This is a genomic window from Burkholderia glumae LMG 2196 = ATCC 33617 (assembly GCF_000960995.1).
Lineage (GTDB): Bacteria > Pseudomonadota > Gammaproteobacteria > Burkholderiales > Burkholderiaceae > Burkholderia > Burkholderia glumae.
In genome coordinates this window covers 1-56,146 of record NZ_CP009435.1, presented here as the reverse complement: position 1 = coordinate 56,146, position 56,146 = coordinate 1, and the positions used below count along the sequence as shown (strand labels likewise).

Here is a 56,146-nt window from a genome sequence, read left to right as displayed (position 1 = left end):
CTCTTGAGCGTGCGCACGACGCCGTTGACTTGCGGCTCCCACGCATCGGTGACGATCATGATCTTCATGCAGGCATTCCTGTAAGGGGGCTGGACGCGGGATGGCGGCAGGCTCACGCAGTGGCCTTGGCCTTGCGCGAGGTGGTGGCGGGCGGCGACTGCATTACCGTCCAGTAAATGATCTTCAACTCGCCTTCCATCGTCTCGACGAGCGCGGACAGGCTCTCGACCCAGTCGCCGTCGTTGCAATAGAGCACGCCGTCGATGTCGCGAATCTCGGCCTTGTGGATATGGCCGCAGACCACGCCGTCGCAGCCGCGGCGACGGGCTTCGTCGGTCATCGCGTTCTCGAACGACGAGATGAAGTTCACGGCGTTCTTGACCTGGTGCTTCAGGTACTGCGACAGCGACCAGTACTGGAAGCCGAGCCGGCTGCGGATCCGGTTGAACCAGCGGTTCAGCACGAGGATCAGCGTGTAGGCGGTATCGCCGAGATAGGCGAGCCACTTCGCATGCTGGATCACGCCGTCGAACAGGTCGCCGTGGACGATCCAGAGCCGCTTGCCCGACAGCGTCGTATGGAACGCCTCGCCGCGCACCTGGATGTCGCCGAACGCGAGGTCGCAGAATTGCCGCGCGGCCTCGTCGTGGTTGCCTGGGATATAGACGACCTGCGAGCCCTTGCGCGCCTTGCGCAGGATCTTCTGCACCACGTCGTTGTGCGCCTGCGGCCAGTACCAGCCCTTGCGCAGTTGCCAACCGTCGATGATGTCGCCGACCAGGTACAGGTATTCCGACTCGTTGTGGCGCAGGAAGTCGAGCAGATACTCGGCCTGGCAGCCGCTCGTGCCCAGGTGGATATCGGACAGCCAGATGGTGCGATAGCGGTGCGACGGGCCGTCCGGTTCGTCGTGCTGACCGGCCGTGACGCCGGCCGGCGGCGGCGCGAGCGCTTCGCCGACCGCTGCGCCGGACAGGTACGCCGCCGCCGTTGCGTGCGCGCCGGCCGGATCTCGGAAGAAGGTAGTCGCGGACGTTTTGAGGCCCATGCATGACTCGCGCCGATTGATATAACCGGCATTCCGCCATGGGGACGTGACCATGCCGTGACAGTCACGAAATGTTCTTATTACATCGTTTTCAAATGGAAAGACGCGGTAGGCAAGGGCGCGCTGCCGGTCAAATGAAGCTCGCACGGTGCCGGCGCGACAGACCGGTCGCGTCGCTTCCCGGCCGCCCTCGGCGCGGTTCGAAGACAGGGGCGCCGCGGCTGGGAGCGGGCTGCCACACGGTCCGGCTGCGGGGCGGCTCGCCGTGCGGCGCGGCCGTCCGGCGAGGCGCGGGACGCGCGAAGGGTATCGCGCGCGTCAGCGCGGCACGGCTTCGATGCGCGTGCCGGCCAGCCGGTCGTGCGGAAACCGCCGGCCGCGGTCGAGCCGCGCGGCGAGCGCCCACAGCACGATCCAGGCGGCGCTCGCGACGAGCGTCGCCGGCACGCTCAGTGCGAAGAGCGGATGCAGCGCGAGCGGCGGCACGAACCAGAGCCAGGCGAGCAAATAGCGCCACAGCGCGCGACCGGCCGAGAGCGGCGCGCCGGCGGCGGTGACCACGCGCAACCGCCAGGTTTTCATCGGCAGGGTCTGCCCGCCGTGAGTCCAGAACCAGACGAAATAGGCACCGACCACCAGCGCGATCCAGGCGGCGAGCCATTGGTGATGAACAAGGCCGTTGCGCTGGCCGAGCGTCAGCGCGAACGCGAGGCCGGCGAAGAACACCACGCCGAACAGCAGCACGGCTTCGTACAGGAGGGCGGCGAGCCGGCGTCGCACGCTCGGCGGCGCACCGGACCCGGCAGGCGTGGAGGCAGCCGGCGCGGCGCTCACGATCCCTGGTAGATCGACTGCGTGTCGGCCGGCCAGACCGGGCGCTCGGCCGGCGGCGCGAGCGTGCCGGAGGCGGCCGTGGTCGGCGGCACCGCGCTGGCGGCACCGGAGGCGGGTGGTGCGAGCGGCACGAGCGCCGGGACTGCCGTGCGGTCGTGCGCATTCACGAGCCGATTGATGTCGCGGTCGCTCTTGCCGGACGGCGGCGCGCTGACGACGGTCGGGCGCCGGTGCCGCTCGGCGGCCGCGAGTCTTGCCTTCTGTTCCGGCGACAGCTTCTGATAGTCCTTCCAGGCGCGCTCACGCGCCTGCGCGGTCAGGTCCTTCGAGACCTGGTAGTTCTCGCGCGCGACGCGCCGTTGCTCGGGCGTCATCTCGGCCCATTGCGTCATGCGCTCATGGAGCCGCTTCTGCTCGTCGGCCGACATTTTCGGGAAACGTGCCGCGATCTTCAGCCATTTGCGCCGGCGCGCTTCGCTGAAGCCGTCCCACAGGTGCTCGAACGGCGCCAGCGCCACGCGCTGGGGCGGCGTCAGGCGCGCCCACGACAGCGGGCCGTCGGCCGGCAGGCCGGCGAAGCCGCCCGGCAGCGACAGGCCGCCGGCCGGCTGCGCGGCTTGCGGCGCGGCTTGCGGCGCGCTGACGCCGGCGGGCGCCGAGGTGGGTGCCGCGACCGGGGCGGCGGCCGGGGGCGATTCCTCGAAACGCGGGTAGGTGGCCGCGTAAGCGATCGCGAGCGCGATCACGCTCCCGAAAAATATCGCCAATCCCCGTTTCTGCATCGCCCCGTGGGTCCTTTCCGTGGTCGCGCTCAGCGCGTGTGTGACAGGTAGGCGTTGAAGCCGTGGTCGAGGTAGGCGTTGAGCGGCAGGTTATCGCTCAGCATCGCGGCATCGATGTCCGCGAGCTCGGCGGTGTGCTGCTGGTTTTCCCAGTAGGCGATGCCGGCGATGCCGGCCAGCAGCACCGCCAGCGGCAGGGCGCGTGCGATCCGGCGCGCGAGCGAGACGGGGCGCGGCGCTGGTCCGTGTGCGCGGCCGAGGCCGCTGCTGACCGCGCCGGCCAGGGCCGGCACCAGCACCACGCCGGCGTCGGGCTTCTTGCGCGCGAGCGCGGCACGGCGCGCGGCGGCGAGCCGGTCGGCGGCCGGCTGCGGCAGCGACGCGGCGCGCTCGTCCAGCGCGCGGCGGACCTTCAGGGCGAATTCGAGTTCTTTGAGTTCGGGAGCGGAGCTCATAGCGTGATTCCTTTGGCCTTGAGCGCCTGGGCCAAGGTGTGCGTGGCCCGGGAGCAATGCGTCTTGACGCTGCCCTCGGAGCAGCCCATGGCCGCGGCTGTTTCGGCGACGTCCATATCTTCCCAGTAACGCATCAGGAAGGCTTCCCGTTGACGTGCCGGCAGCTTGCGAATTTCGTCGTCGATCAGCGACAGCACCTGCTCGCGCTCGAGGCGCGTCTCGCTGCTTTCCACGCCGCTGCCGTTGTCGGCCGTATCAAGCGTTTCGAGCGGATCGAATTCGTCGTCGTCGGCGTTGCCGAGCGACGAGAACAGGCTCACCCAGGTATTGCGGACTTTCTGCCGACGAAAGTAGTCGTGGATCGCATTCTGCAGGATTCGCTGGAACAGCAGCGGCAGCTCGGCGGCCGGCCGGTCGCCGTATTTTTCCGCGAGGCGGATCATCGCGTCCTGCACGATGTCGAGCGAGGCGTCGTCGTCGCGCACCGCGTAGGCTGCCTGCTTGAACGCGCGCCGTTCGACGCCCGCCAGGAAGTCGGCGAGTTCCTTGTCTGATGCCATTCCGTGAAAAGGTCTGCGCTCGAAGGGCTGGTAGGACGAAAAATTCGGTAAACGGGCCGGATGCTAACAAATTTTCGTGCCGCCCGGCGCGTCGCGTGGCGCCGGACCGTGGTTGCGTCAACTCGGCACACGGCTCGGCATCGGCCCGCGGGACGTTTTTCCTTGACCGCTTGACGCCGACACGATATTGTCGTCGGTTCGCAATATAAGTGATGGTCACATTTGAGGCTGGCCCAAGAAGCCAGCTCATCAACTGGACGCGCCGCTTGAACCCGGGCCACAAGTTCGGCAGAGAGCACCCGATCAATTTTTTGCCGAAAATTCGAAAGGTCAATATGAACATGCCCAGCGCGGAATTCTCCACGTCGGAACCCGTTTCTGCCCCGTCGAGCGACTCGATCGGCGCCACCGTGCTCATGAAGGCACTGGCCGACGAGAACGTCGAATTCATCTGGGGTTATCCCGGCGGCTCGGTTCTCTACATCTACGACGAACTCTACAAGCAGGACAAGGTCCAGCACGTGCTCGTGCGCCACGAACAGGCGGCGGTGCATGCGGCCGACGCCTACGCACGCTCGACCGGCAACGTCGGCTGCTGCCTCGTCACGTCCGGCCCGGGCGTGACCAACGCCGTCACCGGCATCGCCACGGCCTACATGGATTCGGTGCCGCTCGTCGTGATCAGCGGCCAGGTGCCGACCGCGGCAATCGGCCAGGATGCGTTCCAGGAATGCGACACGGTCGGCATCACGCGCCCCTGCGTCAAGCACAACTTCCTCGTGAAGGACGTGCGCGAGCTGGCGGCAACCGTCAAGAAGGCGTTCTTCATCGCCCGCACCGGCCGTCCCGGCCCCGTGCTGATCGACATTCCGAAGGACGTGTCGAAGATGCCGTGCGAGTACGCGCCGGTCAAGAACGTCTCGCTGCGCTCGTACAACCCGGTCACCAAGGGCCATTCCGGCCAGATCCGCAAGGCCGTGTCGCTGCTGCTGTCGGCCAAGCGCCCGTACATCTACACCGGCGGCGGCGTGATCCTGGCCGAGGCCGCGCGCGAGCTGAACCAGTTCGCCGACCTGCTCGGCTACCCGGTCACCAACACGCTGATGGGGCTCGGCGGCTATCGCGCCTCCGATCCGAAGTTTCTCGGCATGCTCGGCATGCACGGCACCTACGAAGCCAACATGGCGATGCAGCACTGCGACGTGCTGATCGCCATCGGCGCGCGCTTCGACGACCGCGTGATCGGCGACCCGGCGCACTTCTCGTCGCGTCCGCGCAAGATCATCCATATCGACATCGATCCGTCGTCGATCAGCAAGCGCGTCAAGGTCGACATCCCGATCGTCGGCGACGTGAAGGAAGTGCTCAAGGAACTGATCGAGCAGCTGCAGACGGCCGAGCACGGCCCGGACACCGAGGCGCTCGCGCAGTGGTGGAAGGACATCGAGGGCTGGCGCGCCAAGGACTGCCTGAAGTACGACCGCGAGAGCGAGATCATCAAGCCGCAGCACGTGGTCGAGACGCTCTGGAGGCTCACGGGCGGCAATGCCTATGTCTGCTCGGACGTCGGCCAGCACCAGATGTGGGCCGCACAGTTCTACCGCTTCGACAAGCCGCGCCGCTGGATCAACTCGGGCGGCCTCGGCACCATGGGCTTCGGCCTGCCCGCCGCGATGGGCGTCAAGATGGCTCATCCGGACGACGACGTCGTCTGCATCACCGGCGAGGGCTCGATCCAGATGTGCATCCAGGAACTGTCGACCTGCAAGCAGTACGACACGCCCGTCAAGATCATCTCGCTGAACAACCGCTATCTCGGCATGGTTCGCCAGTGGCAGCAGATCGAATACAGCAAGCGCTACTCGCATTCGTACATGGACGCGCTGCCCGATTTCGTGAAGCTCGCCGAGGCGTTCGGCCATGTCGGGATGCGCATCGAAAAAACCGCCGATGTGGAGCCGGCGCTGAAGGAAGCGCTGCGCCTCAAGGATCGCACCGTATTTCTCGACTTCCAGACCGATCCGACCGAGAACGTCTGGCCGATGGTCCAGGCCGGCAAGGGCATCACGGAGATGCTGCTCGGATCGGAAGATCTGTAACGGCGCCGCCGCACGCCGCGCCGCGCACCGCCGCCTTCACGAAGGGCGGCCGGTGCCGGGCGGCGCGCGCCGCGCATTCGAACTGAATCAGTCGAGACCTATCGGGAACAAGCGAACATGAGACACATCATTTCCGTGCTGCTGGAAAACGAACCGGGCGCGCTCTCGCGCGTCGTCGGCCTGTTCTCGGCACGCGGCTACAACATCGAAACCTTGACGGTGGCGCCGACCGAAGACCATTCGCTGTCGCGTCTGACCATCGTCTCCATCGGCTCCGACGACGTGATCGAACAGATCACGAAGCATCTGAACCGCCTGATCGAGGTGGTGAAAGTGGTGGACCTGACCGACGGTGCCCACATCGAACGGGAGCTGATGCTGATCAAGGTGCGAGCGGTAGGCAAGGAACGCGAAGAAATGAAACGGATGGCGGATATCTTCCGCGGCCGCATCATCGACGTGACCGAAAAAACCTACACAATCGAATTGACGGGCGCGAGTGACAAGCTCGACGCATTCATCCAGGGGCTGGACGCCGGCGCGATTCTCGAGACCGTGCGTACCGGCAGCTCGGGCATCGGTCGCGGCGAGCGCATCCTGAAGGTCTGATGCGGCCGTATCGAACGAAGCCGGTGGCGCCGTCATGCCCCGGTGATCTCACTCATTGAACATATCATTGCACTGCGAAGGAACCATCATGAAAGTTTTCTACGACAAGGACGCCGATCTCTCCCTCATCAAGGGCAAGCAAGTCACGATCATCGGCTACGGCTCGCAAGGCCATGCCCACGCGCTGAACCTGAAGGACAGCGGCGTGCACGTGACGGTCGGCCTGCGCAAGGGCGGCGCGTCGTGGAGCAAGGCCGAGAACGCCGGCCTCACCGTCAAGGAAGTCGCTGACGCCGTGAAGGGCGCCGACGTCGTCATGATGCTGCTGCCGGACGAGCAGATCGCCGAGGTCTATGCCAAGGAAGTCCATGCCAACGTCAAGCAGGGCGCCGCGCTGGCATTCGCGCACGGCTTCAACGTCCACTACGGCCAGGTGATCCCGCGCGCGGATCTGGACGTCATCATGATCGCGCCGAAGGCCCCCGGCCACACGGTGCGCGGCACCTACTCGCAAGGTGGCGGCGTGCCGCACCTGATCGCCGTGGCGCAGGACAAGTCGGGCGCGGCACGCGACATCGCGCTGTCGTACGCGGCAGCCAACGGCGGCGGCCGTGCCGGCATCATCGAGACGAACTTCCGCGAAGAGACCGAGACCGACCTGTTCGGCGAGCAGGCCGTGCTGTGCGGCGGCACCGTCGACCTGATCAAGGCCGGCTTCGAGACGCTGGTCGAAGCGGGCTACGCGCCGGAAATGGCTTACTTCGAGTGCCTGCACGAGTTGAAGCTGATCGTCGACCTGATCTATGAAGGCGGCATCGCGAACATGAACTACTCGATCTCGAACAACGCCGAGTACGGCGAGTACGTGACGGGCCCGCGCATCGTCACGGCCGAGACCAAGAAGGCCATGAAGGCGGTCCTCACGGACATCCAGACGGGCGAGTACGCGAAGAGCTTCATCCTCGAGAACAAGGCCGGCGCCCCGACGCTGCAGTCGCGCCGCCGCCTGACGGCCGAGCATCAGATCGAGCAGGTCGGCGCGAAACTGCGCGCGATGATGCCGTGGATCGCGAAGAACAAGCTGGTCGACCAGTCGAAGAACTAAGCCCGCGCCGAATGGCCGGTCCCGTTTTCGCGGACCGGTTCAGGAAAAGCCGCCCGAAGGCCGCAGTGCTTCGGGCGGCTTTTGTTATGCTACGGGCTTTGCAATCCAACGAACCACTCCATGAACTATCCTCATCCGATCATCGCGCGCGAAGGCTGGCCGTTCATCGCGATCGCTGCCGTCGTCGCGCTGTTGATCCATGCAATCGCGGGGTTCGGGCTCGCCTGGCCGTTCTGGCTGCTGCTCATCTTCGTGGTGCAGTTCTTCCGGGATCCGGCCCGGCCGATCCCGACCCAGGCCAACGCCGTGCTGTGCCCGGCCGACGGACGGATCGTCGCGGTCGAGACCGCGCACGATCCGTATGCGAACCGCGAGGCGCTCAAGATCAGCGTGTTCATGAACGTGTTCAATGTCCATTCGCAGCGCTCGCCGGTGGACGGCGCCGTCACCAAGGTCGAGTATTTCCCGGGCGCGTTCCTCAACGCGGCGATCGACAAGGCCTCGACCGAGAACGAGCGCAATGCGGTGGTGATCCATACGGGCAGCGACCACCTCGTCACCTCGGTGCAGATCGCCGGGCTGGTGGCGCGCCGGATCCTCTGCTACGTGCGCGCCGGCGAGCCGCTCACGCGAGGCCAGCGCTACGGCTTCATCCGTTTCGGCTCGCGCGTGGACGTCTACCTGCCGGTCGGCAGCCGCGCCCGCGTATCGATCGGTGAGAAAGTCAGCGCATCGTCCACGATTCTCGCTGAATTGCCGCTGTAAGCGGCAGGGAGGCTCGATTGGCTGCATTCAAACCGCGCCGGCCGCGCAACGGCAAGTCTCTGCCGCGCTCGTTCCGCCACAACAAGGCGCTCGGCGCCGATACGTCGAGTGCCGAGCCGCGCCGCGCCGCGCGCCAGCAGTTTCTGCGCACGCGCGGCATCTACCTGCTGCCGAACGCGTTCACCACGGCCGCGTTGTTCTGCGGCTTCTTCGCCGTGGTGCAGGCGATGAACGTGCGCTTCGAGGTCGCGGCGATCGCGATCTTCGTGGCGATGGTGCTCGATGGCATGGACGGCCGCGTCGCGCGCATGACCCATACGCAAAGCGCCTTCGGCGAGCAGTTCGACAGCCTGTCGGACATGGTGTCGTTCGGCGTCGCGCCGGCGCTCGTGATGTACGAGTGGGTGCTCAAGGACCTCGGCCGCTGGGGCTGGCTCGCCGCCTTCGTCTACTGTTCGGGGGCCGCGCTGCGGCTCGCGCGCTTCAATACCAACATCGGCGTGGTCGACAAGCGCTTTTTCCAGGGCTTGCCGAGTCCGGCCGCGGCCGCGCTGATCGCCGGCTTCGTCTGGCTCGCCACCGACAACCGCGTGCCGCTCAAGCTCGGCTGGCTGCCGTGGGTCGCGTTCGTGCTGACCATCTACGCGGGCGTGACGATGGTCTCGAACGCGCCGTTCTACAGCGGCAAGGCGCTCGACGTGCGGCACCGCGTGCCGTTCGCGGCGATCCTGCTGGTAGTGGTCGCGTTCGTGCTCGTCTCGTCAGATCCGCCGCTGATGCTGTTTGGCCTGTTCGTGCTGTACGGCCTGTCCGGCTACGTGTTCTGGGCCTACATGGCGATTCGCGGCCGCGCCAACCCGGCGCGCTCGGCCAAGTCCTGACACTCGGCCGCGTCCTGGCCGGCCAGGACGCGCGCCCCGGCTCGGCAGGGCGCCCGATTGCATGCGTTCGGGAATGCCGCTATATTGCCCGCCATGTTTTTGTTTTCCCGCCTTTCCTTCCTTCAAGCCGCCGCGCCCCTATGCGCGGCGGCGTCGGCGCGCCGGCCGCGCTGACCGTCATCGCCCCCGTCGAGCTTCGTCGATTGTCGAGCGTCGCCAGCGGTGGCGCGACCTACATCGTTTGGTTTCACCCATAAGATTCCCGGAGCCCCCATGACCGACAAGCTGATTATTTTCGATACGACCCTGCGTGACGGCGAGCAGTCGCCCGGCGCGTCGATGACGAAGGAAGAGAAGATCCGTATCGCCAGACAGCTCGAGCGGATGAAGGTCGACGTGATCGAGGCCGGCTTCGCGGCCAGCTCGAACGGCGATTTCGACGCGATCCACACCATTGCGGGGCTCGTGAAGGACAGCACGATCTGTTCGCTCGCGCGCGCCAACGACAAGGACATCCAGCGCGCGGCGGACGCGCTGAAGCCGGCGGAACGCTTCCGGATCCATACCTTCATCGCCACCTCGCCGCTGCACATGGAGAAGAAGCTGCGCATGACGCCGGACCAGGTGTTCGAGCAGGCGCGCCTTGCCGTGCGCTTCGCGCGCAAGTTCACCGACGACGTCGAGTTCTCGCCCGAGGACGGCAGCCGCTCCGACATGGATTTCCTCTGCCGCGTGCTGGAGGCCGTGATCGCCGAGGGCGCGACCACCATCAATATCGCCGACACGGTCGGCTATGGCGTGCCCGAGCTCTACGGCAACCTCGTGAAGACGCTGCGCGAGCGCATTCCGAATTCGGACAAGGCGATCTTCTCGGTTCACTGCCACAACGACCTGGGCATGGCGGTGGCGAACTCGCTGGCCGGCGTGCAGATCGGCGGCGCGCGTCAGGTCGAATGCACCGTCAACGGCCTCGGCGAGCGCGCCGGCAACACCTCGCTCGAGGAGATCGTGATGGCGGTGAAGACGCGCCGCGACTACTTCGGGCTCGACGTCGGCCTCGACACCACGCAGATCGTGCCGGCCTCGAAGCTGGTCTCGCAGATCACCGGCTTCGTCGTGCAGCCCAACAAGGCGGTGGTCGGCGCGAACGCGTTCGCGCACGCCTCGGGCATCCACCAGGACGGCGTGCTGAAGGCGCGCGACACCTACGAGATCATGCGCGCCGAAGACGTGGGCTGGACCGCCAACAAGATCGTGCTCGGCAAGCTGTCCGGCCGCAACGCGTTCAAGCAGCGCCTGCAGGAGCTCGGCGTATCGCTCGACAGCGAGGGCGAACTGAACGCCGCGTTCATGCGCTTCAAGGATCTTGCGGACCGCAAGGCCGAGATCTTCGACGAGGACATCATCGCGATCGTCTCGGAGGAAGCGGCGCTCGCGCACGAACCCGAGCACTACAAGTTCGTGTCGCTGGCGCAGCGCTCGGAGACGGGCGAGCAGCCGCATGCGAAGGTCGTGTTTGCCGCCGATGGCGGCGAGGTGACGGGCGAGGCGCGCGGCAACGGGCCGGTGGACGCGACCTTCAACGCGATCGAGACCGAGGTGGGCAGCGGCGCCGAGCTCGTGCTGTATTCGGTCAACGCGATCACGACCGGCACGCAGGCGCAGGGCGAGGTGACCGTGCGGCTCTCCAAGAGCGGCCGGATCGTCAACGGCGTCGGCACCGATCCCGACATCGTCGCCGCGTCGGCGAAGGCCTATCTGTCGGCGCTGAGCAAGCTGCATTCGAACATCGACAAGCTGAACCCGCAGCTGTCCTGATGCCGGGCCGCCGGCCCGGCGGCGCAACGATACGACGCCCCACGCTGCCGCCGGCCGCGTGGGGCGTCGTCGTTTGGGGGCGCGTTATTGCGGCGCCGGGCTGCGCAGCGCGCCGAAGCGCCAGCTCCCGTCGCGCGAGCGCGCCGGCTGGCGATAGTCCACGCTGATGCCGCGCGCCGGCGCCTCGGCGACGAACGCGTCGATCAGCTCACGCACGTCGTGATCGAGATAGTCGGCGCGCGTCGCGTCGATGATCACCACCGCGCCATCCGGGATTTGCCGCAGGTCGTGCTTCACGCGCACCTTGCCGAGGAACGACACGTCCTTGCGAAACGTCAGCAAGTAATGGTCGTCGTGCCGCGCGAGCGTGGCCGGGTTGCGCAGGTTCGCGAGCGCGACGGCCAGCACGCTGCAGACGATGCCCAGTCCGATGCCGGCCAGCAGGTCGATTGCCAGCACGCCGGCGATGGTCGCCACGAACGGCGCGAACGCCGCCGGTCCCTGCCGGGCCACGGCCGCGAACAGCGCCGGCTTCGCGAGCTTGAATCCGGTGTGGATCAGGATCGCGGCGAGCGTCGCGAGCGGAATCAGATTGATGAGTTCGGTCAGCAGGAACACGCTGGCGAGCAGCAGCACGCCGTGAACCACGGCCGAGATTCGGCTTTGCGCGCCGGCGTGGACATTGACCGAGCTGCGCACGATCACCGAGGTGATCGGCAGGCCGCCGACGACGCCCGCCACCAGGTTGCCGATGCCCTGCGCCTTCAGCTCGCGGTCCGGCAACGGTGCGCGGCGCTTCGGATCGATCTGTTCGACGGCTTCGAGCGAGAGCAGCGTTTCGAGGCTGGCGACGATCGCGAGCGTGATGGCCACGCGCCAGACCGCCGGATTCCAGAGTTGAGCGAAATGAGGGCCGAATTCGATGTTCGCCAGCGCGCCGTCGAGCGCGGCGAGCGAATCGAGTGCCGGCAGCGCGACGCGGTGTTCGGCGGGCGGCGCGAAGGCGGGCGCGAGTGCATCGAGCGCGAGCGTCACGGCGATGCCGAGCACCACCACCACGAGCGGCGCCGGCACGTTGCGGACCAGCGCGAAGCGGCGCAGCGCGCCCGAATCCCAGGCCACCAGCAGCGCGAGCGAGGCCAGCGCGAGCGCGGCGGCGGCAAGCGCATGCGCGCTGAACGGCGCGGTGCCGCCGTGCAGGCCGAGCGCGAACGGCACCTGCTTGACGATCAGCAGCAGGCCGATCGCGGCCAGCATGCCCTTGATCACCGGCGAGGGCACGTAGGCCGCGAGCCGGCCCGCGCGCAGCAGGCCGAGGCCCAGCTGCAGCAGGCCCGACAGCGCGACGGCGAGCAGGAAGGCCGGGAAGCCGCCGAGCTGCGCGATGCCGTCGACGACGATTACGACAAGGCCGGCCGCGGGGCCGCTCACGGACAGCGACGAGCCGCTCAGCAGCGCGACCACGAGGCCGCCGATGATGCCGGAGACGAGCCCCGCGAATGGCTCGACGCCGGAGGCATTGGCAATGCCGAGGCACAGTGGCAGCGCGACGAGGAACACCACGGTGCCGGCAACGGCGTCGCGCGGAAACGTGGAAAGGAAGGTGCGTGGATTCATGATCTCGGGACAGGGCTGGGCGAAATGGGGAGCGGGTGCGGCTCAGGCAGCCTTCAGCACGTCGGCGCGCGAGGCGTCGCGTGGCATGCCGCTGGCGTCGGGGACATCGGCGAGCCGGCCGTCGGCGTCCGGGTAGCCCGACGTCAGCACCTTCAGCAGGCCGTCCGACAGCGAGAAGATCCAGCCGTGGACGAGCGGCGGCGGATCGCCGGCCCTCACGATCGGGCTTTCGCGCAGCAGGCGCACCTGTTCCTGCACGTTCAGCTCGGCGAGGCGATCGGCGGCCTGGTCGGCGGGCAGGCCGTCGAGCGTGCCGCGGTGGCGGGCCGCGAGCGCGCAGAGCGGCGCGATGCGGCGCGCCACGTGCGGCAGGTCGGCCGGCGGCGGCAGCAGAGATGCGCGCACGCCGCCGCAGCCGTAATGGCCGCAGACGATGACGTGATCGACCTTCAGGACGCGCACTGCGTATTCGAGCACGCTCGCGCCATTGTCGTCGCCGGGCTGGAACAGGTTCGCGATGTTGCGGTGCACGAACAGCTCGCCCGGCGCGCTATGGGTGATCGCTTCGGCGGGTACGCGGCTGTCGGCGCAGCCGATCCAGAGCACGCGCGGGTTCTGGCCCTGCGCGAGACCGTCGAAGAAGCCGGGCGCGCGTTCGGCGGTTTCGCTGGCCCAGGCGGCGTTGGCGGCTAACAGGCTTTTGGCGCGATTCATTGAGGAATCCTTGATGATTGAATGAGAAAACGGCAGCGCGTGGCGAATCGATATGCTGATTCTTTCTAAATTGAAAGCTTGTTTGATGCGATCTTAGGGGTTTGTCTCGATACGCGGCAGCACCGAAACATTCTGTTTCAATTTACGCAGCCGGAATCGAGCGATGCACCATTTTTGTTAATGGCGTGCCGGCTTGAGGTGCATGGGCACGCCGTGAAAGTGGGCCACCATCATCGATTGTGGAAGAGCCGGCGCGGCTTTATCACGAAATGATGAAGAATTTATTTTGGTAATTTTCGTGAAACCGGTTCGATAGGCGAGGTGGCCATGAAAAAGGCCATTCCGGATGGGCGGGAATGGCCGAATGGTAAAACCTGTAAAAACCGACAGCTGGGCGATTACATGAAAGGTGATCGGTATATTGATATGACGCCGCCGAATTGCGCTCAGAATATCAAGCGACGGTCGGGGTCGTGCAGCGGATCGGGCGTCTTCTGCGTGAGCCGCAGGATGCCTTGGTCGTCGAAGTAGAAGCTATAGAGCATGTACCAGACGTTGTCCTCGAGATACCGATAGGTCCACACTTCGCGTTTCATCAGCGGAAAATAGGAGGTTTCCTCGGGGCGTCCGAAGTTGACGAGCACGTCGGCCTTTTTCCACTTGCCGATCTCGGCGCGATAGAACTCGCTGGGCTGCAGCGCCTGGCGCATGCCGATTACCTTGCCGGCCGCGTCGATGTCGGCCGTGGTGGTGGTTTCGCCCATCGGCTGAGTCGGCCACATCAGCCGCTTGCCGCCGCCGGGCAGGTCGTAGACCTCGCGGGGCGGGCCGAGTCGCGCCACGAGCGCCGACTGGTCCTCTCCCACCTGGTAGCGCTGCCACGGTTGCGCGCAGCCGGCGAGCAGGGTGGCCGCTGCGGCAAGCAGTACCGGAAATCGTCGAAACATGCTGGTCTCCGTCGAATGCGATGCCGCTGTTGTATCACGACGCACACGCGGGTGCTCACCCGCCGCGGGCTACATGCTGCGCCGCTTCGTGCTGTTCCGCACCGCGCGCCCTGCGCGACCCCCGCGGGACGGCCCGGCCGTTCGCCCGCCGCGGCAGGTGGCGGGCGGGGCAGGCAGTGGGCTTAGACGGAAAGGAGAGTTGTGCTACAATGCCGGCCGGTTGTCAATCACGGCACGGCCATTCTTCCGTGTCCGCCTGTTAGTTAGAAAGGAAATCACATGTCGGTTGCAGATATCAAGAAGTCGGATGTTGTTGCTCAGTTCGCGCGTGGCGCCAACGACACGGGTTCGCCCGAAGTCCAGGTCGCGCTGCTCACCGCGCGTATCGTCGAACTGACGGGTCACTTCAAGACCCACGCGAAGGATCACCACAGCCGCCGCGGCCTGCTGCGCATGGTGAGCCGCCGCCGCAAGCTGCTCGACTACCTGAAGGGCAAGGATGCCGACCGCTATCGCGCGCTGATCGAGAAGCTGGGTCTGCGTAAGTAAGCGGGGCGCGTTTGCCTCCCCGAAATGCCTGTGTCAGTCCGCTGATGCAGGCATTTTGTTTTTCAGCGGTACGCAACGTCTCGCCGTAGCACGTACCGCGGGTGCCCGCTCGGCTGATCGGGGCGGGCCGCCCACCGGCCTGGCTGCCGGGTGGAGCTTTGTGTCATTCCAGTGCGGTGTCCGCCGCGGTGTCGGGCCTCGCCCTGGAATGGCATAAAAAACACACCTCTTCCCGCCGCGTCAGGTCGCACCACCGCCGCGCCGATCGTTTTTCCGCGCGGCGCATGCCATCCATGAACAAAACAAGGAGCGACCATGTCTCTGTTCAACAAGATCGTGAAGGAATTCCAGTGGGGCCAGCACAAGGTGCGCCTCGAAACGGGTGAAATCGCCCGTCAGGCAAGCGGCGCCGTGATCGTCGACGTCGAGGACACCGTGGTGCTCGCGACCGTGGTCGGCGCGAAGAACGCGAAGCCGGGCCAGGATTTCTTCCCGCTGACGGTCGACTACATCGAGAAGACCTACTCCGCCGGCAAGATTCCCGGCGGCTTTCTCCGCCGCGAAGGCCGTCCGTCGGAGCACGAGACGCTGACCTCGCGCCTGATCGATCGTCCGCTGCGCCCGCTGTTCCCGGAAGGCTTCTACAACGAAGTCCAGGTCGTGATCCACGTGCTGTCGATCAACCCGGAAGTGCCGGCCGACATCCCCGCGCTGATCGGCGCGTCGGCCGCGCTTGCCGTCTCGGGCCTGCCGTTCAACGGCCCGGTCGGCGCCGCGCGCGTGGCCTACATCGACAACCAGTACGTGCTGAATCCGACGCGTGACCAGATCAAGGCATCGAGCCTCGATCTCGTCGTTGCCGGGACGGAGCGCGCGGTGCTGATGGTCGAGTCGGAAGCCGACCAACTGCCGGAAGACGTGATGCTCGGCGCGGTCGTGTTCGGCCACGAGCAGATGCAGACCGCGATCGACGCGATCCACGAACTGGTCCGCGAAGGCGGCAAGCCGGAATGGGACTGGCAGCCGGCGCCGAAGGACGAGGCGCTGATCGCCAACGTGACGGCAGCGGCGCAGGCCGACCTGCTGGCCGCCTACCAGATCCGCGACAAGCAGGCCCGCTCGGCCAAGCTGAAGGAAGTCTACGCATCGACCTCGGCGAAGCTCGAGGCTGAAGCGGCGGCAGCGGGCACCACCGCCGCCGACAAGGCGACCGTCGGCAACATCCTGTTCGACATCGAGGCGAAGATCGTCCGTTCGCAGATCCTGAACGGCGAGCCGCGCATCGACGGCCGCGACACGCGCACCGTGCGCCCGATCGAGATCCGTACCGGCGTGCTGCCGCGCACCCACGGCTCGGCGCTGTTTACGCGCGGCGAGACGCAGGCGCTGGTGGTGGCGACGCTCGGCACCAAGGGCGACGAGCAGATCATCGATGCGCTCGAAGGCGAATACCGCGACCGCTTCATGCTCCACTACAACATGCCCCCGTTCGCGACCGGCGAAACGGGCCGCGTCGGCTCGCCGAAGCGCCGCGAAATCGGCCACGGCCGCCTCGCCAAGCGCGCGCTGGTGGCGTGCCTGCCGAGCGCCGACGAATTCGGCTACTCGATCCGCGTCGTCTCGGAAATCACCGAATCGAACGGGTCGTCGTCGATGGCGTCGGTGTGCGGCGGCTGCCTCGCGCTGATGGACGCGGGCGTGCCGATGAAGGCGCACGTCGCCGGCATCGCGATGGGCCTGATCCTCGAGGACAACAAGTTCGCGGTGCTGACCGACATCCTCGGCGATGAAGACCACCTCGGCGACATGGACTTCAAGGTCGCGGGCACCGAAGCCGGTGTCACCGCGCTGCAGATGGACATCAAGATCCAGGGCATCACGAAGGAAATCATGCAGGTCGCGCTCGCGCAGGCCAAGGAAGGCCGCATGCACATCCTCGGTAAGATGAAGGAATCGGTGTCGGGTGCGAACACGACGCTGTCCGAATTCGCGCCGCGCATGATCACTGTCAAGATCAACCCGGAAAAGATTCGCGACGTGATCGGCAAGGGCGGTTCGGTGATCCGTGCGCTGACCGAGGAAACCGGCACGACCATCGACATCTCCGACGACGGCGTCGTGACCATCGCGAGCACCAGCAGCGAAGGCATGGCCGAGGCGAAGAAGCGCATCGAGCAGATCACCGCCGAGATCGAAGTCGGCCAGGTCTACGAAGGCGCGGTGCTGAAGCTCCTCGACTTCGGCGCGATCGTGAACCTGCTGCCGGGCAAGGATGGCCTGCTGCACATCTCGGAAATCGTCAACGAGCGTGTGAAGGACATCAACGACTACCTGAAGGAAGGCCAGGTCGTGAAGATCAAGGTGATCCAGGTCGACGAGAAGGGCCGCGTGCGGCTGTCGGCAAAGGCGCTCCTGAACGAGCAGAACGACGCACCGCAACAGTAAGCGCAACGAAAGCGGCCGGCGCCTGAACGGGCCGGCCGTTTTTCATGCAGGATGGACGGGCTTGCGCCGATTCCGGCGCAAGCCCGTCCCTATCTTGGAGCGACGCAAATGAAAGCGATCGAAATCACCGAATTCGGTGCCCCCGACGTCCTCAAGCTCGTCGAGCGGCCCCGGCCCGATCCGAAGCGCGGCGAAGTGCTCATCAAGGTGGCGGCCTTCGGCATCAACCGGCCCGACGTGTTCCAGCGCAAGGGCGCCTACGCGCCGCCGCCGGGCGCCTCGGACCTGCCCGGGCTCGAGGTGGCGGGCGAGATCGTCGACGGCGAGCTCGGCGAGGGCGCGGCGAACCCGTTCGGTCTGAAGATTGGCGATCGCGTCTGCGCACTACTCGCGGGCGGCGGTTATGCCGAGTACGCGACGGCGCCGCTCGGGCAATGCCTGCCGGTGCCGGCCGGGCTGTCCGACGTCGAGGCGGCGTCGCTGCCGGAGACCTTCTTCACGGTCTGGAGCAACGTGTTCGATCGCGCGCAACTCGGCCGCGGCGAAGGCCGCGACGAGGAGACGTTGCTCGTGCAGGGCGGTTCGAGCGGAATCGGCGTGACGGCGATCCAGATCGCGCATGCGCTGGGCCATCGCGTGTTCGCGACCGCGGGCACCGACGAGAAGTGCCGCGCCTGCGAGGCGCTTGGCGCGGAGCGCGCGATCAACTACAAGACCGAGGATTTCGTCGACGTCGTCAAGTCGCTGACCAACGACCGCGGCGCCGATGTGATCCTCGACATGGTGGCCGGCCCCTACGTGCCGCGCGAACTGAGCGCGCTCGCGGATGGCGGACGGCTGGTCGTGATCGCGCTGCTCGGCGGCGCGAAGGCCGAGGTCAGCCTGGGCGAGATCCTGCGCCGCCGGCTCACCATCACCGGGTCGACGCTGCGTCCGCGCCCGGTCGAATTCAAGGCGAAGATCGCCGCGAACCTGAAGGAAACGGTTTGGCCGCTGATCGAGAGCGGCACGGTGCGCCCGGTGATCTATCGTGTGCTGCCGGCCGCCGAAGCGGCGGCCGCGCACGCGCTGATGGAAAGCAGCGAGCACGTCGGCAAGATCGTGCTCGAATGGGGTGCGAGTGCTTGACATTCGCGGTTTGACCGGTTCTCGTGCGTCGAAGTAAAATCGCGGGTTTGCTTCGTCGGATCCAGGCCCTGGCGGTTCGCGCAGGGGCCGATTGCGAGGCGGTCGCGACGGGATTCAGTTCGAGATGCGAGAGACGATGTCGACACAACGAGTGAAGCGGGTAATCGGTAACTGGAAGATGCACGGCCGTCTCAACGGCAATCGCGCGCTGCTGGGCGAAGTGCTCGATGGGGCGCAGGCCGTGTCGGCCGACGTCGAGATCGGCGTATGCGTGCCGTTTCCGTATCTGGCGCAGGTCGGCGAATTGCTTGCCGGCAGCCGTGTCGCGAGCGGCGCTCAGGACGTGTCGGCGCACGAGCAAGGCGCGTACACGGGCGAGGTGGCCGGCGCGATGATCGCCGAGTTCGGCGCGAAATACGTGCTGGTCGGCCACTCCGAGCGCCGTACCTATCACGGCGAATCGAGCAATCTGGTCGCCGTGAAGGCGCAGCGCGCGCTCGGCGCGGGGCTGACCCCGGTGGTCTGCGTCGGCGAGACGCTGGCCGAGCGCGAAGCGGGTTCGACCGAGACGGTGGTCGGCGCGCAGCTCGATGCGGCGCTCGCGCTGCTGTCGGACCAAGAGGCGGCGCGCATCGTGGTTGCCTACGAGCCGGTCTGGGCAATCGGCACGGGCAAGAGCGCAAGTTCGGAGCAGGCACAGCAGGTGCATGCCTTCCTGCGTTCGCGGCTTGCGGCCAAGGGCGTCGAGCAGGTTTCCGTGCTGTACGGCGGCAGCGTGAAGCCGGACAATGCGCGCGAACTGTTCGGTCAGCCCGACATCGACGGCGGCCTGATCGGTGGCGCATCGTTGAAGGGCGGCGATTTCCTGGCGATCTGCCGCGCGGCGCAGTAAGCGCCGCCGCAGGGGGCGGGCGTTTTTTTGAATCCGGGGCAGCGCGCGGCGCGCGGTTTCCCACTATTCGGGTGAGTGAGATGTCTTTTTTGAAAGTCTTGATTATCGTGGTGCAGATTCTGTCCGCGCTCGGCGTGATCGGCCTCGTGCTGCTCCAGCACGGCAAGGGGGCCGACATGGGCGCCGCGTTCGGCAGCGGCGCATCGGGTAGCCTGTTCGGCGCGACCGGCTCGGCGAATTTCCTGTCGCGTACCACTGCGGTCCTTGCCACGGTATTTTTCGTCGCCACGCTGGCGCTGACCTATCTCGGCTCGTATAAATCGGCGCCGTCGATCGGTGTGCTCGGCACGCCCGCCTCGGCGCCCGCCGCCTCGTCGGCGGGTTCGCAGCCCGCGGCCGCCTCGGCGCCGGCCGCGGGTTCGGCCGCCTCGGCACCGGGCCAGGACGTCCCGAAATAAAAGATCAAAAAAATCGCGCAGAGTAGTTGATCAGGTTTGAAAGCCGGGTTAGAATTTATTTCTTCAAGCGGTTCGCGGAAAGCGAGTGATTGTTCCCGGGTCGCGGTAGTGCCGACGTGGTGAAATTGGTAGACACGCTATCTTGAGGGGGTAGTGGCGAAAGCTGTGCGAGTTCGAGTCTCGCCGTCGGCACCAAGAATGCGCAATGCCAGCCAGCTTTCACTGGCTGGCATTTTTCATTTCAGGCTCCTGTCCTTGTGATATTCGGGGATGGCATGCAGTCCGAAATGACCCTTTGTCCGGAAGGTGATATGCTCCGGAACGATCAGAACTAACCGATAGAGGATTGCCTTGAACCTCGCTGCCTATTACCCCGTCTTGTTGTTCCTCATCGTGGGCGTTGGATTGGGCGTGGCATTGGTCGGCATCGGCAAGATTCTCGGTCCCAGCAAGCCCAACAACGAAAAGAACTCGCCATACGAGTGCGGTTTCGAGGCCTTCGAGGATGCGCGCATGAAGTTCGACGTGCGCTACTACCTGGTTGCTATCCTGTTCATCATTTTCGATCTCGAGACCGCTTTCCTGTTTCCGTGGGGTGTCGCCCTCCGTGACATCGGCTGGCCTGGCTTCATGGCCATGATGATTTTCCTGCTCGAATTCCTGTTGGGTTTCGCCTATATCTGGCGAAAGGGTGGCCTCGACTGGGAGTAATGGGCGGAACAATCACCGGTTTGCGTGAGGCGGCCACTCTCCGCCGCCTGTCAGGAGTGGAAAGCAATGAGTATCGAAGGGGTCTTGAAGGAAGGGTTTGTCACCACGACGGCTGACAAGCTGATCAACTGGACGCGCACCGGGTCGCTGTGGCCCGTCACGTTCGGTCTCGCGTGCTGTGCGGTCGAGATGATGCATGCGGGCGCGGCCCGTTACGATCTCGATCGTTTCGGCGTGGTGTTCCGTCCGAGTCCGCGCCAGTCCGACGTGATGATCGTCGCCGGCACGCTCTGCAACAAGATGGCGCCGGCCCTGCGGCGCGTCTATGACCAGATGGCCGAGCCGCGCTGGGTGATTTCGATGGGATCGTGCGCGAACGGCGGCGGCTATTACCACTATTCCTATTCCGTCGTGCGCGGCTGCGACCGTATCGTGCCCGTCGACGTCTACGTGCCAGGGTGTCCGCCGACTGCCGAGGCGCTCGTCTATGGCGTGATCCAGCTGCAAGCGAAGATCCGCCGGACCAGCACCATCGCCCGCCAATAAAAGTCCGAGCCCCCACAATATGGCAAGCAAAATCGAGACCCTCAAAGCCAACCTCGAGGCAGCGCTCGGCGAGCGCGTGGTCAGCCTGACCGAGGCGGTGGGCGAACTCACGCTGGTGGTGCGCGCGCGCGACTACATCGAGGTGGCCACGCTGCTGCGCGACGACCGCAAGCTCCGCTTCGAGCAGCTGATCGACCTCTGCGGCGTCGATTACCAGACCTACGGCGACGGCGCCTACGACGGCCCCCGCTTCGCGGCCGTGCTGCAACTGCTGTCGATCACCAATAACTGGCGTCTGCGCCTGCGCGTGTTCGCGCCCGACGACGACCTGCCGATCATCGCCTCGGTGGTCGACATCTGGAATTCGGCGAACTGGTACGAGCGCGAGGCGTTCGACCTCTATGGCATCGTGTTCGAAGGCCATCCCGACCTGCGCCGCATCCTGACCGACTACGGCTTCATCGGTCATCCGTTCCGCAAGGATTTCCCGCTGTCCGGCTACGTCGAAATGCGTTACGACCCGGAAGAGAAGCGCGTCGTCTACCAGCCCGTGACGATCGAACCCCGCGAGATCACGCCGCGCGTGATCCGCGAGGATCGGTACGGCGGTCTGAAACATTGAGAGGGCGACATGGCTGACATCAAGAACTACACGCTCAACTTCGGCCCCCAGCACCCGGCCGCGCACGGCGTGCTGCGACTCGTGCTCGAGCTCGACGGCGAGGTGATCCAGCGTGCCGATCCGCACATCGGCCTGCTGCACCGCGCGACCGAGAAGCTCGCCGAGAACAAGACCTTCATCCAGTCGGTGCCGTACATGGACCGTCTCGACTATGTGTCGATGATGGCGAACGAACACGGCTACGTGCTTGCGATCGAGAAACTGCTCGGTATCGACGTGCCGGAGCGCGCGCAGTATATCCGCGTGCTGTTCGACGAGATCACGCGCGTGCTGAACCACCTGATGTGGATCGGCTCGCACGGTCTCGACGTCGGTGCGATGGCGGTGTTCCTCTACGCGTTCCGCGAGCGCGAGGACCTGATGGACGTCTACGAGGCGGTCTCCGGCGCGCGCATGCACGCGGCCTACTACCGCCCGGGCGGCGTGTATCGCGACCTGCCTGACGTGATGCCGCAATACAAGGCATCGAAGATTCGCAACGAGAAGGCGCTGTCGAAGATGAACGAGGCGCGCCAGGGTTCGGTGCTCGACTTCATCGACGATTTCTTCACGCGCTTTCCGAAGTGTGTCGACGAATACGAAACGTTGCTGACCGACAATCGGATCTGGAAGCAGCGTCTCGTCGGGATCGGTGTGGTGAGTCCCGAACGCGCGCTGCAGCTCGGCCTGACGGGCGCGATGCTGCGCGGCTCCGGAATCGAGTGGGACCTGCGCAAGAAGCAGCCCTACGAAGTGTATGACCGCCTCGATTTCGACATCCCGGTCGGGGTGAACGGCGATTGCTACGACCGTTATCTGGTTCGCGTCGAGGAGATGCGGCAGTCGTGCCGCATCGCGAAACAGTGTATTGAGTGGCTGCGGAAGAATCCGGGTCCGGTGATGACGGACAATCACAAGATTGCGCCGCCCAAACGTGTCGACATGAAGTCGAACATGGAAGATCTGATTCACCACTTCAAGCTGTTCACCGAAGGTTTCCATGTGCCGGAAGGCGAAACCTACGCGGCGGTCGAGCACCCGAAGGGCGAATTCGGCATCTATCTCGTGTCCGACGGCGCGAACAAGCCATACCGGCTGAAGATTCGCGCGCCCGGCTACGCGCATCTCTCCGCGCTCAACGAAATGGCGCATGGCCACATGATTGCCGACGCGGTCACGATCATCGGTACGCAGGACATCGTGTTCGGCGAAATCGACCGCTGATCGCCACGCCGCCCGCGTCGAGCGGGCGGCGGGCAGCCAACAGTGAGCGCCAGGTCTGCCGTTGCGCATCCCGCGGCAGGTTGTTCGTTCGGTAGGAATTGAATGAGTCGTGTCTGAAAATGATCTCAGCTGAAGGCCTGAAAGAAATCGATCGCGTGGTGGCCAAGTATCCCGCCGATCAGAAGCAGTCCGCCGTGATGTCGGCATTGGCCGTGGCTCAGGAGGAGCACGGCTGGCTGTCGCCCGAACTGATGCAGTTCGTTGCGGACTATCTCGGCATGCCGGCCGTCGCCGTGCAGGAAGTGGCGACGTTCTACACGATGTACGAGCTCAAACCGGTTGGTAAGCACAAGATCACGCTCTGCACGAATCTTCCGTGCCAGCTTGGCCCGCACGGCGGCGCCGAGGCAACGGCCGACTATCTGAAGCAGAAGCTCGGTATCGACTTCGGCGAAACCACGCCCGACGGCAAGTTCTCGCTGAAGGAAGGCGAATGTTTCGGCGCCTGCGGCGACGCGCCGGTATTGCTGCTCAACAATCACAAGATGTGCAGTTTCATGAGCCGCGAGAAGATCGACCAGCTGCTTGAGGAGCTCTCGAAATGACGTCCCTGCACGATCGTCACATCAAACCGCTGATTCTCGCGAACCTGAACGGTGAGAACTGGCGCCTCGAAGACTACGTCGCGCGCGGCGGCTACCAGCAGCTGCGCCGCATCATCGAGGAAAAGATTCCGCCTGAGCAGGTGATCGCCGACGTCAAGGCGTCGGGCCTGCGCGGCCGCGGCGGCGCGGGCTTTCCGACCGGCCTCAAGTGGAGCTTCATGCCGCGCCAGTTCCCGGGCCAGAAGTATCTGGTCTGCAACTCGGACGAAGGCGAGCCTGGCACCTTCAAGGACCGCGACATCCTGCGCTGGAACCCGCATGCCGTGATCGAGGGCATGGCGATCGGCGCCTACGCGATGGGCATCACGGCCGGCTACAACTACATCCACGGCGAGATCTTCGAAGTGTATCGACGCTTCGAGGCGGCGCTCGAGGAAGCACGCGCGGCAGGCTATCTCGGCGCGAACATCCTCGGTTCGGAGTTTTCGTTCCAGCTCCATGCGCACCATGGTTACGGTGCGTACGTCTGCGGCGAGGAAACGGCGCTGCTCGAATCGCTCGAAGGCAAGAAGGGCCAGCCGCGCTTCAAGCCGCCGTTCCCGGCGAGCTTCGGTGTGTACGGCAAGCCGACCACCATCAACAACACCGAAACCTTCGCAGCCGTGCCGTTCCTGCTGGCGGTCGGTCCGCAGCATTACCTCGAGCTCGGCAAGCCGAACAACGGCGGCACGAAGATCTTCTCGGTGTCGGGCGACGTCGAGCGCCCCGGCAACTACGAAGTGCCACTCGGCACGCCGTTCTCGGCGCTGCTCGAACTGGCGGGCGGCATGCGCGGCGGCCGCAAGCTGAAGGCCGTGATTCCTGGCGGATCGTCGGCGCCGGTGATTCCGGGCGACACGATGATGCAGATCGACATGGACTACGACTCGATCGCGAAGGCGGGCTCGATGCTCGGCTCGGGCGCGGTGATCGTGATGGACGAGACGCGCTGCATGGTGCGCTCGCTGCTGCGCCTGTCCTACTTTTACTACGAGGAATCGTGCGGCCAGTGCACGCCGTGCCGTGAAGGCACCGGCTGGCTGTATCGCGTGGTGAAGCGCATCGAGGACGGGCAAGGCCGCAAGGAAGACCTGGACCTGCTGAACTCGGTGGCCGAGAACATCATGGGACGCACGATCTGCGCGCTCGGCGATGCGGCCGCGATGCCGGTGCGCGGCATGCTCAAGCACTACTGGGATGAATTCGCCTACCACGTCGAGCACAAGCACTGCATGGTCGGAACTCATTCGCACGCGCCGGCCGTGGCGGCCTGACGTGAAAGCCGGCCCAGTCCGGCCAACCCGATAGCGGAACATCAGCGCCCGGCGGGCGAGAGCGCGAGCGAGCGTAAAAGGTTAAGGACCATACATCATCATGGTTGAACTTGAGATAGACGGGAAGAAGGTCGAGGTGCCCGAAGGCAGCATGGTGATCCAGGCTGCGCACAAGGCGGACAAGTATATTCCGCACTTTTGTTACCACAAAAAGCTGTCGGTTGCGGCGAACTGCCGCATGTGTCTCGTTGACGTCGAGAAGATGCCGAAGGCCGTGCCGGCCTGCGCGACGCCGGTGTCGGCCGGGATGATCGTGCGCACGCACTCGGAAAAAGCGGTGAAGGCGCAGCAGGCGGTGATGGAATTCCTGTTGATCAACCACCCGCTCGACTGCCCGATCTGCGATCAGGGCGGCGAGTGCCAGCTGCAGGATCTGGCGGTGGGCTACGGCAAGTCGTCGTCGCGCTACCGCGAGGAAAAGCGCGTCGTGTTCCACAAGAACGTCGGCCCGCTGATCTCGATGGAAGAGATGTCGCGCTGCATCCACTGCACGCGCTGCGTGCGCTTCGGCGAGGAAGTGGCCGGCGTGATGGAGTTCGGCGTGCTCGGCCGTGGCGAGCATTCCGAGATCACCACGTTCGTCGGCAAGACCGTCGATTCCGAGCTGTCGGGCAACATGATCGACCTGTGTCCGGTGGGCGCGCTGACCAGCAAACCGTTCCGCTTCAGTGCCCGCACCTGGGAGCTGTCGCGCCGCAAGTCGGTGAGCCCGCACGATTCGGTGGGCGCGAACCTGGTCGTGCAGGTGAAGAACAACCGCGTAATGCGTGTGTTGCCGCTCGAGAATGAGGCCGTCAACGAATGCTGGATCTCGGACAAGGACCGTTTCTCGTATGAAGGTCTGAACAGCGAGGATCGTCTCACCCGGCCGATGCTCAAGCAGGGCGGCCAGTGGATCGAGACCGACTGGCAGACCGCGCTCGAATACGTGGCGAAGGGCCTGAAGGGCATCGCGGCCGATCACGGCGCGAACGCGCTGGCCGCGCTCGCGAGCCCGCACGCCACGCTCGAGGAGTTGTTCCTCGTCAAGCAGCTCGCCCGCGAGTTGAACGTGCCGAACGTGGACTTCCGCCTGCGCCAGACCGATTTCTCGGCGCCGGTGTCGGGCGCGCCGTGGCTCGGCATGCCGATCGCCGAGTTGTCGAACCTCGATGCGGCGTTCGTGATCGGCTCGATCCTGCGCCGCGACCATCCGCTGTTCGCCGCGCGCCTGCGCCAGACCGCCAAGGCCGGCGCGCAGATCCACCTGCTCAACGCCAGCGGCGACGACGCGCTGATCCCGTCGGCCAGGCGCATCGTCGCGGCTCCGTCGGGCTGGCTCGACGCGCTGGCCGGCGTTGCCGCGGCGGTCGCGAAGGCGAGCGGCGCCGCGCTGCCGGACGCGATCGCGGGCGTCGAGGCGTCGGCCGAGGCCGAGCGCGTCGCGCAGGCGCTCGCGAGCGGCGAACGCCGTGCGGTGCTGCTCGGCAACGGTGCGGTGCATCATCCGCAGTTCGCGCAGTTGCACGCGCTCGCGCAATGGATCGCCCAGCATACGGGCGCGACGCTCGGCTTTTTGACCGAGGCGGCCAACACGGTCGGCGCCTACCTGGCCGGCGCGCTGCCGGGCGAGGGCGGCCTGAACGCGAGCGAGATGTTCGCGCAGCCGCGCAAGGGCTATCTGCTCGTCAACGTCGAGCCCGAATTCGACACGGCCGATCCGGTCGCGGCGCGCGCGGCGCTCGACCAGGCCGAGATGGTGGTCGTGATGTCGCCGTTCAAGTACGGCACCGACTACGCCGACGTGCTGCTGCCGATCGCGCCTTTCACCGAGACGGCCGGCACCTTCGTCAACGCCGAAGGCCGCGCGCAGTCGTTCAACGGCGTGGTGCGCCCGCTCGGCGACACGCGCCCGGGCTGGAAGGTGCTGCGCGTGCTCGGCAGCCTGCTCGGTTTGCCGAATTTCGAGTACGAGACGTCCGACGAAGTGCGGCTTGCCGCGCTCGGCGACGGCGATCTTGCCGCGCGCCTGTCGAACGCGACCTCGGTCGCGCCGGCGCGCGCCGGCGCGCGGCCGGCCGGCGGAGCGCTGGAGCGTCTGGCCGACGTGCCGATCTACCACGCCGATCCGCTCGCGCGCCGCGCCGGCGCGCTGCATCTGACGGCGGCGGCGAAGGCCGCGCATTCGGTGGGCCTGCCCGCCGCGCTGTTCGACCGGCTCGGCCTCGCCAACGGCGACGCGGTGCGCGTGAGCCAGGGCGGCCGTTCGGTGCAGCTGCCTGCGGTGCGCGATGCGAATCTGGCCGAGACGGTGGTTCGCGTATCGGCCGCCACGCCCGCCGGTGCGGTACTCGGCGGCCAGTCAGGTGAACTCGTGGTGGAGAAGGCGTAAATGAGCTTGTTCGATACGATCAACTCGAACGGTACCGCGCTGCTCGGCGCGGCATGGCCGACCGTATGGGCGCTCGTGCGCATCCTCGTGGTCGCCGTGGTGATCCTGCTCTGCGTCGCGTACCTGATCCTCTGGGAGCGCAAGCTGATCGGCTGGATGCACGTGCGGCTCGGCCCGAACCGCGTCGGTCCCGGCGGCCTGCTGCAGCCGATCGCCGACGTGCTGAAGCTGCTGCTGAAGGAGGTGATCCAGCCGACCGCGGCGAGCCGCTGGTTGTACCTGATCGCGCCGGTGATGACGGTGGTGCCGGCATTCGCGGTCTGGGCGGTGATTCCGTTCCAGGCCGGCGCGGTGCTCGCCAACATCAACGCGGGCCTGCTCTACGCGATGGCGATCTCGTCGATCGGCGTGTACGCGGTGATCCTGGCCGGCTGGGCCTCGAATTCGAAGTACGCGTTCCTTGGCGCGATGCGCGCGGCCGCGCAGATGGTGTCGTATGAAATCTCGATGGGCTTCGCGCTGGTGCTGGTGCTGATGACGGCCGGCAGCCTGAACCTCTCCGAGATCGTCGCCTCGCAGCAGCACGGCTATTTCGCACACCACGGCATCAACTTCATGTCGTGGAACTGGCTGCCGCTGCTGCCGGTGTTCGTCATCTACTTCATCTCGGGCATCGCGGAAACGAACCGCCACCCGTTCGACGTGGTGGAAGGCGAGTCGGAAATCGTGGCCGGCCACATGATCGACTACTCGGGGATGGGCTTCGCGCTGTTCTTCCTCGCCGAGTACATCAACATGATCGTGATCTCGGCGCTGGCCGCCACGCTGTTCCTCGGCGGTTGGGACTCACCGTTCAGCTTCCTGTCGTTCATCCCGGGCATCGTCTGGCTCGTGGCGAAAGTCTTTTTCCTGCTGTCGGTGTTCATCTGGGCCCGCGCGACGTTCCCGCGCTTCCGTTACGACCAGATCATGCGTCTTGGCTGGAAGATCTTCCTGCCGATCTGCGTGATCTGGGTGGTGGTGGTCGGCTTCTGGATGATGTCGCCGCTGAATATCTGGAATTGAGAGGGCGGATACCATCATGACGGCAATCCAACATTTCTTTAAGACCTTCTTCCTGACCGAACTGCTCAAGGGGCTGGCGCTGACGGGACGCTATACGTTCAAGCGCAAGTTCACGGTGCAGTTCCCGGAAGAGAAGACCCCGATCTCGCCGCGCTTTCGCGGGCTGCACGCGCTGCGCCGCTACGAGAACGGAGAAGAGCGCTGCATCGCCTGCAAGCTCTGCGAGGCCGTGTGCCCCGCGATGGCGATCACGATCGAGTCGCAGACGCGTGCCGACAACACGCGCCGCACCACGCGCTACGACATCGATCTGACCAAGTGCATCTTCTGCGGCTTCTGCGAGGAGAGCTGCCCGGTCGATTCGATCGTCGAGACGCAGATCCTCGAGTACCACGGCGAGAAGCGCGGCGACCTGTATTTCACGAAGGAAATGCTGCTCGCGGTCGGCGATCGCTACGAGAAGGACATCGCGGCCGCCAAGGCCGCCGACGCGCCGTATCGATGAGCTGGACGGGCCGGCCCGGAAGGGCAGGCCCGAGAGCGCCGCGGCAACGGTGCGCGGCACCTTGCAGTGCCCGAGAACCGTGCCTGACCAAGGCCTAACGATGAACCGGTAACCATGGACTTCACGACCGTACTCTTCTACATCTTCTCGCTGCTGCTGGTGATCTCGGCACTGAAGGTGATCACCGCGCGCAATCCGGTGGCTTCCGCGCTTTTCCTCGTGCTGGCATTCTTCAACGCAGCCGCGATCTGGATGCTGCTCGAGGCCGAATTCCTCGCGATCCTGCTGGTGCTGGTCTATGTCGGCGCGGTGATGGTGCTGTTCCTGTTCGTCGTGATGATGCTCGACATCAACGTCGACGTGCTGCGCCGCGACTTCCGCCGCTTCGTGCCGATGGCCACCGTGGTAGGCGCGATCATCGTGGTCGAGACCGCGCTGATCCTCTGGCGCGGCTACGGCGCGACCGCCTCGCCGGTGCGCGACGTCGCCTCGGGTGCGCTCGCCAACATGTCGAACACGCGCCTGATCGGCAAGGTGATCTACACCGACTACATCTTCGCGTTCGAGATCGCCGGCCTGGTGCTGCTGGTGGCGATCATCGCGGCGGTTTCGCTGACGGCCGGCAAGGGCAAGTACCGCAAGCGCCAGAACGTGTCCGAGCAGATCCGCGTGCGCCGCGAGGACCGCGTGCGCCTCGTGAAGATGGCGGCCGAAAAGCCGCAGCCGCCCGAGGCCGCCCCGGCCGAAGCCGACCCCGCCGCGGCGACCAAAGGCTGAGCGAGGAGAATCGAACCATGTTGAACCTGACCCTGGCCCACTATCTCGTGCTCGGCGCGATCCTGTTCGCGATCAGCATCGTCGGTATCTTCCTGAACCGCCGCAACATCATCGTGATCCTGATGGCGATCGAGTTGATGCTGCTCGCGGTCAATACGAACTTCGTCGCGTTCTCGCACTATCTCGGTGACGTGCATGGACAGATTTTCGTGTTCTTCGTGCTCACGGTGGCGGCGGCGGAAGCAGCGATCGGCCTGGCAATCCTGGTCACGCTGTTCCGCAAACTCGACACCATCAACGTCGAGGATCTCGACCAGCTCAAGGGCTAATCTCAGGCGAGTCTGCTATGTCGACCACACTCAATGAAAATCTGCTGCTCGCGATCGCGCTCGCGCCGCTTGCCGGCTCGATCATCGCCGGCCTGTTCGGCAACACGGTCGGGCGCAAGGGCGCGCACCGCGTGACGATCCTCGGCGTGACGATCTCGTTCGTCCTGTCGATGGTGGTGTTCCTGCAGGTGCTGGACGGCGCGAGCTTCAACGCGACCGTCTACGAATGGATGCACGTCGGGCCGCTCAAGCTCGAAGTCGGCTTTCTCGTCGATTCGCTGACGGCGATGATGATGGTCGTCGTGACCTTCGTCTCGCTGATGGTGCATGTCTACACGATCGGCTACATGCAGGACGAGGACGGCTACCAGCGCTTCTTCTCCTACATCTCGCTGTTCACGTTCTCGATGCTGATGCTCGTGATGAGCAACAACTTCCTGCAGCTGTTCTTCGGCTGGGAAGCGGTCGGCCTCGTGTCCTACCTGCTGATCGGCTTCTACTTCACGCGGGAAAGCGCGATCTACGCGAACATGAAGGCGTTCATCGTCAACCGCGTCGGCGATTTCGGCTTCCTGCTCGGCATCGGCCTGCTGCTCGCCTATGCCGGCTCGATGAACTACGGCGAGGTGTTCGCCAAGAGCACCGCGCTGGCCGCGATGCATTTCCCGGGCACCAACTGGGGCCTGCTGACGGTGGCCTGCATCTGCCTGTTCATCGGCGCGATGGGCAAGTCGGCGCAGTTCCCGCTGCACGTCTGGCTGCCCGACTCGATGGAAGGCCCCACGCCGATCTCGGCGCTGATCCACGCGGCCACCATGGTGACGGCCGGCGTGTTCATGGTCACGCGCATGTCGCCGCTGTTCGAACTGTCCGACACCGCGCTGTCGTTCATCACCGTGATCGGCGCGATCACGGCGCTGTTCATGGGCTTCCTCGGGGTGATCCAGAACGACATCAAGCGCGTGGTCGCGTACTCGACGCTCTCGCAGCTCGGCTACATGACGGTCGCGCTCGGCGTGTCGGCCTACCCGGTCGCCGTGTTCCACCTGATGACGCACGCGTTCTTCAAGGCGCTGCTGTTCCTCGCGGCCGGCTCGGTGATCATCGGCATGCACCACGACCAGGACATCCGCAACATGGGCGGCCTGCGCAAGTACATGCCGATCACCTGGATCACCTCGCTGGTCGGTTCGCTCGCCCTGATCGGTACGCCGTTCTTCTCGGGTTTCTACTCGAAGGACTCGATCATCGACGCGGTGAAACTGTCGCACCTGCCGGGCTCTGGTTTCGCGTATTTTGCAGTGGTCGCCAGTGTCTTCGTGACCGCCCTCTATTCGTTCCGCATGTATTTCCTGGTGTTCCACGGTGAAGAGCGCTTCCGCAAGCCGAAGCATCCCGATTCGCCGATGGGCAAGGCCGCCGCGCAGGGTCATGACGCGCACGGCCACCACGATGATCATGTCCACGAACCGCACGAAACGTCGTGGGTCGTCTGGTTGCCGCTCGTGTTGCTCGCGATTCCGTCGGTGGTGATCGGCGCGATCGCGATCGGCCCGATGCTGTTCGGCGATTTCTTCCAGCACGGCGTCGCGTTCGACAAGGTGATCTTCATCGGCCAGAATCACCCGGCAGTCGCCGAGATGGCCGATGAATTCCACGGCTGGGCCGCGATGGGCCTGCACTCGGTGACGGGCCTGCCGGTCTGGCTCGCACTGGCTGGCGTCGTCGTCGCCTGGTTCCTGTATCTGAAGCGCCCGGATCTGTCGGCGGCGATTCGCCGTGCGGCCGGCCCGATCTATACGCTGCTCGATAACAAATACTACATGGACAAGATCAACGAGGTCGTATTCGCCAGGGGTTCGGTTGCAGTCGGCCGTGGCCTCTGGAAAGAGGGCGACGTCGTCGTGATCGATGGGCTCGTCAACGGCAGTGCGCGGTTCGTCAGCTGGTTCGCCGGCGTGATCCGCTTCCTGCAGTCCGGCTACATTTATCACTACGCGTTCGCGATGATCATTGGCATGTTGGGTCTCCTCACCCTGTTTGTTACGCTCGGCGGCAAATAAGAAAGGAGAGGAACCCACTCATGCCCGCATTTCCGATTCTCAGTACCGCCATCTGGCTTCCGATCGTGTTCGGCCTCGTGATTCTGGCCATCGGCACGGACCGGAAGCCCGGCGTGATCCGTTGGGTTGCGCTGCTCGGTTCGCTGCTCGGGTTTGCTGTCACGATTCCGCTCGTCACCGGTTTCGATCCGAGCACCGCGGCTCTCCAGTTCCAGGAGAACGTGAGCTGGATCGAACGGTTCAATGTTTCGTATCACCTCGGCGTCGACGGGATCTCGATGTGGTTCGTCGTGCTGACGGCGCTGATCACCGTGATCGTCGTCGTTGCCGCCTGGGAAGTCATCACCGAGAACGTCTCGCAATATCTGGCCGCGTTCCTGATCCTGTCCGGCATCATGATCGGGGTGTTTTCGGCGGCCGACGGCCTGCTGTTCTACGTGTTCTTTGAGGCCACGCTGATTCCGATGTACATCATCATCGGCGTCTGGGGCGGCCCGAACCGCGTCTACGCGGCGTTCAAGTTCTTCCTCTACACGCTGGCCGGCTCGCTGCTGATGCTGGTCGCGCTGATCTACCTGTACCGCGAGACGCACACCTTCGATCTGGCCGTCTGGCAGGGCGCGAAGCTCGCGATGACGCCGCAGTTGCTGCTGTTCGCCGCGTTCTTCCTCGCCTTCGCGGTGAAGGTGCCGATGTGGCCCGTCCACACCTGGCTGCCCGACGCGCACGTCGAGGCGCCCACCGGCGGCTCGGTGGTGCTGGCCGCGATCATGCTCAAGCTCGGCGCCTACGGCTTCCTGCGCTTCTCGCTGCCGGTCACGCCCGATGCCTCGCATTATCTGGCTCCGGTCGTGATCGCCTTGTCACTCGTCGCCGTGATCTACATCGGCCTGGTGGCGATGGTGCAGACCGATATGAAGAAGCTGGTCGCCTACTCGTCGATCGCGCACATGGGCTTCGTCACGCTCGGCTTCTTCATCTTCAGTCCGCTCGGTGTCGAGGGCGCGATCGTGCAGATGATTTCGCACGGCTTCGTTTCGGGGGCGATGTTTCTTTGCATCGGCGTGTTGTACGATCGCCTCCATACGCGCAATATCGCCGACTACGGCGGAGTCGTGAACGTCATGCCGAAGTTCGCGACGTTCGCGTTGCTGTTCGCGATGGCGAACTGCGGGCTGCCCGGCACCTCCGGGTTCGTCGGCGAGTTCATGGTGATCCTTGCGTCCGTGAAGTTCAATTTCTGGATCGCGTTCGGCGCGGGCTTCACGCTGATTCTTGGCGCGGGCTACACGCTGTGGATGTACAAACGCGTCTATTTCGGCAAGGTGGTCAACGAGAAGGTAACGCGGCTGAAGGACATCGGCGCTCGTGAGTTCTCGATGCTCGCCGTGCTGGCCGCGTTCACGCTGCTGATGGGCCTGTATCCGAAGCCCTTCACCGACGTGATGCACGTTTCCGTAGAAAACCTCCTCTCTCACGTCGCGCAATCCAAGCTGCCGCTGTCCCCGCAGTAAGGGTGGGCGGAAAACCAAGACCATGCAAAACGCACCTATGAATGCCTTGTTGCCCGACGCGCTCGTGATGTTCGCCATCATCGTGGCGTGGCTGAACGACACCCTGGCCGGCGAATCCGGCCGTCGTTTCACGTTCCTGATCGCGGTCGTCTCCTCGATTGCCGCCGGTGTGTGGTTTGCGGTCCAGGCCTTCGATCCGCACCAGTACTACTTCTTCTCGCGCATGATCGTGGTCGATTCGTTCGCGAGCGTGATGAAGTCGGTGGTCTCGTTCGGCTACGGCGTGTCGCTGATCTACTCGCGACGCTATCTGGCCGATCGCGGTCTGTTCCGCGGCGACGTGTTCCTGCTCGGGATGTTCTCGCTGCTCGGCCAGCTCGTGATGATCTCGGGCAACAACTTCCTGACGCTGTATCTCGGCCTGGAACTGATGTCGCTGTCGCTGTACGCCCTGATCGCGCTGCGCCGCGACGGCGCGCAGTCGAGCGAAGCGGCGATGAAGTACTACGTGCTCGGCGCGCTGGCTTCCGGCTTCGTGCTCTACGGCATCTCGATGCTGTACGGCGCGTCCGGTTCGCTCGAACTGCACGACGTGCTGAACGCGATCGCCTCGGGCCGCATCAACGACGCGGTGCTGCTGTTCGGCGTGATCTTCGTGGTGGCGGGCGTGGCCTTCAAGCTCGGCGCGGTGCCGTTCCACATGTGGGTGCCCGACGTCTATCAGGGCGCCCCCACGGCGATGTCGCTGTTCACGGGCGGCGGCCCCAAGGTGGCCGCGTTCGCCTGGGGCCTGCGCTTCCTCGTGATGGGCCTGCTGCCGCTCGCGGCCGACTGGCAGCAGATGCTGGTGATCCTCGCGGCGCTGTCGCTGATCGTCGGCAACATCACCGGCATCGTCCAGCGCAACGTCAAGCGGATGCTCGCGTATTCGGCGATCTCGAACATGGGCTTCGTGCTGCTCGGCTTGCTGTCGGGCGTCGTGAAGGGTGCGCCGACGTTCGCGGCCACTGCCTATAGCTCGGCGATGTTCTACTCGATCGTCTATCTGATCACCACGCTCGGCGCGTTCGGCATCGTGATGCTGCTGGCCCGCCGTGACTTCGAGGCGGAGACGCTCGATGATTTCAAGGGCCTGAACAAGCGCAGCCCGGTGTTCGCGTTCGTGATGATGGTGATGATGTTCTCGCTGGCCGGCATTCCGCCGACGGTCGGCTTCTACGCCAAGCTCGCGGTGCTCGAGGCGACCATCAACGCCGGCCTGACCTGGCTTGCGATCCTTGGTGTCATCTCCTCGTTGTTCGGCGCGTTCTACTATTTGCGTATCGTGAAGCTGATGTACTTCGACGCGCCGCAGGACAGCAATCCGATCATGAGCGACTCGCTGAACCGCGGCGTGCTGCTGCTCAACGGCGCTGCCGTGGTGGTGCTCGGTGTCGCGCCCAGCAGGCTGATCGAAATCTGCCTGCAGGCGATCACCCACACGCTGCCGCTCTGATGTCCGCGGCCGGCTGGTTCATCGTGCTGCTGGCGCTTGCCGGCGCCAACCTGCCGTTCTTGAATCAACGCCTGTTCGCCGTCGTGCCGGTTGGTGCCGGCACGCGCAAGAGTGCCTGGCTGCGGATCGGCGAGATGCTCGCGCTGTATTTCGCGGTCGGCATGCTCGGCTTCTGGCTCGAGGCGCGCGCCGGCAACCGCTTCGAGCAGGGCTGGCAGTTCTACGCGATCACCCTCAGCCTGTTCGTGGTGTTCGCGTTCCCGGGCTTCACGTTTCAGTATCTCGTCAAACGACGCTGACGGTTCCGGCCGTCGCGTCCTACTCTGGAGCCGACGATGGCCGAATTACCGAATCACGACGCGCAGTTGACCGAAGTCCGCGTCGAAAGCCAATCCATTCTCGACGGCCATTTTCTCAAGGTACAGCGCGACACCGTGCGGCTGCCCGACGGCAAGCACGCGGTGCGGGAATACATACGCCACCCCGGCGCGGTCATGGTGATCCCGCTGTTCGACGACGGCCGCGTGCTGATGGAAAGCCAGTACCGCTACCCGATCGGCAAGGTGATGGCCGAGTACCCGGCCGGCAAGCTCGATCCTCAGGAAGGGCCGCTTGCCTGCGCGATTCGCGAACTGCGCGAGGAGACCGGCTATGCTGCGCGCGAATACTTCTATCTGACGCGTATCCATCCGATCATTTCCTACTCCACCGAATTCATCGACATCTATCTGGCGAAGGGGCTCGTGGCCGGCGAACGCCAGCTCGATGAGGGCGAATTCCTCGAAACCTTCACGGCCACGCTGCCTGACCTGCTCGAGTGGATCCGCACCGGCCAGATCACCGACGTGAAGACGATCATCGGCACGATGTGGCTCGAAAAAGTGCTGGCGGGCACCTGGCCGCTCGGTGCTGCCGAGCAGGGCTGAGCGCCGGCCGCCGCGGGCGCGGCGGCCGGGTCCTTGCCGGCTTTCTCGCAGTTTTTCGACCTTCGCCGGCGGCCAAGCGCGCCGCGCGTTACAATCTTTCGCACCCGGGCCGAGGCCCGGACGGCTTCGATCGTGATTTAGCACGACCGTTCTTAAATTTTCCATTTGGGCGTACACTCGCAAGACGCCCCGAGTCCGCATGAAGGTCCTCGATTTACAGTGCTCGCATGGCCATCGCTTCGAAGGCTGGTTCGCGTCTGCCGATGAGTTCGAATCGCAGCTTGCCCGCAAGCTCGTCGAATGCCCGGTCTGCGCGGCCACCGAGATCAGCCGGATGCCGTCGGCGCCGCGCCTGAACCTGTCTGGCGCGACGCAGGCCGAGCCGCCGGCCGGCCAGGCGGATCCACGCCCGTTGCAGGCGCAGTTGATGCGCGTGCTGCGCGAGGTGCTGGACAAGACGGAAAACGTGGGCGAGCGCTTCGCCGAGGAAGCGCGACGCATCCATTACGACGAAGCGCCCGCGCGCAGCATCCGCGGGGTGACCTCGCCCGAGGATGCGCGCGCCCTCGCCGAGGAAGGCATCGACGTGATGCCGCTGCCGTTGCCGGCCGCGCTGAAAGAGCCGCTGCAATGATCGAATCCTGATCGGCGCGCGTCTTTCTGGCAGGCCGCCGCGGTTCGCGGCCAGGAGACATGCGCATGGATCTGGATTATTCCCCCGCCGACGACGCGTTTCGCGCCGACATTCGGGCGTGGCTCGAGGCCCATCTGCCTCGTTCGCTGCGCGACAAGGTTCTCAACCACAAGCGACTCGACCGCGACGACTACCTCGGCTGGCATCGCACGCTTGCCGCGCGCGGCTGGTCCGCGCCTGGCTGGCCCGCCGAATACGGCGGCCCCGGCTGGGACGCGACACGGCGCTACATCTGGGACGAGGAATGCGCGCGCGCCGGCACGCCGCCGCCGCTGACGTTCGGCGTCTCGATGGTGGGCCCGGTGCTGATCCGCTACGGCAACGACGCGCAGAAGCGCCACTGGTTGCCGCGCATTCTCGACGGCACCGACTGGTGGTGCCAGGGTTACTCCGAGCCGGGCTCCGGCTCCGATCTCGCCTCGCTGCGCACGCGCGCCGAGCGGTGCGGCGATCACTACGTCGTGAACGGGCAGAAGACCTGGACCACGCTCGGCCAGTACGCCGACATGATGTTCTGCCTGGTGCGCACCGATCCCGCCGCGAAGAAGCAGGAGGGCATCTCGTTCCTGCTGATCGACATGAAATCGCCCGGCGTCACGGTCAGGCCGATCATCACGCTCGACGAGGACCATGAGGTCAACGAGGTGTTTTTCGAGGACGTGAAGGTGCCGGTGGAGAATCTCGTCGGCGACGAGCACCGCGGTTGGACCTACGCGAAGTATCTGCTCGGTCACGAGCGCACCAGCATCGCGCGTGTCGGCAACTCGAAGCGCGAATTGGGATTCCTGAAGCGTCTTGCGGCCGGCCAGCGACGCCACGGCCGCCCGCTGCTCGAAGATCCGGTATTCGCCTCACGCGTGGCCTCGCTCGAGATCGATCTGATGGCGCTCGAGGTGACCGCGCTGCGCGTGATCGGCCAGGAGAGCCGCGGCCGTGGCCCAGGCCCCGAGGCATCGATGCTGAAGATCAAGGGCTCCGAGATCCAGCAGGCGCTGTCCGAGCTGATGGTCGATGCCATCGGGCCGCTCGCCGCGCCGTTCGATCCCGCGTTTCTCGACGGCGAACGCGAGCATGCGAGCACCGGCAGCGACGACGCTGCGCCGCTCGCCGCCCAGTATTTCAACTTTCGCAAGATGTCGATCTACGGCGGTTCCAACGAAATCCAGAAGAACATCATCGCGCAGATGATTCTTGGCCTTTGAGGAGCGACGCATGGACTTCACCTTCAGCGAAGAGCAACAGCAGTTTGCCGATGCGCTGCGTCGCTATCTGGACGAGCGTTACGGGTTCGACGCGCGGCAGGCGATCGTCGCTTCGGCGGCCGGTGTCTCGGCCGGGCAGTGGCGAGCGTTCGCCGAGTTGGGTCTGACCGCGCTGCCGGTGCCCGAGGCCTGCGGCGGCCTCGGCGGCGGCACGGTCGACATGCTGGTGGCGATGCAGGCGCTCGGTGCGGCGCTCGTGGTCGAGCCGTACTGGGCGACGGCGGTCGGCGTCGAGGCGCTGCGGATCGCCGCGAGCGGTCATGCCGCCGACGCCGCGCTGCTCGAACGCGCGGCCGCAGGCGATGCCGTGCTGGCCGTGGCGTTCGACGAGCCGGGCGCGCGCTATGAGCTGGACACGATCGACACGCGCGCCGAGCCCGACGGAGACGGCTTTCGACTCGACGGCACCAAGGCGGTGGTCCGCCACGGCGCGCAGGCGCACGCGTGGATCGTGCCGGCGAGGCAGCCCGACGGCACGATCGCGCTGTTCGTCGTCGAGCGCGGCGCGGCCGGTGCCACCGCCGACGACTATCGGACCATCGACGGCCAGCGCGCGGCCACGCTGCGCTTCGCGGCCACGCCGGCGCGCCGGATCGTGGACGGCACGCACGGCGCCGCCGCGCTCGAGCGGATCGCCGACTACGGCATCGTGCTGCTGTGCGCCGAAGCGCTCGGCGCGCTCGATGCGCTGAACCGCGCCACCCTCGACTATACGAAGACGCGTGAGCAGTTCGGCATGCCGATCGCGCGCTTCCAGGTGCTGCAGCATCGGATGGTCGACATGCTGATCCAGACCGAGCAGGCGCGTTCGCTGACCTATCTGGCCGCGGTGCGCTACGCCGACGCCAACGCCGACCTCAGGCGGCGCGCCGTGTCGGCCGCGAAGGCGCGCATCGGTCAGGCCGCGCGTTTCGTCGGCCAGCAGGCAATCCAGCTGCACGGCGGCATGGGCATGACGCAGGAAGTCGCGGCGGCGCATCTGTTCAAGCGGCTCGCAATCATCGAGACGACGCTGGGCGATGTCGACCACCACCTCGCCCGGTTTGCCGCCTTGCCGTCCTTTTTCGAATACGATGCGGTCTGATGAGGCAGTTCCATCAACCCCACCGGATGCCAACAGGAGAGAGAAGCATGAGGATCGGTTACGAAGATCTGGAGGTCGGCGCGCTGACCGAGGTCGGCCGGCACACGTTCACGCCCGAGGACATCGTCGAGTTCGCGCAGCGCTATGATCCGCAACCGTTCCATCTCGACGAGGCGGCAGGCAAGGCCTCGCCGTTCGGCGGCCTGGTGGCGAGCGGCTGGCACACCTGCGCGGTATTCATGGGCATGCTGGTGCGCAACGTACTGAGCGACTCCACCGGCATGGGCTCGCCCGGCATCGACTCAATCCGCTGGCTCAAGCCGGTGCGTGCCGGTGCGACCATCACGATGTTCCAGCGCATCGTCGACAAGCGGCTGTCCGCGAGCCGCCCCGATCGCGGCATCGTGACGACCGAATGGATCGGCAAGGACGAGAACGGCGAGACCGTGATCACGGTGCAGTCGAAGGTGATCTTCGGGCTGCGCAACCCGCAGGCGAGCGCATGAGCGGCGAAGCGGCGGGCGAGCGCGCCGGGCGGCCGCGTATCGCGTCGGTGCAGGCCCTGCGCGAGCTGGTCGGCGCCGACGGTTTCGCGAGCCGCTGGATCACGATCGAGCAGGCACGTGTGGACCGCTTTGCCGACGCGACCGGCGATCATCAGTGGATTCACGTCGATCCCGAGCGGGCCGCGCGCGAGTCGCCGTTCGGCGCGCCGATCGCGCACGGTTTCCTGACGCTGTCGTTGATCCCGGCGCTGATGGTCGACGCGATCGAGTTCGAGCAGAAAATGGGCGTGAACTACGGTCTGAACCGCGTGCGCTTCCTGCGGCCGGTGCCGGTCGGCGCCAAGGTGCGCGGGCTGTTCTCGGTGAAGACCGCCACCGACGGCAAGCAGGGCGGCCTGCAATGCTCATGGTCGGTCGCGGTGCAGGTCGATTCGACCGGCGAGCCGGCGCTCGCCTGCGCGGCCGAGTTCATCACGCTGCATCTGTTCTGACGGGCGGCGCGGTGCCGGTCCCGCCGTGCCTTGCCCGCCGCTGACTCTGCGCTTCGCCGATTCGCCCGTCTTCAGCCGGTCTGGCCGGCCGCCGCGGCGTGGCGCGCCAGTTCGAGCTTGGCGATCGCGTTGCGGTGCACCTCGTCCGGCCCGTCGGCGAAACGCAGCGTGCGCGCCGAGGCATAGGCGTAGGCGAGCGGGAAATCGTCGCTGACGCCGCCGCCCCCGTGCGCCTGGATCGCCCAGTCGATCACCTGGCACGCGATGTTCGGCGCCACCACCTTGATCATCGCGATCTCGCCGCGCGCGCCCTTGTTGCCGATCTTGTCCATCATGTAGGCAGCCTTCAGCGTGAGCAGCCGCGCCTGATCGATCAGGCAGCGCGCCTCGGCGATGCGCTCCTGCGTCACCGTCTGTTCGGCGATCGGCTTGCCGAACGCGACGCGCTGCAGCGCGCGTCGGCACATCAATTCGAGCGCGCGCTCGGCCAGCCCGATCAGGCGCATGCAATGGTGAATCCGGCCCGGTCCCAGCCGGCCCTGCGCGATCTCGAAGCCGCGGCCCTCGCCGAGCAGCAGGTTCGCGGCCGGCACGCGCACGTTATCGAGCGTGATCTCCATGTGGCCGTGCGGCGCGTCGTCGTAGCCGAACACGCTGAGGGGACGATGGACCTTGACGCCGGGCGCATCCGACGGCACCAGGATCATCGACTGCTGGGTGTGGCGCGGCGCCTCCGGGTCGGTCTTGCCCATCACGATGTAGAGCTTGCAGCGCGGGTCGCCCGCTCCCGACGACCACCATTTGTGTCCGTTGATCACGTATTCATCGCCGTCGCGCTCGATCCGCGTGCGGATGTTGGTCGCGTCCGAGGAGGCCACCTCGGGTTCGGTCATCAGGAACGCCGAGCGGATCGTGCCGTCTAGCAGCGGCTCGAGCCAGGTCCGCTTCTGCTCGTCGTCGCCGTAGCGTTCGAGCGTCTCCATGTTGCCGGTGTCGGGGGCGCTGCAGTTGAACACCTCGGGCGACCACGGCACGCGTCCCATGATTTCGCAGAGCGGCGCGTAGTCGAGATTGGAAAGCCCGGCGCCGCGGTCGGAGGCCGGCAGGAACAGGTTCCAGAGCCCGGCCTCGCGCGCCTCGTGCTTGAGCGTCTCGAGCAGGCCGACGGGGCGCCATGCGTTGCCGTCGCGCCGGTTGCGCGCGATCTCGTCGTGAAAGGCGCGCTCGTTCGGATAGATGTGCGCGTCGAAGAACGCCATCAGCCGTTCGCGCAGTACATCGACCTTCGGGGAGTAATCGAAATCCATCGCAACCTCGCTGAGAGTGGATCGTTGATCGAAAGCGGAGCGGCGGCCGGCTCGTCAGGCCACGCGCTGCGCGTAGCGCCACGCGAGTTCGGCCATCGGGCGGGCCTGCCGGCCGGCATCGAGCGCGCGTGCGCTCGATGCGGTGCCCTCGGCCACGCGCTTCATGATGCCCTGCAGGATCGCGGCGATCCGGAACATGTTGTAGGCGAGATAGAAGTGCCAGTCGCCTTCGATCGTGAAGCCCGTGCGCTCGCGGTAGCGCGCGATGTAGGCCGCCTCGTCGGGAATTCCGAGCGCGCCCCAGTCGAGGCCGGCCACGCCGCGAAAGCGCCCCGGCTCGACGTGCCAGGTCATGCAGTGATACGAGAAATCGGCGAGCGGGTCGCCGAGCGTCGACAGTTCCCAGTCGAGCACGGCCAGCACGCGCGGCGCGTCGGGCGCGAAGATCAGGTTGTCGAGGCGGAAGTCGCCGTGCACGATCGACGTGTGCTCGCGGCCGGTATCGCCGGGCGGCAGATGTTGCGGCAGCCATTCGATCAGCCGGTGCATTGCATCGATCGGCTCGGTCTCCGAAGCCAGGTACTGCTTGCTCCAGCGTGCGATCTGGCGCGCGAAATAGCTGCCCGGCTTGCCGTAGTCGCCGAGGCCGAGGGCCTGCGGATCGAGCGCGTGCAGCGCGGCGATCACGCGATTCATCTCGTCGTAGTGCGCGGCCCGCTCGGCGCGCGTCATGCCGGGCAGCGACGGGTCCCAGTACACACGCCCCTCCACGCAGCTCATCACGTAGAACGCGCGGCCGATCACGGTTTCGTCCTCGCAGAGCGCGAGCACCCGCGGCACCGGTACTGCGGTGCCGTCGAGCGCGGCCATCACGCGGTATTCACGCTCGATCGCGTGCGCCGACGGCAGCAGCTTCGCCGCCGGCGCCGGCTTGGCGCGCAGCACGTAGTGCCGTGCCGGCGTGACGAGCTTGAAGGTCGGATTGGACTGGCCGCCGCGGAATTGCTCGATCGACAGCGGTCCGGCGTAGCCCTCGACGTGGCCCGCGAGCCAGGCGTCGAGCGCGGGCCCGTCGATGCGCTGCGCGGCGCTCACGGGCCCGGTGCCCTCGAACGCGGTGGTGTCGGCCGGGTTCGCTGCCGGGTGCTGCGGCGATTGTGTCATCGTTGCCTCCGGTTGCGCGGCGTGGGCTCAGCGGCCCGCGTTCGCTTCGACGAACTGTTGGTAGAGCACTTCCATCACGGTGTTGCGTGCGTCGCGGTGCAGCGCGTCGGGCGGCGTGTAGTTGATCTGCCGGATCACCCAGTCATGCGCGTGAGCGCCGACGTCGAGCACGTTGATGCAGCCGGTCGACTGCGCGAGCCGGCCGATGAACAGACGTTGCTCGGGCAGCGTCGCATGCGAGAGCAGCACGCAGTTCACGCCGCCATGCAATACCAGCAACACGGTGTCCCAGCTCGGGTCGGCACGCAGCGCGGCGAGCGCCGGCAGGACCCGATCGATCAGCTCGCCGATGGTCTCGCCGCCGAGAAACGGGACGTGGTCGGGCACGATGCCGTCGAGCGCGCCCAGAAACGCCGCCTCGACGCTCTCGGGCGGCAGATCCGCCAGATGGCCGCCGCGAATCTCGCGCCAGGCCGGCTCGACCTCGAGGTCGATCGACTGGCCGGTTTGCGCGAGCACCAGGGCGGCCGTCTCGACGGTACGGTGCAGGCCGCTCGTGATGACGCGGTCGAAGCGGATCGACTGCGAGGCGAACGCGCGGCCCGCGGCGCACGCCTGGGCTCGGCCGAGTTCATTGAGCGGCACGGTATCGGGATCGATCGCCTGGCGGGCGGCATCGAAATAGGTCACGTCGCCGTGGCGCATCAGGTAGATGCGGCGGCGCTTGGGCAGGGCGTAGGCGGTCATGTCTGAGTCGGCGGGCATGGGCGGGGGCGCGTAATCAGCGGGTGTAGGAGGGCGGGCGCTTCTCGAGAAACGCGGTGATGCCTTCGAGTCCGTCCGGATGGTGCAGCGAGGCCACGAAGTGGTCGCGTTCGGCGGCCAAATGGGTGGCCAACGAATGGTCGGGGGCTTGCGCGAGCAGCGCCTTCACGCGCGCGATGGCATTCGGCGAGACGCCGCCGAGTTCGTCAGCCCAGGCCAGCGCGTCACCGAGTGCGCTGCCGGGGCGCGCGAGGCGGTTGACGACGCCGAGATCGTGCAGGCGCTTCGCGCTGGTCTGCTTGCCCTCGATCAAGAGTTCGGTCGCGAGTGCCCGTGGCAGCGCCCGCGCGAGAAACCACGAGCCGCCGCCGTCCGGCGTCAGCCCGACCCGCGCGTAGGACATCACGAACTTGGCGTCGTCGGCGGCGACGATCAGATCGCAGGCGAGCGCGAGCGAGAAGCCGGCACCGGCCGCCGCGCCCTCTACCGCCGCGATCACCGGCTTGGACATGGCGCGGATCGCGGTGATCCATTCGCCGAGCAGGTCGATGCTCGCGGCCTGCACCGCCGGGGCCTTGGCGCGATTTTCGAGCAGGCGGTTGAGGTTGCCGCCCGCGCAGAAGAAGCGATCGGCACCGGTCAGCACTACCGCGCCGATCGAGGCGTCGCGCTCGGCGGCGTTCATCGCCTCGATGCCGGCCGCGTAGATGTCGGGATGCAGCGCGTTGCGCGCGCCGGGGTTGGACAGCGTCAGGACGAGAGTCGACGCGCTGTCGACGGGGCGGGACGCGAGCAGTTCGGCGCTCATGCGATGTGTCTCCTGATAGGCCGTCTCGTGGTTGGCGGCAGAAGGGGCGTGCTGCCGCGATACCGGCGCGCGCGATACATTTCTGGGTGCGCGTCCGGTTGCCGCGGCGACGAAGTGCTTTAGACTAGCACGAACGTGCTATTCGGCACGTCGCGACGGGCCGCTGGTACCGTGAGAATGGCTCACGCGTCGATTCACCGTCAGGAGAGAGACGATGCTGCAACTCTGTGGTTATCCGCTATCGAACTACTACAACAAGGTGAAACTCGTGCTGCTCGAATACGAGATTCCTTTCGAGGAGCAACCTTTGCCGTTGCCGCTGCGCGATTCCGATGCGCTGGCCGCTTCGCCGTTCGGTAAGGTGCCGTTCCTGCGCACCGAGCATGGCGCGCTCTCGGAGTCGCAGGCGATCGTCGAGTATCTGGCCGCGCGTTATCCGGACAAGGCGCTGTTTCCGGCCGATCCGTTCGAGGCGGCCAAGGTGCGCGAAGTCACGATCTTCATCGAACTCTATCTCGAATGGGTGGCGCGTGACCTGTACGGGCAGGCATTTTTTGGCGGCACGGCCAGCGACGAGACGCGCGAGCGCGTCGAGCGGCAACTGGTGAGCGCGCTGGCCGCGTTTCGCCGGCTCAGCCGCTTCGAGCCATTCTTGCTCGGCGACACCTACGGCATCGCCGATGTGGCCGCCTATATCCACCTGCCGCTCGTCGGGCTCGCGACGAAGGCTGTCTACGGCCGCGATCTGGTGCTCGAAGCCGGGATCGACTGGAAGGCGTATTCGAAGCGCGTGGGCGAGCGGCCCGCCGCGCAGCGCGTGACGGCCGACCGCAAGGCGCACATCGAGGCCAACGGCGTGAAGCGCTGACGTGCCGCGGCCCCCGGCGGCGCGTGCCTACAGCCGCGCCAGCCGTTCGAGCGCGGTGGCGAGCGTGGCTTCGCGCTTCGCGAAGCAAAAGCGCACCACGCCCGACTCGCGCGGCTCGTGATAGAACGCCGAGACGGGGATTGCGGCGACGCCGATCTCGGCCGTCAGCCATTTCGCGAATTCGGCTTCGGGCAGGTCGCTGATCGCCGAATAATCGACGCATTGGAAGTAGGTGCCCGCACACGGCAGCAGCTTGAAGCGCGTCGCGGCTAGCCCCTCGCGGAACAGGTCGCGCTTGCGCTGATAGAACGCGGGCAGCGTCAGATACGGCTGCGGATCGAGCAGGTAATTCGCAAGCCCCACCTGCATCGGCGTGTTGACGGTGAACACGTTGAACTGGTGGACCTTGCGGAACTCGGCCGTCAGCGAGGCCGGTGCCGCCACATAGCCTACCTTCCAGCCCGTCACGTGGTAGGTCTTGCCGAAGCTCGATACGATGAAGCTGCGTGCCGCCAGCTCCGGATAGTGCGCCACGCTTTCGTGCCGCTCGCCGTCGTACACCATGTGCTCGTACACCTCGTCGGAGAGGATCAGCACCTTGGTGCCGCGCACGATCTCCTCCAGCCGGCGCATGTCGGCCTCGCGCCAGACCGTGCCGGTCGGATTGTGCGGCGTGTTGATCAGCAGCAGGCGGGTCCTGGGCGTGATCGCGGCCGCGAGCCGGTCGAACGGAATCGCATAGTCGGGTGCCTCCAGCGTGACGAACACGGGCTTGCCGCCCGCCAGCTCGATCGACGGCAGGTAGCTGTCATAGGTGGGCTCGACCACGATCACCTCGTCGCCCGGATGCACGGCGCAGAGGATCGCCGTCAGCAGCGCCTGCGTCGCGCCGGCCGTAACCGTGATCTCGCCCGCCGCGTCGTAGCGGCGCCCGTAGATCCGCTCGATCTTTGCCGCGATCGCTTCGCGCAGCGGCGCGGCGCCCGTCATCGGCGGATACTGGTTGTGCCCCTCGCGCATCGCGTTGGCGACGGCATCGATGATCGCCGGATCGCAGTCGAAATCGGGGAAGCCCTGGCCGAGATTCACCGCACCCTTTTCGGCGGCGAGCGCGCTCATCACCGTGAAGATGGTGGTGCCGACCTGCGGCAGGCGGGAAACGACGGCGGGCGTGGCGGGCAGGGTGGCTGGCATGGCGGACGGTGCGTTCATCGTGTCTCGGCGGTGGAGTGGGGGCGGGCGCTGCCGGGCGGTGCGGCTCAGGCCGGCGCAGGTTCGGCCGCCGCCAGGCCGCAGGCGGCGACGAACGGCGCCGGCTGCAGGATCCGGAACAGGAAATCGCGTTCGGTGCGGCGCGACAGCTTCAATAATGCGCGATCCTTCGAGACGAGCCAGTCGGCCTCGATGGCGCGAGCGAGCTCAAGGAACTTCTGGTCGTCGCGATCGCGACATTTCGGCAGCGGCCGTGCCTCGTCGGATGCGGGCTCGGCGGTTTCGACGAGGCGGGCCAGGCGTGCGACGGTGACGAGCGCGGCGGCCTTGTCGATCTGGCGCGGTGCGAATTGCGGATAATCGAGCACGCGTTCGAGCTCGCGCAGGCAGCGCGCATCGATCAGCGCGACGAGCGCGCCTTGCTCGAGCGCGGTGCGGATCGGACGCGTGGCAGGGTCGTCGAACACCAGGATATCGATCCAGACGTTCGAGTCGAGCACCACGCGGCGGCCGTTTCGTGGAGCGTGGGAGCTGGGCATTCGTTACAATCGGTGGTTTTCGTCTGACGGCACCGCACCGCGTGCCGGCGAGCCTCTATGATAATCGTTCTCTCTCCCGCGAAATCGCTCGATTACGAGACCGCGCCCCACATTTCCGCGCACACGCTGCCCGATTTCGTCGACGATGCGGCTGAATTGATCGATGGACTGCGTAAACTGTCGCCGCAGCAGATCTCGACGCTGATGGGCATCTCGGATTCGCTCGCGCGCCTGAACCACGGGCGCTATGCCGACTGGTCGCGTACTTTCACCACCGCGAACGCGAAGCAGGCGGTGCTCGCGTTCAACGGCGACGTGTACGAGGGGTTCGACGCCCGCACGCTGTCGGCCGCCGACCTCGATTACGCGCAGCAGCACGTGCGCGTGCTGTCGGGGCTCTATGGCCTGCTGAGGCCGCTCGATCTGCTGCAACCGTATCGGCTCGAAATGGGCACGCGCTTCGAGAACGCACGCGGCAAGGACCTGTACGCGTTCTGGGGCGAGCGCATCACGCGCGCCCTCAACACGCAGCTGGCCTCGCGCGACGGCGACGCCCGCGTGCTCGTGAACTGCGCGTCGAACGAGTACTTCAAGGCGGTCAAACCAAAGCTGCTCGAGGCACCCGTGATCACGCCGGTTTTCGAGGACTGGAAGGGCGGGCGCTACAAGATCATCAGCTTTCATGCGAAGCGGGCGCGCGGCCTGATGGCGCGTTACGCCGTGACGAACCGCATCGGGACGGCCGGGCAGCTCAAGGAGTTTGCCGAAGAGGGGTACGCGTTCGATGCGCAGGCATCGAACGAATCGACCTACGTGTTCCGCCGCCGGCTCGACGCGTGACGCGCGGCGGGCCGCGAGCCCGGCCTGCCCACGATTCGTTGGCGGGCCGGCTTGGGCGCCTCGGCCTGGCCTTTACCCGGTGCCTCGCGAGGGCGCCGCTTTCTGGAGATGAGATGAGCCTTTCGATCACGAGCCAATTCGATGCCGGCGCGATCGACGTCGTGGCGTGCGAGCGCCCCGATGCGATCCGGCTGCGCATTCGCGGCGACAATCAGTCCGAATTCGCGCAGTGGTTCTACTTTCGCCTGTCCGGTGCGCGCGGCGAGCGTTGCGTGATCGCATTCGAGAACGCGCACGCCTGCGCCTATCCGGCCGGCTGGCGAGACTATCGTGCGGTGGCGAGCTACGACCGCGTGAACTGGTTTCGCGTGCCGACCGAGTTCGACGGCACCGTGATGACGGTCGATCACACGCCGGAATTCGACACCATCTACTACGCCTACTTCGAACCGTACAGCGAAGAGCGCCGCTCGGAGTTTCTCGGCGCTATCCAGCAGATGCCTCAGGCGAGCGTAGTCGAGCTCGGCCGCAGCGTCCAGGGGAGGCCCATGTCGCTGCTCGTGCTCGGTACGCCCGACGAGGCCGACACGAAGAAGAAGGTTTGGGTGATCGCGCGCCAGCATCCCGGCGAATCGATGGCCGAATGGTTCGTCGAGGGGCTGGTGAAGCGGCTCGCCGGCTGGGGCGACTGGGCCGGCGACGCGGTGGCGCGCAAGCTCTACGACCACGCGACGTTTTATATCGTGCCGAACATGAACCCGGACGGCAGCGTGCTCGGCAACCTGCGGACCAACGCGGTCGGCGCGAACCTGAACCGCGAATGGATGGAGCCCGACGCCGCGCGCAGTCCCGAGGTGTACGTCGTGCGCGACGCACTGCATGCGATCGGCTGCGACATGTTCTTCGACATCCATGGCGACGAGGATCTGCCGTATGTGTTCGTGGCAGGTTCCGAGATGCTGCCCGGCTTCACCGACCGTCAGCGCGAAGAGCAGCAGGCGTTCGTCGCCGCCTTCAAGCAGGCGAGCCCTGATTTCCAGGACCGCTACGGCTATCCGGCCTCCAAGTATCGAGAGGATGCGCTGAAGCTTGCCTCGAAATACGTCGGCCATGCGTTCGGCTGCCTGTCGCTGACGCTCGAGATGCCGTTCAAGGACAACGCCGACCTGCCGGACGAGCGCGTGGGCTGGAACGGTGAGCGCAGCGCGGCGCTCGGTGCGGCGATGCTGCTGCCGATCCTGAACCAGATCGAGCGATTCGCGTGACGTGACGCGAGGTGTGGCGGCGGCGAGCCGCCATCGACTGGCGCTTATGACAAAAAGGCCGGAATGCGCAAGCATCCCGGCCTTTTTGTTTCGTCTGCGTCGGAAGGCGGGCTGCCTCCCGTTCGTCTGAATCAGGATTTTTTCGCAGTCGACTTCTTCTTCACGGCTTTTTTCGCCGTGCTGCCCGACTTCTTCGCGGTCGACTTGCGGGACGTCTTGCCAGACGCCTTCGCTTTCGATTTGCCACGCACGCCATGCCCATGGACGCGATGCTTCGACGACGAGCTACGCTCGACGTGAGGCTTCGCGGGCGGCACGGGATCGTTCCAGCTGAACGCGAGCATCTGGTTGCCGACATAGCCGCAGCGGAATTTCAGGCTCGAAGGATCACCGCCGTTCTGCGGGATGCCGATGCCTTCGACCGTTACGATGTTGTCGACCTTCACGCGCTGCTTGCCGGCGTCGAACGAGTCGTTCCAGGGCGTGATCGTCGCGTTGCCGTTGTCGAACGCGCTGGGGGGAAATTCGACATGGTCGAACGCACTCGAGGTGCTCGCGATGAAGTTGCCGTGCGCCGCGCAGTCGGCGACGAGCGGATCGGCATGCATCTCGGTGATGTATTTGTTGATCAGTTCGGTACGCTGATCGAGCAGATCGGCGAAGGCCGGGGCGGAAAGCGCAAGCGACAGGCCTGCCACACAGGCTGCCAGCTTGCCGAACACGCCGAATAGACGTTGGGCGGGGAAGCTGTCCATCAGGATTCGAAAGTGCGGAATGGAGACACCGGGTAGGTAAGATGCCCGGCGAAGATCAGGAGTTCAATCTTAGCGCAATTTTATTGACCTGCCTCCCGCAAATGACGGCGAAAGCTTCGGTAATGGCGCCTCCGTCGTTCCAAACAGGGCCGGCTCATGCATTGGAAGCCGCAGTGGATTTCAGGCGCGCGGGCCGCCCAGGCGGTAGCGGCGCACGTCGAAGGTGGTGACCCAGGCTGGCTTGTAGATGGCGATCAGCGCCGTCGCCATGCCGGTGAACCAGGCTTCGCCCAGCGCGAGCAGCAGCGTGTTCAGGCCATAGCCGGCCGGAATGACGATCGTCGAGCCGTTTGCGAGCCCGAGTTGCACACCAGCCGCGGCCGCCGCGACCACGCCGATCGTGATGGCCGGTGCGATAAAGCCTTGCCCGACGATGAACGCGAACAGGCTGTGCGGCAGCCAGGCAACCGTGGCGCGTTGTAGCAGCGTCGATACGGCCACCGGCAGCGCACCGTAGACGAGATAGCTCAACCCGATACCCTGCCAGGTCGCGTCGAACACCACCGCGGCGATACCGGTAACGGCACCCATCGCGATCAGGGCGAGCGTCCAGTCGAACAGCGTGGCGATCAGCGTCGCGCCGAGCAGATGCATCACGAGCCCGTCGTCGAGCCACGCATTCGACGCCCACAGCACCGTAATGGTGGCGATCAGCGCACACCATACATGTTGCAGCGTCGGATCCCTGAGCCGGCTGAAAGGACGTCCCCATGACGCGAGCACGAGTACGGCCACGGCAGCGACCCAGCCACCGGCGGCGACCCAGAGCGGAAGCGGCGTGTAGAGGAAACCCATGCGTTTAATCTTACTCGTTGACGCAAAAAAATGGGAATCGAATCGACGCCAGGCGCGAGTCTAGGTGTTGCGTTTCAGCGTCGCCGGCTCCGGCTCGGCGACCATCGGCAGATGGGGGCCGTCGAACGTGATAGGCCGGTACTTGCCTCGAGATCTAGCGGCGCGTAACGGGATCGGGCAGGGCGCGCCGAGAGTTGGCCGCGGCTGGCCCCGGCGTTCGGCGATCAGCACTTCCAGATGGGACGGCAGCCAGCCGTTGTAGATGGCGACGGCAGCGGCGCGGTTGGTGGCGCCCAGTTGCTGGAAGATGCTGGCGAGATGGATCTTGACGGTTCCTTCGCTGATGCCGAGTGTGCGTGCGATCATCTTGTTCGTGTTGCCCATGTGGACGAAGCGCATGATCTGGGCCTGACGTGGCGAAAGCGTGCCGATGCTGGGCTGGCGCCGCAGTGGAATGCTGCCCAGGCGGCGTGTGGCGCGCTGCTCGGCCGCGTCGGCGTCGAGCAGATTCAGTGCGCAGGGTGGCACGTAGTAGCCGCCGAGCAGGACCATCTCGAAGGCGCGGATCACGAGATGGGCGCCCATCCCGCGCGGCACGACGCCTTGCACGCCGGTCGAGAACTGGTCCGGCGCGATGGCGGGCGAGGTCGTGTCGACCAGCATCGCCACCGGTGTCGGGGCGCAGGCCCCGCACAATGCGCGAAGATCGTCGAGCCGCATCGCAGAAAGGAAGTCGACGACGATCAGGTCGAAGCTTTGTTGCCGGACGAGGCGCATGGCCTGCCGCCAGTCCTTGGCATCGTTGTGGCCGCCATGTCGGTCGATTTGCCTGAGCAGGGCCCTCAGACCATCGCGGCGCTCCGCGTCGGAACTCAACACCATGAATCGCATTTGTTGCCTCTCTAATCGTTGCGTTTGTCGGTGATGACCTGAAATGCTGAGGCCATGATGACAAAACGCTTGTGCCGTGTCGGCCTAGCCAAACGACATAAGCGGAAATGTCAGTATGCGAAAAAAAAGAGCCGCCCCTCGGGCGGCTCTTTGTCACTGACGGTGACGCGGGTCGGTGCTGCGACTCAGTGAAAATGCGGCTGAGCGGGCGATGCGTCCTCCGGCATTTCCGCATGGACGATTTCACCCAGGGGGTCGGCGTACAAGGGAACGCCACAATCGTCGCAGTACTCCGGCTCGAAACGGCTGGCGTGGCGACGGATGTCGGTGACGCCGGTTTCCCTCAGCAGCGAGACGATTTCCTCGACGGGGCCGTCGACTGGCGTCTCGGTCTCGAGCATGGTGTCCTCGGCGGCGATGTCGCCGTTTTCGCGCCCATAGAGCGGCCATACGACGCCGTAGATCACGTCGTTGCTGCCGCGGCGCGTGAAGCCAATCCGATATTCGTCGATGCGGCGTTCGCCGAAGCCCGCGACCACGGCTCGAAGTTCCTGCGGCGCCGCGCCGATCGTGTCGAACAGATAGCGGATCGCGGTGCGGACCGTATGCGGGCGCACGCGCTCGTCGGCGTCGCGGCAGGCCGAATAGTAGGCATCCGGCAGCAGGCACTCGAATTCGCAGCCGGGCAGCGCGTTCGACAGATTGCCGCCCCCTTGGCTCGTCCATTGCTCGAGGCATTGGCTGCGCTCGATGCGCACGCCCTGGTCTTCTTCTTGCCAGCGAAACATCGGTGAGCCGGCGGGCGTGGCGACTACGGCCAGCAGGAAGCGCGGGTCGGCGAGGATCGGAGAGGTTTCGGGCAGGTCGCCGAAGTTGAGGCGCGGGGGTTGGCCGCCGAGTGCGGCCTGTGCCAATTGCTGCGTGAGACGATAGGCCTCGACATGATGGCGAGGCAACTGGTCGATGCTGTACAGGAAGGGCGCCAGCGCCACATGTGCGTGCTCGGCGAGCACGTGCGCCTGCAGATGCGTGCGCAGCACGTCCGCGATCTCCGTCTTGATCGGGCCCGACGGAATCATATAGCGCGTCCAGGCGAGGATTGGCACGGCTACCAACAGGGCCTCATGCATCCTGTCCTCATGCTCCACCAGCAGCGATTCGCTGTGGGTTTCGGCCATATCGGCGAGCGCCCCGTAGGCGTCGGGGTGATTCTGTTGCAGATGGTCGAGCGCCGCATCGAGCGTGGTCTGATTGCCGTTGCGGATCACCTTGGTGAGTAGCGCGTCGAGCTTCGCTTCCCAGAACCGGTCCTCGACACGGCTGCCGGAGGCGAACAGCGCGAGCGACAGTCCGACTAGTTTGTCGGCATCGGGGGGAAGGCGTTTGGCGGTTCGCTGGCGCATAGATCTGAATGGATTAGGTGGGTGCGTTGAACCCATCATTTTAGTCCGTTCCAGAAGTATGCAGCGAATCGTCGGGAAGTCCCGATGAATTCATCGTCGGCGGTGGCCGATGTCGGCGGTTGATCGGTTGGAATTGGCGGCTCCGAAATTTGCCGCCCGATACGCGCTTAGGAAAGATTGTTCGATTTTCCTCTTGCACGATGGCGCACACGTGCTTAAAATCACGCCTCTTTCGCGCTGCCGGAAACGCGGTGCGGAAAGGGAAGCAAGGTGGGAGAAGCGGGGCGCCGAGGTTGGGCAGCCAGTGGAACCGGCCGAAGGGAAGTGATCGACGAAGAAGTGGATCGCGGCGAGCAAAAAAGTAGTTGACGCGCTGCGAAACGTTGATCATAATCTCACTTCTCTGCTGCTGACAACGCAGCGCTGCCGGGAAGGCCGAACAGTTCGGTCGGATCGGTGGAAATGCTCTTTAAAAATTAACAGCCGATAAGTGTGGGCGCTTGATCGACGCGGACCTGATCTTCGGATCGGGAAGCAAAAGTATCAAGAGTCTCACACAAAAGTAAGTCAGGTTGATGAAGCAATTCATAACCTGTCAGCTTTGAGTGAGCGACCGGTTCTTAACGGAACCGAAAACAGTAACAGGTATTGAACTGAAGAGTTTGATCCTGGCTCAGATTGAACGCTGGCGGCATGCCTTACACATGCAAGTCGAACGGCAGCACGGGTGCTTGCACCTGGTGGCGAGTGGCGAACGGGTGAGTAATACATCGGAACATGTCCTGTAGTGGGGGATAGCCCGGCGAAAGCCGGATTAATACCGCATACGATCTACGGAAGAAAGCGGGGGACCTTCGGGCCTCGCGCTATAGGGTTGGCCGATGGCTGATTAGCTAGTTGGTGGGGTAAAGGCCTACCAAGGCGACGATCAGTAGCTGGTCTGAGAGGACGACCAGCCACACTGGGACTGAGACACGGCCCAGACTCCTACGGGAGGCAGCAGTGGGGAATTTTGGACAATGGGCGAAAGCCTGATCCAGCAATGCCGCGTGTGTGAAGAAGGCCTTCGGGTTGTAAAGCACTTTTGTCCGGAAAGAAATCCTGAGGGCTAATATCCTTCGGGGATGACGGTACCGGAAGAATAAGCACCGGCTAACTACGTGCCAGCAGCCGCGGTAATACGTAGGGTGCGAGCGTTAATCGGAATTACTGGGCGTAAAGCGTGCGCAGGCGGTTTGCTAAGACCGATGTGAAATCCCCGGGCTCAACCTGGGAACTGCATTGGTGACTGGCAGGCTAGAGTATGGCAGAGGGGGGTAGAATTCCACGTGTAGCAGTGAAATGCGTAGAGATGTGGAGGAATACCGATGGCGAAGGCAGCCCCCTGGGCCAATACTGACGCTCATGCACGAAAGCGTGGGGAGCAAACAGGATTAGATACCCTGGTAGTCCACGCCCTAAACGATGTCAACTAGTTGTTGGGGATTCATTTCCTTAGTAACGTAGCTAACGCGTGAAGTTGACCGCCTGGGGAGTACGGTCGCAAGATTAAAACTCAAAGGAATTGACGGGGACCCGCACAAGCGGTGGATGATGTGGATTAATTCGATGCAACGCGAAAAACCTTACCTACCCTTGACATGGTCGGAATCCTGAGGAGACTCGGGAGTGCTCGAAAGAGAACCGATACACAGGTGCTGCATGGCTGTCGTCAGCTCGTGTCGTGAGATGTTGGGTTAAGTCCCGCAACGAGCGCAACCCTTGTCCTTAGTTGCTACGCAAGAGCACTCTAAGGAGACTGCCGGTGACAAACCGGAGGAAGGTGGGGATGACGTCAAGTCCTCATGGCCCTTATGGGTAGGGCTTCACACGTCATACAATGGTCGGAACAGAGGGTTGCCAACCCGCGAGGGGGAGCTAATCCCAGAAAACCGATCGTAGTCCGGATTGCACTCTGCAACTCGAGTGCATGAAGCTGGAATCGCTAGTAATCGCGGATCAGCATGCCGCGGTGAATACGTTCCCGGGTCTTGTACACACCGCCCGTCACACCATGGGAGTGGGTTTTACCAGAAGTGGCTAGTCTAACCGCAAGGAGGACGGTCACCACGGTAGGATTCATGACTGGGGTGAAGTCGTAACAAGGTAGCCGTATCGGAAGGTGCGGCTGGATCACCTCCTTTCTCGAGCTTATTCCGCATACATTGAGCGTTCACGCTTATCGGCTGTTGATCAAGACAGACTCAGGGGTCTGTAGCTCAGTCGGTTAGAGCACCGTCTTGATAAGGCGGGGGTCGTTGGTTCGAATCCAACCAGACCCACCAATTGTCTGACACGGAACACCTGGGTAGTCTCTGTAGGGAAGGGGGCATAGCTCAGCTGGGAGAGCACCTGCTTTGCAAGCAGGGGGTCGTCGGTTCGATCCCGTCTGCCTCCACCAATCTTCAATGACAAACGTTCAGGGATGCTGAGCAGTTGTCATTGGCGATTGAGCCAGTCAGAGGATGAGCGAGAAGTAGCGCTTATCGGCTGTCGTTCTTTAACAATCTGGAAGAAGTAGTAAAGTGGATAGCGGAAGCGCTTATTTGAGATGGGCGTGGAAGTTATCCGGGTTGTGATTGTATCGATGTATCTCAAGATGATTCGAACGCAAGTTCGGCTCAATTGGAATACGGCACAAATGCGAGAACTCAACCTGTAGCGGCTGTCATCTCCTTCGGGAGAGCGAGACAGACTCGTTATAGGGTCAAGCGAACAAGTGCATGTGGTGGATGCCTTGGCGATCACAGGCGATGAAGGACGCGGTAGCCTGCGAAAAGCTACGGGGAGCTGGCAAACGAGCTTTGATCCGTAGATGTCCGAATGGGGAAACCCACTCCTTTTGGAGTATCCATGACTGAATACATAGGTCATGTGAAGCGAACGCGGTGAACTGAAACATCTAAGTAACCGCAGGAAAAGAAATCAACCGAGATTCCCAAAGTAGTGGCGAGCGAAATGGGAAGAGCCTGTACTCTTTATTTGTATTGTTAGCCGAACGCTCTGGAAAGTGCGGCCATAGCAGGTGATAGCCCTGTAGGCGAAAACAGTATGAAAGAACTAGGTGTACGACAAGTAGGGCGGGACACGTGAAATCCTGTCTGAAGATGGGGGGACCATCCTCCAAGGCTAAATACTCGTGATCGACCGATAGTGAACCAGTACCGTGAGGGAAAGGTGAAAAGAACCCCGGGAGGGGAGTGAAATAGATCCTGAAACCGCATGCATACAAACAGTCGGAGCCTCGTAAGGGGTGACGGCGTACCTTTTGTATAATGGGTCAGCGACTTACGTTCAGTAGCAAGCTTAACCGAATAGGGCAGGCGTAGCGAAAGCGAGTCCGAATAGGGCGTTCAGTTGCTGGGCGTAGACCCGAAACCAAGTGATCTATCCATGGCCAGGATGAAGGTGCGGTAACACGTACTGGAGGTCCGAACCCACTAACGTTGAAAAGTTAGGGGATGAGCTGTGGATAGGGGTGAAAGGCTAAACAAACTTGGAAATAGCTGGTTCTCTCCGAAAACTAT

Annotated in this window: 54 protein-coding genes, 3 tRNA genes, 1 rRNA gene and 1 other annotated feature (1 of these 59 cut by a window edge); of the genes, 39 read left to right on the top strand and 19 right to left on the bottom strand. The window is 65.0% G+C overall.

Features of this window, described 5'->3' with window-relative positions:
* The 6 genes from KS03_RS12830 to KS03_RS12805 all read right to left on the bottom strand — a co-directional run.
* Positions 1–68, bottom strand: partial view of a glycosyltransferase family 4 protein gene (locus KS03_RS12830; protein ID WP_015876558.1) — the 5' end (the start) only. 967 nt of this gene lie to the left of the window's left edge; only the first 68 of its 1,035 coding nucleotides appear in the window; it begins with the start codon at positions 66–68; its stop codon lies beyond the left edge, outside the window.
* Positions 69–112: 44 nt separating this feature from the next.
* Entirely contained in the window at positions 113–1,048 is a 936-nt protein-coding gene (locus KS03_RS12825) for a UDP-2,3-diacylglucosamine diphosphatase (protein WP_015876557.1), read from the bottom strand.
* Between the two features lie 318 nt (positions 1,049–1,366).
* Entirely contained in the window at positions 1,367–1,882 is a 516-nt protein-coding gene (locus KS03_RS12820) for an RDD family protein (RefSeq protein WP_015876556.1), read from the bottom strand.
* Positions 1,879–2,664 (bottom strand): DUF3106 domain-containing protein, encoded by a 786-nt coding sequence (locus tag KS03_RS12815; RefSeq protein WP_045678832.1) that lies wholly within the window; start codon positions 2,662–2,664, stop codon positions 1,879–1,881. Before KS03_RS12815 ends, KS03_RS12820 begins: the two co-directional genes overlap by 4 nt.
* A gap of 29 nt (positions 2,665–2,693) precedes the next feature.
* Entirely contained in the window at positions 2,694–3,119 is a 426-nt protein-coding gene (locus KS03_RS12810; protein ID WP_015876554.1) for a DUF3619 family protein, read from the bottom strand.
* Positions 3,116–3,679 carry an RNA polymerase sigma factor gene (locus tag KS03_RS12805; RefSeq protein WP_015876553.1) on the bottom strand — a complete coding sequence of 188 codons (564 nt, stop codon included), beginning with the start codon at positions 3,677–3,679 and terminating at the stop codon, positions 3,116–3,118. Before KS03_RS12805 ends, KS03_RS12810 begins: the two co-directional genes overlap by 4 nt.
* Before the next feature lie 335 nt (positions 3,680–4,014).
* Between KS03_RS12805 and KS03_RS12800 the strand changes: the two genes are divergently transcribed.
* The 6 genes from KS03_RS12800 (at position 4,015) to KS03_RS12775 (ending at position 10,956) form a co-directional block, all read left to right on the top strand.
* Entirely contained in the window at positions 4,015–5,778 is a 1,764-nt protein-coding gene (locus KS03_RS12800) for an acetolactate synthase 3 catalytic subunit (protein ID WP_015876552.1), read from the top strand.
* Positions 5,779–5,895: 117 nt separating this feature from the next.
* Positions 5,896–6,387 carry an acetolactate synthase small subunit gene (gene ilvN, locus KS03_RS12795; RefSeq protein WP_015876551.1) on the top strand — a complete coding sequence of 164 codons (492 nt, stop codon included), beginning with the start codon at positions 5,896–5,898 and terminating at the stop codon, positions 6,385–6,387.
* 88 nt (positions 6,388–6,475) lie between these two features.
* A complete protein-coding gene (gene ilvC / locus KS03_RS12790; protein WP_015876550.1) occupies positions 6,476–7,492 on the top strand; it encodes a ketol-acid reductoisomerase in 1,017 nt (338 codons plus the stop codon).
* Positions 7,493–7,612: 120 nt separating this feature from the next.
* Positions 7,613–8,257 carry a phosphatidylserine decarboxylase gene (locus KS03_RS12785; RefSeq protein ID WP_015876549.1) on the top strand — a complete coding sequence of 215 codons (645 nt, stop codon included), beginning with the start codon at positions 7,613–7,615 and terminating at the stop codon, positions 8,255–8,257.
* 17 nt (positions 8,258–8,274) lie between these two features.
* Complete coding sequence (pssA, locus tag KS03_RS12780; RefSeq protein ID WP_015876548.1) at positions 8,275–9,138, top strand: CDP-diacylglycerol--serine O-phosphatidyltransferase; 864 nt, start codon at positions 8,275–8,277, stop codon at positions 9,136–9,138.
* Positions 9,139–9,411: 273 nt separating this feature from the next.
* Entirely contained in the window at positions 9,412–10,956 is a 1,545-nt protein-coding gene (locus KS03_RS12775) for a 2-isopropylmalate synthase (protein WP_015876547.1), read from the top strand.
* Positions 10,957–11,040: 84 nt separating this feature from the next.
* Here the strand turns inward: KS03_RS12775 and KS03_RS12770 are convergent, their stop codons facing one another.
* From KS03_RS12770 to KS03_RS12760, 3 genes are all read right to left on the bottom strand, one after another.
* Complete coding sequence (locus KS03_RS12770) at positions 11,041–12,573, bottom strand: SulP family inorganic anion transporter (RefSeq protein WP_015876546.1); 1,533 nt, start codon at positions 12,571–12,573, stop codon at positions 11,041–11,043.
* Positions 12,574–12,615: 42 nt separating this feature from the next.
* Positions 12,616–13,287 carry a carbonic anhydrase gene (locus KS03_RS12765; protein ID WP_015876545.1) on the bottom strand — a complete coding sequence of 224 codons (672 nt, stop codon included), beginning with the start codon at positions 13,285–13,287 and terminating at the stop codon, positions 12,616–12,618.
* A gap of 446 nt (positions 13,288–13,733) precedes the next feature.
* On the bottom strand, positions 13,734–14,234 hold the full coding sequence (locus tag KS03_RS12760) for a hypothetical protein (RefSeq protein ID WP_015876544.1): 501 nt from the start codon (positions 14,232–14,234) through the stop codon (positions 13,734–13,736).
* Positions 14,235–14,513: 279 nt separating this feature from the next.
* On the opposite strand from KS03_RS12760, the gene rpsO reads away from it, so the two are divergent.
* The 27 genes from rpsO (at position 14,514) to KS03_RS12625 (ending at position 39,908) form a co-directional block, all read left to right on the top strand.
* Positions 14,514–14,783 (top strand): 30S ribosomal protein S15, encoded by a 270-nt coding sequence (rpsO, locus tag KS03_RS12755; RefSeq protein ID WP_013698871.1) that lies wholly within the window; start codon positions 14,514–14,516, stop codon positions 14,781–14,783.
* A 315-nt stretch (positions 14,784–15,098) separates the two neighbouring features.
* Positions 15,099–17,228 carry a polyribonucleotide nucleotidyltransferase gene (gene pnp, locus KS03_RS12750; RefSeq protein ID WP_017432542.1) on the top strand — a complete coding sequence of 710 codons (2,130 nt, stop codon included), beginning with the start codon at positions 15,099–15,101 and terminating at the stop codon, positions 17,226–17,228.
* Between the two features lie 108 nt (positions 17,229–17,336).
* A complete protein-coding gene (locus KS03_RS12745) occupies positions 17,337–18,356 on the top strand; it encodes an NAD(P)H-quinone oxidoreductase (protein ID WP_015876542.1) in 1,020 nt (339 codons plus the stop codon).
* A 136-nt stretch (positions 18,357–18,492) separates the two neighbouring features.
* Positions 18,493–19,248, top strand: a complete 756-nt coding sequence (tpiA, locus tag KS03_RS12740; protein WP_015876541.1) for a triose-phosphate isomerase — start codon at positions 18,493–18,495, stop codon at positions 19,246–19,248.
* 80 nt (positions 19,249–19,328) lie between these two features.
* Positions 19,329–19,706, top strand: a complete 378-nt coding sequence (gene secG / locus KS03_RS12735; protein ID WP_015876540.1) for a preprotein translocase subunit SecG — start codon at positions 19,329–19,331, stop codon at positions 19,704–19,706.
* Positions 19,707–19,816: 110 nt separating this feature from the next.
* A tRNA-Leu gene (locus KS03_RS12730) sits at positions 19,817–19,901 on the top strand.
* A 156-nt stretch (positions 19,902–20,057) separates the two neighbouring features.
* Positions 20,058–20,417, top strand: a complete 360-nt coding sequence (locus KS03_RS12725) for an NADH-quinone oxidoreductase subunit A (RefSeq protein WP_015876539.1) — start codon at positions 20,058–20,060, stop codon at positions 20,415–20,417.
* 66 nt (positions 20,418–20,483) lie between these two features.
* Positions 20,484–20,963, top strand: a complete 480-nt coding sequence (locus KS03_RS12720; protein WP_015876538.1) for a NuoB/complex I 20 kDa subunit family protein — start codon at positions 20,484–20,486, stop codon at positions 20,961–20,963.
* Between the two features lie 19 nt (positions 20,964–20,982).
* Positions 20,983–21,585, top strand: a complete 603-nt coding sequence (locus KS03_RS12715; RefSeq protein WP_015876537.1) for an NADH-quinone oxidoreductase subunit C — start codon at positions 20,983–20,985, stop codon at positions 21,583–21,585.
* A 9-nt stretch (positions 21,586–21,594) separates the two neighbouring features.
* The gene (locus KS03_RS12710; protein WP_015876536.1) at positions 21,595–22,848 is read left to right on the top strand and encodes an NADH-quinone oxidoreductase subunit D; all 1,254 of its coding nucleotides are present in this window, start codon (positions 21,595–21,597) and stop codon (positions 22,846–22,848) included.
* A gap of 119 nt (positions 22,849–22,967) precedes the next feature.
* Positions 22,968–23,453: an NADH-quinone oxidoreductase subunit NuoE gene (nuoE, locus tag KS03_RS12705; RefSeq protein ID WP_015876535.1), complete on the top strand. Its 486-nt coding sequence runs from the start codon at positions 22,968–22,970 to the stop codon at positions 23,451–23,453.
* Positions 23,450–24,766 carry an NADH-quinone oxidoreductase subunit NuoF gene (nuoF, locus tag KS03_RS12700; protein ID WP_015876534.1) on the top strand — a complete coding sequence of 439 codons (1,317 nt, stop codon included), beginning with the start codon at positions 23,450–23,452 and terminating at the stop codon, positions 24,764–24,766. Before nuoE ends, nuoF begins: the two co-directional genes overlap by 4 nt.
* Positions 24,767–24,866: 100 nt before the next feature.
* Positions 24,867–27,197 carry an NADH-quinone oxidoreductase subunit NuoG gene (nuoG, locus tag KS03_RS12695; protein WP_015876533.1) on the top strand — a complete coding sequence of 777 codons (2,331 nt, stop codon included), beginning with the start codon at positions 24,867–24,869 and terminating at the stop codon, positions 27,195–27,197.
* Positions 27,198–28,262, top strand: coding sequence for an NADH-quinone oxidoreductase subunit NuoH (gene nuoH / locus KS03_RS12690; RefSeq protein WP_015876532.1), 1,065 nt, complete (start codon positions 27,198–27,200; stop codon positions 28,260–28,262).
* A gap of 16 nt (positions 28,263–28,278) precedes the next feature.
* A complete protein-coding gene (nuoI, locus tag KS03_RS12685) occupies positions 28,279–28,767 on the top strand; it encodes an NADH-quinone oxidoreductase subunit NuoI (RefSeq protein ID WP_015876531.1) in 489 nt (162 codons plus the stop codon).
* 114 nt (positions 28,768–28,881) lie between these two features.
* Positions 28,882–29,544, top strand: a complete 663-nt coding sequence (locus tag KS03_RS12680) for an NADH-quinone oxidoreductase subunit J (protein ID WP_015876530.1) — start codon at positions 28,882–28,884, stop codon at positions 29,542–29,544.
* 17 nt (positions 29,545–29,561) lie between these two features.
* Complete coding sequence (gene nuoK / locus KS03_RS12675; RefSeq protein WP_013698856.1) at positions 29,562–29,873, top strand: NADH-quinone oxidoreductase subunit NuoK; 312 nt, start codon at positions 29,562–29,564, stop codon at positions 29,871–29,873.
* A gap of 17 nt (positions 29,874–29,890) precedes the next feature.
* Positions 29,891–31,936 carry an NADH-quinone oxidoreductase subunit L gene (gene nuoL, locus KS03_RS12670; protein WP_015876529.1) on the top strand — a complete coding sequence of 682 codons (2,046 nt, stop codon included), beginning with the start codon at positions 29,891–29,893 and terminating at the stop codon, positions 31,934–31,936.
* A 20-nt stretch (positions 31,937–31,956) separates the two neighbouring features.
* Positions 31,957–33,450, top strand: a complete 1,494-nt coding sequence (locus KS03_RS12665; protein WP_015876528.1) for an NADH-quinone oxidoreductase subunit M — start codon at positions 31,957–31,959, stop codon at positions 33,448–33,450.
* A gap of 37 nt (positions 33,451–33,487) precedes the next feature.
* Entirely contained in the window at positions 33,488–34,945 is a 1,458-nt protein-coding gene (gene nuoN / locus KS03_RS12660) for an NADH-quinone oxidoreductase subunit NuoN (RefSeq protein WP_015876527.1), read from the top strand.
* Positions 34,945–35,244: a DUF2818 family protein gene (locus tag KS03_RS12655; RefSeq protein WP_015876526.1), complete on the top strand. Its 300-nt coding sequence runs from the start codon at positions 34,945–34,947 to the stop codon at positions 35,242–35,244. Before nuoN ends, KS03_RS12655 begins: the two co-directional genes overlap by 1 nt.
* A gap of 36 nt (positions 35,245–35,280) precedes the next feature.
* The gene (locus tag KS03_RS12650; protein WP_015876525.1) at positions 35,281–35,871 is read left to right on the top strand and encodes an NUDIX domain-containing protein; all 591 of its coding nucleotides are present in this window, start codon (positions 35,281–35,283) and stop codon (positions 35,869–35,871) included.
* A gap of 199 nt (positions 35,872–36,070) precedes the next feature.
* Complete coding sequence (locus KS03_RS12645) at positions 36,071–36,505, top strand: DUF1178 family protein (protein ID WP_015876524.1); 435 nt, start codon at positions 36,071–36,073, stop codon at positions 36,503–36,505.
* A gap of 65 nt (positions 36,506–36,570) precedes the next feature.
* Positions 36,571–37,767: an acyl-CoA dehydrogenase family protein gene (locus tag KS03_RS12640; RefSeq protein WP_015876523.1), complete on the top strand. Its 1,197-nt coding sequence runs from the start codon at positions 36,571–36,573 to the stop codon at positions 37,765–37,767.
* A gap of 10 nt (positions 37,768–37,777) precedes the next feature.
* Positions 37,778–38,911: an acyl-CoA dehydrogenase family protein gene (locus KS03_RS12635; RefSeq protein ID WP_015876522.1), complete on the top strand. Its 1,134-nt coding sequence runs from the start codon at positions 37,778–37,780 to the stop codon at positions 38,909–38,911.
* Between the two features lie 47 nt (positions 38,912–38,958).
* Positions 38,959–39,417 (top strand): MaoC family dehydratase, encoded by a 459-nt coding sequence (locus KS03_RS12630; protein ID WP_015876521.1) that lies wholly within the window; start codon positions 38,959–38,961, stop codon positions 39,415–39,417.
* A complete protein-coding gene (locus tag KS03_RS12625; RefSeq protein ID WP_015876520.1) occupies positions 39,414–39,908 on the top strand; it encodes a MaoC family dehydratase in 495 nt (164 codons plus the stop codon). Before KS03_RS12630 ends, KS03_RS12625 begins: the two co-directional genes overlap by 4 nt.
* A gap of 71 nt (positions 39,909–39,979) precedes the next feature.
* Here the strand turns inward: KS03_RS12625 and KS03_RS12620 are convergent, their stop codons facing one another.
* From KS03_RS12620 to KS03_RS12605, 4 genes are read right to left on the bottom strand one after another with little or no spacing between them, the layout of a single operon-like run.
* Positions 39,980–41,215 (bottom strand): acyl-CoA dehydrogenase family protein, encoded by a 1,236-nt coding sequence (locus tag KS03_RS12620; RefSeq protein ID WP_015876519.1) that lies wholly within the window; start codon positions 41,213–41,215, stop codon positions 39,980–39,982.
* A 54-nt stretch (positions 41,216–41,269) separates the two neighbouring features.
* Complete coding sequence (locus KS03_RS12615; protein WP_015876518.1) at positions 41,270–42,379, bottom strand: phosphotransferase; 1,110 nt, start codon at positions 42,377–42,379, stop codon at positions 41,270–41,272.
* Between the two features lie 27 nt (positions 42,380–42,406).
* A complete protein-coding gene (locus KS03_RS12610; RefSeq protein ID WP_015876517.1) occupies positions 42,407–43,126 on the bottom strand; it encodes a histidine phosphatase family protein in 720 nt (239 codons plus the stop codon).
* Positions 43,127–43,160: 34 nt separating this feature from the next.
* Positions 43,161–43,952: an oxepin-CoA hydrolase, alternative type gene (locus KS03_RS12605; RefSeq protein ID WP_015876516.1), complete on the bottom strand. Its 792-nt coding sequence runs from the start codon at positions 43,950–43,952 to the stop codon at positions 43,161–43,163.
* A 214-nt stretch (positions 43,953–44,166) separates the two neighbouring features.
* Here KS03_RS12605 and KS03_RS12600 point away from each other — a divergent pair, with 214 nt between their 5' ends.
* Entirely contained in the window at positions 44,167–44,820 is a 654-nt protein-coding gene (locus KS03_RS12600) for a glutathione S-transferase family protein (protein ID WP_015876515.1), read from the top strand.
* Positions 44,821–44,847: 27 nt separating this feature from the next.
* Here KS03_RS12600 and KS03_RS12595 read toward each other — a convergent pair whose 3' ends face one another.
* Entirely contained in the window at positions 44,848–46,032 is a 1,185-nt protein-coding gene (locus KS03_RS12595) for a pyridoxal phosphate-dependent aminotransferase (protein WP_015876514.1), read from the bottom strand.
* Positions 46,033–46,079: 47 nt separating this feature from the next.
* Positions 46,080–46,571, bottom strand: coding sequence for a putative toxin-antitoxin system toxin component, PIN family (locus tag KS03_RS12590; protein WP_026051413.1), 492 nt, complete (start codon positions 46,569–46,571; stop codon positions 46,080–46,082).
* 57 nt (positions 46,572–46,628) lie between these two features.
* On the opposite strand from KS03_RS12590, the gene yaaA reads away from it, so the two are divergent.
* Positions 46,629–47,411 carry a peroxide stress protein YaaA gene (yaaA, locus tag KS03_RS12585; protein WP_015876512.1) on the top strand — a complete coding sequence of 261 codons (783 nt, stop codon included), beginning with the start codon at positions 46,629–46,631 and terminating at the stop codon, positions 47,409–47,411.
* A 113-nt stretch (positions 47,412–47,524) separates the two neighbouring features.
* Complete coding sequence (locus tag KS03_RS12580) at positions 47,525–48,676, top strand: M14 family metallopeptidase (protein ID WP_015876511.1); 1,152 nt, start codon at positions 47,525–47,527, stop codon at positions 48,674–48,676.
* A gap of 131 nt (positions 48,677–48,807) precedes the next feature.
* Here KS03_RS12580 and KS03_RS12575 read toward each other — a convergent pair whose 3' ends face one another.
* The 4 genes from KS03_RS12575 to KS03_RS12560 form a co-directional block, all read right to left on the bottom strand.
* The gene (locus KS03_RS12575) at positions 48,808–49,431 is read right to left on the bottom strand and encodes a BspC domain-containing protein (RefSeq protein WP_015876510.1); all 624 of its coding nucleotides are present in this window, start codon (positions 49,429–49,431) and stop codon (positions 48,808–48,810) included.
* A gap of 180 nt (positions 49,432–49,611) precedes the next feature.
* The gene (locus KS03_RS12570; RefSeq protein WP_015876509.1) at positions 49,612–50,286 is read right to left on the bottom strand and encodes an energy-coupling factor ABC transporter permease; all 675 of its coding nucleotides are present in this window, start codon (positions 50,284–50,286) and stop codon (positions 49,612–49,614) included.
* A gap of 60 nt (positions 50,287–50,346) precedes the next feature.
* The gene (locus KS03_RS12565) at positions 50,347–51,177 is read right to left on the bottom strand and encodes a response regulator transcription factor (protein ID WP_015876508.1); all 831 of its coding nucleotides are present in this window, start codon (positions 51,175–51,177) and stop codon (positions 50,347–50,349) included.
* Between the two features lie 185 nt (positions 51,178–51,362).
* Positions 51,363–52,580, bottom strand: a complete 1,218-nt coding sequence (locus KS03_RS12560) for a DUF2863 family protein (protein WP_015876507.1) — start codon at positions 52,578–52,580, stop codon at positions 51,363–51,365.
* Between the two features lie 650 nt (positions 52,581–53,230).
* On the opposite strand from KS03_RS12560, the gene KS03_RS12555 reads away from it, so the two are divergent.
* The 3 genes from KS03_RS12555 (at position 53,231) to KS03_RS12545 (ending at position 55,020) form a co-directional block, all read left to right on the top strand.
* Positions 53,231–54,763, top strand: a 16S ribosomal RNA gene (locus tag KS03_RS12555).
* A gap of 64 nt (positions 54,764–54,827) precedes the next feature.
* Positions 54,828–54,904, top strand: a tRNA-Ile gene (locus KS03_RS12550).
* A 40-nt stretch (positions 54,905–54,944) separates the two neighbouring features.
* A tRNA-Ala gene (locus tag KS03_RS12545) sits at positions 54,945–55,020 on the top strand.
* A 304-nt stretch (positions 55,021–55,324) separates the two neighbouring features.
* Positions 55,325–56,146, top strand: a sequence feature (23S ribosomal RNA rRNA prediction is too short).

Bases quoted from the DNA above. Each gene is read 5' to 3' on its own strand.
- nuoF (WP_015876534.1), top strand. From the start codon at position 23,450: ATGACGTCCCTGCACGATCGTCACATCAAACCGCTGATTCTCGCGAAC.
- KS03_RS12800 (WP_015876552.1), top strand. From the start codon at position 4,015: ATGAACATGCCCAGCGCGGAATTCTCCACGTCGGAACCCGTTTCTGCC.
- KS03_RS12815 (WP_045678832.1), bottom strand. From the start codon at position 2,664: ATGCAGAAACGGGGATTGGCGATATTTTTCGGGAGCGTGATCGCGCTC.
- KS03_RS12810 (WP_015876554.1), bottom strand. From the start codon at position 3,119: ATGAGCTCCGCTCCCGAACTCAAAGAACTCGAATTCGCCCTGAAGGTC.
- KS03_RS12775 (WP_015876547.1), top strand. From the start codon at position 9,412: ATGACCGACAAGCTGATTATTTTCGATACGACCCTGCGTGACGGCGAG.
- KS03_RS12570 (WP_015876509.1), bottom strand. From the start codon at position 50,286: ATGGGTTTCCTCTACACGCCGCTTCCGCTCTGGGTCGCCGCCGGTGGC.
- secG (WP_015876540.1), top strand. From the start codon at position 19,329: ATGTCTTTTTTGAAAGTCTTGATTATCGTGGTGCAGATTCTGTCCGCG.
- KS03_RS12785 (WP_015876549.1), top strand. From the start codon at position 7,613: ATGAACTATCCTCATCCGATCATCGCGCGCGAAGGCTGGCCGTTCATC.
- KS03_RS12665 (WP_015876528.1), top strand. From the start codon at position 31,957: ATGCCCGCATTTCCGATTCTCAGTACCGCCATCTGGCTTCCGATCGTG.
- rpsO (WP_013698871.1), top strand. From the start codon at position 14,514: ATGTCGGTTGCAGATATCAAGAAGTCGGATGTTGTTGCTCAGTTCGCG.
- KS03_RS12770 (WP_015876546.1), bottom strand. From the start codon at position 12,573: ATGAATCCACGCACCTTCCTTTCCACGTTTCCGCGCGACGCCGTTGCC.
- KS03_RS12640 (WP_015876523.1), top strand. From the start codon at position 36,571: ATGGATCTGGATTATTCCCCCGCCGACGACGCGTTTCGCGCCGACATT.
- KS03_RS12630 (WP_015876521.1), top strand. From the start codon at position 38,959: ATGAGGATCGGTTACGAAGATCTGGAGGTCGGCGCGCTGACCGAGGTC.
- KS03_RS12575 (WP_015876510.1), bottom strand. From the start codon at position 49,431: ATGGACAGCTTCCCCGCCCAACGTCTATTCGGCGTGTTCGGCAAGCTG.
- KS03_RS12745 (WP_015876542.1), top strand. From the start codon at position 17,337: ATGAAAGCGATCGAAATCACCGAATTCGGTGCCCCCGACGTCCTCAAG.
- nuoE (WP_015876535.1), top strand. From the start codon at position 22,968: ATGATCTCAGCTGAAGGCCTGAAAGAAATCGATCGCGTGGTGGCCAAG.
- KS03_RS12625 (WP_015876520.1), top strand. From the start codon at position 39,414: ATGAGCGGCGAAGCGGCGGGCGAGCGCGCCGGGCGGCCGCGTATCGCG.
- nuoK (WP_013698856.1), top strand. From the start codon at position 29,562: ATGTTGAACCTGACCCTGGCCCACTATCTCGTGCTCGGCGCGATCCTG.
- KS03_RS12765 (WP_015876545.1), bottom strand. From the start codon at position 13,287: ATGAATCGCGCCAAAAGCCTGTTAGCCGCCAACGCCGCCTGGGCCAGC.
- KS03_RS12560 (WP_015876507.1), bottom strand. From the start codon at position 52,580: ATGCGCCAGCGAACCGCCAAACGCCTTCCCCCCGATGCCGACAAACTA.
- KS03_RS12615 (WP_015876518.1), bottom strand. From the start codon at position 42,379: ATGACACAATCGCCGCAGCACCCGGCAGCGAACCCGGCCGACACCACC.
- KS03_RS12655 (WP_015876526.1), top strand. From the start codon at position 34,945: ATGTCCGCGGCCGGCTGGTTCATCGTGCTGCTGGCGCTTGCCGGCGCC.
- KS03_RS12590 (WP_026051413.1), bottom strand. From the start codon at position 46,571: ATGCCCAGCTCCCACGCTCCACGAAACGGCCGCCGCGTGGTGCTCGAC.
- KS03_RS12650 (WP_015876525.1), top strand. From the start codon at position 35,281: ATGGCCGAATTACCGAATCACGACGCGCAGTTGACCGAAGTCCGCGTC.
- nuoI (WP_015876531.1), top strand. From the start codon at position 28,279: ATGACGGCAATCCAACATTTCTTTAAGACCTTCTTCCTGACCGAACTG.
- tpiA (WP_015876541.1), top strand. From the start codon at position 18,493: ATGTCGACACAACGAGTGAAGCGGGTAATCGGTAACTGGAAGATGCAC.
- KS03_RS12595 (WP_015876514.1), bottom strand. From the start codon at position 46,032: ATGAACGCACCGTCCGCCATGCCAGCCACCCTGCCCGCCACGCCCGCC.
- KS03_RS12710 (WP_015876536.1), top strand. From the start codon at position 21,595: ATGGCTGACATCAAGAACTACACGCTCAACTTCGGCCCCCAGCACCCG.
- KS03_RS12805 (WP_015876553.1), bottom strand. From the start codon at position 3,679: ATGGCATCAGACAAGGAACTCGCCGACTTCCTGGCGGGCGTCGAACGG.
- KS03_RS12645 (WP_015876524.1), top strand. From the start codon at position 36,071: ATGAAGGTCCTCGATTTACAGTGCTCGCATGGCCATCGCTTCGAAGGC.
- KS03_RS12635 (WP_015876522.1), top strand. From the start codon at position 37,778: ATGGACTTCACCTTCAGCGAAGAGCAACAGCAGTTTGCCGATGCGCTG.
- yaaA (WP_015876512.1), top strand. From the start codon at position 46,629: ATGATAATCGTTCTCTCTCCCGCGAAATCGCTCGATTACGAGACCGCG.
- pnp (WP_017432542.1), top strand. From the start codon at position 15,099: ATGTCTCTGTTCAACAAGATCGTGAAGGAATTCCAGTGGGGCCAGCAC.
- nuoL (WP_015876529.1), top strand. From the start codon at position 29,891: ATGTCGACCACACTCAATGAAAATCTGCTGCTCGCGATCGCGCTCGCG.
- nuoN (WP_015876527.1), top strand. From the start codon at position 33,488: ATGAATGCCTTGTTGCCCGACGCGCTCGTGATGTTCGCCATCATCGTG.
- KS03_RS12610 (WP_015876517.1), bottom strand. From the start codon at position 43,126: ATGACCGCCTACGCCCTGCCCAAGCGCCGCCGCATCTACCTGATGCGC.
- nuoH (WP_015876532.1), top strand. From the start codon at position 27,198: ATGAGCTTGTTCGATACGATCAACTCGAACGGTACCGCGCTGCTCGGC.
- KS03_RS12825 (WP_015876557.1), bottom strand. From the start codon at position 1,048: ATGGGCCTCAAAACGTCCGCGACTACCTTCTTCCGAGATCCGGCCGGC.
- KS03_RS12760 (WP_015876544.1), bottom strand. From the start codon at position 14,234: ATGTTTCGACGATTTCCGGTACTGCTTGCCGCAGCGGCCACCCTGCTC.
- KS03_RS12605 (WP_015876516.1), bottom strand. From the start codon at position 43,952: ATGAGCGCCGAACTGCTCGCGTCCCGCCCCGTCGACAGCGCGTCGACT.
- ilvN (WP_015876551.1), top strand. From the start codon at position 5,896: ATGAGACACATCATTTCCGTGCTGCTGGAAAACGAACCGGGCGCGCTC.
- nuoG (WP_015876533.1), top strand. From the start codon at position 24,867: ATGGTTGAACTTGAGATAGACGGGAAGAAGGTCGAGGTGCCCGAAGGC.
- KS03_RS12720 (WP_015876538.1), top strand. From the start codon at position 20,484: ATGAGTATCGAAGGGGTCTTGAAGGAAGGGTTTGTCACCACGACGGCT.
- KS03_RS12600 (WP_015876515.1), top strand. From the start codon at position 44,167: ATGCTGCAACTCTGTGGTTATCCGCTATCGAACTACTACAACAAGGTG.
- ilvC (WP_015876550.1), top strand. From the start codon at position 6,476: ATGAAAGTTTTCTACGACAAGGACGCCGATCTCTCCCTCATCAAGGGC.
- KS03_RS12620 (WP_015876519.1), bottom strand. From the start codon at position 41,215: ATGGATTTCGATTACTCCCCGAAGGTCGATGTACTGCGCGAACGGCTG.
- KS03_RS12580 (WP_015876511.1), top strand. From the start codon at position 47,525: ATGAGCCTTTCGATCACGAGCCAATTCGATGCCGGCGCGATCGACGTC.
- KS03_RS12680 (WP_015876530.1), top strand. From the start codon at position 28,882: ATGGACTTCACGACCGTACTCTTCTACATCTTCTCGCTGCTGCTGGTG.
- KS03_RS12565 (WP_015876508.1), bottom strand. From the start codon at position 51,177: ATGCGATTCATGGTGTTGAGTTCCGACGCGGAGCGCCGCGATGGTCTG.
- KS03_RS12715 (WP_015876537.1), top strand. From the start codon at position 20,983: ATGGCAAGCAAAATCGAGACCCTCAAAGCCAACCTCGAGGCAGCGCTC.